This is a genomic window from Flagellimonas iocasae, from assembly GCF_042682725.1.
GTDB classification, from domain to species: Bacteria; Bacteroidota; Bacteroidia; order Flavobacteriales; family Flavobacteriaceae; genus Flagellimonas; species Flagellimonas iocasae.
Genome location: NZ_JBHUHU010000003.1, coordinates 749,729 through 806,440 on the forward strand (window position 1 = coordinate 749,729; position 56,712 = coordinate 806,440).

Below are 56,712 nucleotides of genomic sequence, written 5' to 3' on the forward strand. Positions count from 1 at the left end.
TTTGTTGATGACGCTCTATTTTTCGGCCTTTTCCTATTTCAAAAAACATATGTATTTGGATGGCGGTCTGGCCACCAAACAATCCGAAGCCAAAACGGAGAACCTGGATTGGCTCAATCGCTTTGGGAACCTGGGTACTTTTTTAAAGAACGACATCAAACTAATCAAACGAAACAAACGTTCCAGAACAGCAGTAATCGCGGGCTTCTTTTTTATTTTTTATGGGATGCTCTTCTTTACCGGTGCCCTCGAAGTTTATGAGGGTCCGTTTTGGAGCATCTTCGCTGGAATCTTTGTCACAGGCGGCTTCCTTTTCAGTTTTGGACAATATGTGCCCAGTTGGGACAGCAGTTACTATCCGCTGATGATGAGTCAGAACATACAGTACAAGGAGTACCTTACCTCAAAATGGTATTTGGTGATTATCGCAACCATAATTTCCACCATTTTGGCTTCTTTTTATCTCTATTTTGGATGGGAGGCCTATGCCGCCGTATTGGTCGGGGCTATTTACAATGTTGGTATCAACAGCTATTTGGTGCTTTGGGGAGGCGCTTATGTGAAGACGCCCATCGACCTCACTTCCAACAAAAAAGCATTCGGGGACAAACAGGCATTTAATGCAAAGACACTGTTGCTGACCTTACCCAAATTGGTTCTGCCCATCATTATTTATGCCATTGGCCATTTTTTGGTCAGTCCCTTGGTCGGATACCTTTGCGTGGCCCTAGTCGGCTTGCTTGGCTTTGTGTTTAAGAACAAGGCATTTAAAATGATAGAGGGCATTTATAAAAAAGAGAAGTATAAAACCTTATTGGCTTACAAACAGAAATAATCATGATCACAGCGCAAAATTTAACCAAAACGTATACGCAAACGGTGCTGAACATAGACCAATTGGAGATTCCCAAAGGACAAAGCTTTGGCTTGGTGGGGAATAACGGTGCGGGTAAAACCACCTTGTTTAGTTTGTTGTTGGATTTGATTCAGCCCACCACGGGACACATTATAAACAATGATGTGCAAGTGGACCAGAGTGAAGCCTGGAAACCGTTCACTTCCGCATTTATCGATGAGACTTTTTTGATAGGCTACCTTACCCCTGAAGAGTATTTCTACTTTATCGGGGAATTGCGGGGTAGGAACAAAGCCGATGTGGATGCCTTGTTGGCTAACTATGAAGATTTTTTCCATGGCGAGATTTTGGGACAGAAAAAATACCTAAGGGATCTTTCCAAAGGAAATCAAAAGAAAGTTGGCATTGTTGCGAGTTTTATCGGGAACCCCGAGGTGGTGATTCTGGATGAGCCTTTTGCCAATTTAGACCCCACCACCCAAATTCGGTTAAAGGGTATCATCAAGGATTTGGCCGCCAAGGAGGGTGTCACCGTTTTGGTCTCTAGCCATGACCTGATTCATGTTACCGAAGTTTGTGAGCGCATTGTTGTATTGAACAAGGGAGAAATTGTGAAAGACATAAAAACCTCAACCGAAACCTTAAAAGAGTTGGAGGCCTTCTTTGGAGGATAAAAAAGGCACTTCAAAGAAGCGCCTTTTCCAAAGTTTTCAAAGGAATTTTACTCGCACATGGCCGAAGTATCATAATGGAACGACACCTTTTTGATTTTCCCATCCTGCACTTGGTATAGGGCAACTTCCTCCATATTCATTCGTGTGCCGTCTTTAAAAGTGGCATCACTGGTCATGGCCACGGCAAAATGATTCCCAGCCACCACAGGATCACCTACAGTGCCGCCATGGGTTTCTTTAATGCCTTCAACCCATTGCTGAAAGCCCTTTAAAATATTGTCCAATCCCTCGGTAACCTCATTGGGCATCCCAGGCATTTCCAAGCTAACGGCATCTTTCGCATAAAGCTCATAGGCTTCGGCATGTTTGCCCTCTCTGCAAAGGGCGACTAATTTGTCTGCAACTTCTTGTGTGCTCATGTTGTATTTGTTTTATGATTAATGAATAAACTTCCTTGGTTAAATCCGAAATGATTAAGGCTAAGCTACGAAAGCACAAAACGCGAGAGTAAGGGCAAAAAAGACACTTTAACGGGTTGTTTCTGCCATCAATATCTACTACATTTAACGCTCGTAAATCCATGGTTATGAAACATGTAAGCATTTTGGTGCCCAAAGGCAATGCTATTTTGAGCAGTGTGGTGGGTCCGTACAAGATTTTGTCTGCAGCCAACCGGTTTTTAAAGAGTACCGGGGTTAGAAATGATGATTTTTTCGACATCCATCTGGTGGGGTTGGATTCAGAACAAACCCTCTACAATGGATTGTTCAGCATTCATTGTGACAAGACCATTGACCAAGTGGACAAGACCGACCTTATCTTGATTCCGGCCCTCCGGACTGATAAATTGGTTGATGAACTCAAGCTCAACCAACCTTTCGTGGATTGGATCATCACTCAACGCAACCGAAACAATACCGAAGTGGCCAGCATGTGCCTGGGGGCTTTTGTTCTGGCTCGCACGGGTTTGGTGGATGGTAGGCAGTGCTCTACCCATTGGGCGGCCATGGAACTGTTTAAACGGATGTACCCCCAAGTGAACCTTGTCTCAAACAAGATTGTTACCGAAGAAGACGGTATCTACACCAGTGGCGGGGCCTATTCTTTTTTGAATTTGATGATTCACCTTATTGAAAAATTCTGTGGACGGGAAGCGGCCATTTACATCTCCAAATTTTTTGAGATTGAAATAGACCGCGAAGACCAAAATCAATTTGTCATTTTTCAGGGTCAGAAAGAGCATGATGACACAGCCATTAAAGCGGCCCAAAATTATATTGAGGACAATGTGAACGATAAAATATCGGTGGAAGAACTGGCCCAAAAGTTTGCCATCAGCAGCCGGAATTTTGTGAGACGATTCAAAAAAGCAACGCAGAATACCCCTTTGGAATACATTCAGCGTGTAAAGATGGAAGCGGCCAAACGTAGTTTGGAAACCACCCAGCAAAACGTGAACGAAATCATGTATCAAGTAGGCTATGCCGATCAAAAGGCGTTCCGAACCGTGTTCAAAAAATATGTGGGATTGTCTCCTGTGGCCTACAAAACAAAATACAACCGGGCACAACTGGAATATGAAGGCCCCAACTCTTGGTGATACCATTCTTTTATTATTTTGGCTTTATCTTATTCTTTAAAAATGTCCAGTGATATTGATTTATTGATTGACTTTTACCAATCAGAAAAGCAACGTTTAGTAAGCTCTATTGAAGAAAATAAGAGAGATAAAGATTATTTTGCAGTGGAAAAGAATTTTGATGAACTGGAACACATTCAAAGAGAATTGGACTGTTTGTGCGAGCTAAAAAACCCGTTCTACCCAAAAATCAAAAGGTTGGAGATGCAAATAGCATTTTTCAGACAAAAGGAAAATCAAAGTCCTGAACCGGACAACTACTTCCAAGAAAAAATTGCAGAAGCCGAGTATGCTCTGAAAGCATTGAGAAACAAAAAAGCTCACACAACCTCGGACGAGACCCAAATAGTTGATGAGGCAATTTTTTCGCTGCTAAAAGGAAAGATTTATGGTTTTAGCATTCACTTTGATGAGAAGAATGAGGTGTTGCTCTGCAAAGACCATAATCTTGATAATAGTATTGCTATTTCGGTCAAAGTTCAAAATAGAAATGAGGCGGAATGGTTAAAACAACATGGACTCCTAAATAGTCTTGGGCTGGTTTATGATGAGAACTCAAATTGTTTGAAAACTTCCTTCGCACTCAAGAACCCCAAAAATGTTCTTCCTTTAAAGGAAATCATTTCTAGAATTACCATTGGTCTAAAAGGAAGTATTAGGCCAAGAGGCTCTATATACTTGAAGGTGATTCCACTGGACAAAAAATAATCGCATTTTATCGATAAGCCTTATAATAATCTCTGTTTTTTTCAGTTAAGGTTACACACGATTATCCATAATTTTGAAGCTTCGTAAAACACTTATCATCGCCATTGTTCTGGGAGGGCTGCTGTTCAGTTCATGCTCTACCAAAAAGGACAAGTTCATCAACCGGAATTGGCACGCCCTCAACACCAAGTACAATACCTTGTACAATGGCAATATTGCTTTTGAGCAGGGAAGGGAGGAGCTGAATGCCAATTATAGGGATGATTATTGGGAAATTCTTCCGGTAGAACGTTTGGAGGTGACCGATGAAGTTAAACTCGATTCAGAGAACAACAACCCCAACTTTATCATTGCTGAGGAAAAGGCCACCAAGGCCATCCAAAAGCATAGCATGGACATTAAAGATGAAGAGCGAAATCCTCAAACGGATGAAGCTTTCCTCCTTCTGGGAAAGTCACGTTATTTTGACCAACGCTACATTCCTGCCCTCGAATCCTTCAATTACATCCTTAGAAAATATGTGCAGAGCGATAAACTGAATGAGGCCACCATTTGGCGGGAAAAGACCAATATGCGGTTAGACAATCCTGAGGTAGCCATCAAAAACCTCAAGCGATTGTTCAAGTACGAATCGTTGAAAGACCAAGAATATGCCGATGCGAATGCCGTTTTGGCCCAGTGCTACATCAACCTGAATGCTCCTGATACTGCCATTCAGAAATTAAAGATTGCCCAGGCCTACACCAAAAAGAATCCCGAAAAAGGACGATACCTGTTCATTATTGGGCAGCTATATGACCAATTGGGGCATAAGGACAGTGCCAATTACGCTTTTGATAAGGTTATTGCCCTGAACCGGAAATCGCCGCGAGTGTATATGATCAATGCGCACCTCCAGAAAATTCGGAATACGCAAATCACCGATGCAAACCAAGAAGAGCTATTGGAATACTTGACGGATTTGGAAGAAAATCGGGAAAATCGACCCTTTTTGGATAAGATTTATCGGGAAGTGGCCCAGTTCCATTTGGCCAACAAAACAGATAGTTTGGCCTTGGTGTATTACAACAAATCGCTCCGGGCTACTCAAGGCGAACGCAAATTGAATGCCCTCAACTACCAGAGTCTGGCGGATTATTATTTTGATCAAGATGAGTACAAAACCGCTGGTGCTTATTATGACAGTACCCTTATCAACCTTGTAGAGAATACAAGAAAGCACAGGGACATTAAAAAGAAACTGGACAATTTGGAAGACGTTATCAAGTATGAGGACATTGTGCAATATACCGACAGTGTCATTACCGTTTACCAAATGCCCGAGGCAGAGCGAAAGGCCTATTTTGAAGATTATATCGCTGAACTGAAACGTATCGCCGAAGAAGAAGAGGCCAAAAAACAGGCAAAAGCTGAGGCTGGGTTTGCCACGTTTGCCAACAGTAAGGGTGGAAAAGAGAACAAAGGCAAATTTTACTTTTACAATATCACCAGTTTAGGATACGGCAAGAACGACTTCAGGACCCGATGGGGTGAGCGCACCTTGGAAGACGACTGGCGTTGGAGCAACAAATCCAGAACCTTACTTTCTGAAGCTACCGGAGAGCAGGTGGCTGGCAATGACCCATCAACCCAAAACCTCACAGAAGACCAAAAATATTCAGTGGATTATTATTTGAATCAAATCCCTACTGATGTTTCCGTAATTGATAGTCTATGGACAGAGCGGAACTTCGCCAACTATCAATTGGGGTTGATTTACAAGGAAAAATTCAAAGACAATCTCTTGGCGGCCGCCAAGCTGGAACGGGTTTTGGCATCCAATCCAGAGGAGCGCCTGATTCTTCCCTCAAAATATAATCTGTACAAGATTTATGAGGAAAGTGGTAGTCCCTTGGCTCAGAACATGAAGCAAGATATCATTACCAACCATTCAGATACGCGCTACGCAGAGATTCTTTTGAATCCGCAGGCGGTTTTGGAGGGAAATACCGACAGTCCCGATGCGCGATATGCTGCTTTGTTTAAAATGTATGAGCAACAGGAGTACCTTCAGGTCATCACACTTTCCGAGGAATACATCAATAAATTCACAGGAGACCCTATTGTTCCCAAATTTGAAATGTTGAAGGCAAATGCTATCGGTCGTTTGCAAGGATTTGAGCCGTTCAAAGAGGCTTTGAACTACGTAGCACTTACCTACCCCAACAATCCTGAAGGAAAAAAGGCAGAGCAAATGGTGGAAGAGCAGTTGCCCAAATTGGAGAACAAGGAATTCTCTCCAGAAACGGGTTCCGTGGGTGCATCCAATTGGAAGGTGGTCTTCCCCTTTAAAATAAGGGACGATGAAAAAGCGTTACACTTAAAGAAACGATTGGAAGATGCCATAACGGACCTTCATTACAATAATGTGATTTCCAAGGACATCTATAATTTGGAAGATGAGTTTGTGGTGGTGCATGGTTTTAAGTCTAAGGATTTTGCCCTTGGCTTTGCCGAGCTTATTAAAAACAACAAGGACTACCGCATTAAAGATGAGAATTTTGTAGTTTTATCGGAGAACTATAAAATTGTTCAGGTCCACAAGAATTTAGAATCATACAAAGAACATATTTTAACCCCAAAACCTTAGAACACAATGTTTTCTGACAACAAAAAACCCAGACCTATGAATGAACTTGGCGGACAACCCAACAGAATTGAAAAGAACACAAAAATTAAAGGAGACATTACTTCCGAAGCCGATTTTAGAATCGATGGGAAATTGGAAGGAAATGTAAAAACATCTGGTAAAGTGGTCATTGGAAAAGATGGCTACATCAATGGAAAAGTGGAATGTGTGAATGCTGATATCGAAGGAAAATTCAACGGTGAACTTTTGGTAAAGGATTTACTTTCCTTAAAGGCCTCGGCCATTATTGAGGGCACCGTATCTGTGGCCAAACTGGCCGTTGAACCCGGAGCTACCTTTAATGCAGCTTGCACCATGGGCAAAGGAGCCGCAACAACAACTTCGTCCACCGCTGCACCAAAATTGGAGTCCACCAAGAGCAATGAGCCAGCAAAAGCCTCCTAAAAAGAAGAACACCTTCAAAAATGCAGCCATCCTAACAGGTATTGGCTTTGAAATGGGGGCCATAATTTATTTGTCCGTACATGGCGGAAAATGGTTGGACGCAGAATATCAGAATGAGAAAAATATTTTCACGGTAATTGCCACTTTATTGGGAGTGGCAATTTCTATTTGGCTAGTTTTGCAACAGTTAAAACGTATTAAATATTGATGTCAAAACTCAACCTGTTCACCCAGTTTCTCCTTCTTCTTTTGGTTTTATTGATTTTGGCCTTTGCAGGCCATTTGTTTCTTTTATCAAGTAAAAATCTACCACTTTACGGCAATTTAATCGTACGCTCCTATATGGTCAACGGGGTTTTGGCTGCAATTATTTTCGGGTTGTTGTTCCGATTTAGGGAACGGCTCAAGAACCAAATTGGGTTTTTGTTCATGGGTGGAAGCTTGGTGAAATTTGTGTTTTTCTTCATCTTTTTCTACCCAACTTACATCAGTGATGGGGATATGTCCGGTCAAGAATTCGCTGCTTTTTTTGTCCCCTACGCTATCGCTCTTTTTTTAGAGACTTTTTTTGCTTCCCGAATGCTCAAAATTTTAGAGGAATCCTCTGAGGATTAGGCGACTCAAAATCCTCAAAAATAAAAGTTTGAAAGCTTTTTTCTTTTTGGAAGAATGGCTTACATTTGCACCGATTTTGAGAGACCGATATTTTGAGCGAAATGCGAAAAACTTTTTTTACGAGATTATTTCTTGTCGGAACACTATTGTTGGCCCAGTTCACTTTTGCTAATGAACAGGAACATGAAACAGAAGAACACGGCGGGGATTTAAAGGTTGAAATTAAGGAGTACATTTCCCACCACCTTAAGGATTCACACGACTTTTCCTTATTCTCTTATACTGCGGAGAACGGTGAGCACAAATATGTTGGTTTTCCTTTGCCCGTTATTTTAATTGACGATGGGTTGAAGGTTTTCTCTTCCTCAAAATTCAATCACGGGGAAACCGTGGCTGAAGTGGACGGCAATTACTACAGGCTGTACCACAGTAAAATTTACAAAACAGACGCAGAGGGCACTATAAAATATGACTCTGAGCACGGAGGTGTTTCCCATGACACGGAAGATGCTTTTGGGGAAGAGGTGGTCATTGATAATATACACCCATCGAACGAAAAACCGTTGGATTTCTCCATTACCAAAAATGTGGTAATGATCATTGTTACCGGTTTGTTGATGTTATGGTTGTTCACTAGCTTGGCAAAATCGTATGCCAAGAACGGCGGTATTCCAACAGGAGCAGGACGCTTTTTTGAGCCTATTATATTATATGTAAGGGACGACATTGCCAGACCAAACATTGGTGAGGCTAAGTATAAGAAGTACATGCCTTACTTGTTGAGTATCTTTTTCTTTATTTGGTTCTTGAACATTTTTGGTTTGACCCCACTTGGAATCAACGTAACAGGAAACATCGCCATTACGTTTGCGTTGGCATTGATGACGTTCTTGTTCACGAACTTTACCGGAACAAAGGATTACTGGATGCACCAATTTAATCCCCTTGGAGATTCCATGCCTTGGTACGCCAAGATACCGTTGTATTTGATTTTGGTGCCTATTGAAATATTGGGATTGTTCATTAAGCCATTCTCCCTGTTGATTCGTTTGTACGCGAACATGCAGGCAGGTCACATTGTATTGATGAGCTTGATTGGATTGATGTTCATCTTTAAAAGTTGGATTGGAAGCCCATTGTCCTTCGGACTGGCCTTTGCCATTTCATTGATAGAAGTATTGGTAGCATTGCTACAAGCCTATATTTTCACCATGTTGAGTGCGTTGTACTTCGGATTTGCTTCCGAGGACCATCACGCAGAAGGTCATGAAGATGACCCAGAGTTGATGCATTTATAGAATATGTCATTCCCGCTGTTCCCTGAGCGGAGTCGAAGGGAAGCAGGAATCCAGTAAGTTGAATTTTTAATTTTAAACTAGATAGATATGGAAGTTCCAGTAATGGTAGGTGCAGGTTTGGTTGTAATCGGTGCAGGTATCGGTATCGGTAAAATTGGTGGTTCCGCTATGGAAGCCATCGCTCGTCAGCCTGAAGCTTACGGAAAAATCCAAACAGCGATGTTGATTGCAGCAGCGTTGATTGAAGGTATTGGTTTTGCTGCTCTTTTTGCAGTGTAATCAAAAAACCCAAAGTAAAGGTTGTAACGGTTGGTTGCAGCCTTTACTTAGTTTATAGTTGAAAAATATTAAAATATAGTTATGAAGTTATTGGAAGAGTTTTCGTTGGGGCTGTTTTTTTGGCAAACCCTTTTGTTCGGATTGCTGTTGTTCCTTTTGTGGAAATTTGCATGGAAACCTATCCTGAAAGCAGTAAACGATCGTGAGGAAGGCATCAAAAATGCTTTGGATGCTGCCGATGCTGCCAAAAAGGAAATGCAGAACGTTACTGCCGATAGCGAGAAATTGTTGAAGGAAGCCAGAGCGGAGCGCGATGCTTTGTTGAAAGAAGCCAGGGAGCTTAAGGAAGGAATCGTTTCTGAAGCCAAAGAACAGGCCAAGATTGAAGGCGATAAAATGATCAAGCAGGCGCAGGCTACTATCGAAAGTGAAAAGAAAGCCGCTGTTGCTGACATTAAAGCACAAGTAGCCAACCTTTCGTTGGAAATCGCAGAAAAAGTCATCAAAGAAGAATTGTCCGATACCAAAAAGCAACAGAAGTTGGTTGATGATATGTTGGGCGACATCAAATTGAACTAATTGAGCATGAACCAAAACAGGGCAGCCGTACGCTACGCAAAAGCGACCTTGGATTTCGCTATCGAAAAGAAAGCAGCCGATGCTGTTGAAAAAGATATGCGCGAAATTTCAGCGACGATTTCTGAAAGTGATGAATTGGAAAAACTTTTGGAAAGTCCCGTTGTAAAAAGCGAGGTAAAGAAAAATGCGTTGCTTGCAGTTTTCAAGGATTCCTCAGAAATCACCAAAGGACTTATCGAAACATTGATAAGCAACAAAAGGGTGGACATGTTGCGGGAAGTAGCCTTGAAATACATCATCCTTCATGAAAAATTGAAAGGAGAGGATGTAGCTTACGTAACCACAGCTGTCCCCTTGACCGCTGATTTGGAAAAGAAACTATTGGCCAAGGTGAACAACATTACTGGAAACAAGGTCACCATAGAGAACAGGATTGACGAAAGCATTATTGGTGGATTTGTATTGCGCGTTGGCGATTTACAGTATGATGCCAGCATCGCAAACAAATTAAACATTTTAAAAAGAGAATTTACAAATAGTCTATAAAAATGGCAGGAGTAAAAGCCGCTGAGGTATCAGCAATTTTGAAAAAACAGTTATCAGGTTTTGAGGCTACCGCTTCTTTGGATGAAGTAGGTACCGTATTGCAAGTAGGGGATGGTATTGCCCGGGTGTACGGACTTTCCAATGCCCAGTACGGGGAGCTTGTGGAGTTTGATGGTGGAATGGAAGGTATCGTTCTTAACCTTGAGGAAGATAACGTAGGTGTGGTTTTGTTGGGTCCAACCAAAGAAATTGTGGAAGGAGCTACCGTAAAAAGAACACAACGTATCGCATCCATTAAAGTTGGTGAAGGAATTGTTGGCCGTGTAGTGGATACCTTGGGTAACCCTATCGATGGTAAAGGACCTATCTCTGGCGAAACCTATGAAATGCCTTTGGAGCGTAAAGCCCCTGGTGTTATTTATAGACAACCCGTTAACGAGCCATTGCAAACCGGTATCAAGGCGATTGATGCCATGATTCCAGTAGGTCGTGGACAGCGGGAGTTGGTTATCGGTGATAAGCAAACAGGGAAAACCACCGTTTGTATCGATACCATCTTGAACCAAAAAGAATTTTACGATGCGGGTGAGCCCGTTTACTGTATTTACGTAGCGGTTGGTCAAAAAGCATCAACAGTTGCTGCCATCGCAAAAACCTTGGAAGACAAAGGAGCTTTGGCTTACACTACCATCGTAGCCGCGAACGCATCTGATCCTGCTCCTATGCAGGTATATGCTCCTTTCGCTGGTGCAGCGATTGGGGAGTATTTTAGGGATACAGGACGTCCTGCTTTGATTATCTATGATGATTTGTCAAAACAAGCCGTTGCCTATCGTGAAGTATCCTTGTTGTTGCGTAGGCCTCCAGGACGTGAAGCCTATCCTGGTGACGTTTTCTACTTGCACTCAAGATTGTTGGAGCGTGCTGCAAAAGTGATTGCAGATGATGATATCGCAAAAAACATGAACGACCTTCCAGAGGTATTGAAGCCTATGGTAAAAGGAGGAGGTTCTTTGACTGCATTACCCATCATTGAAACCCAAGCAGGTGACGTTTCTGCCTATATCCCAACCAACGTAATTTCCATTACCGATGGTCAGATATTCTTGGAGCAGGATTTGTTCAACCAAGGGGTTCGTCCTGCGATCAACGTGGGTATCTCCGTATCCCGTGTGGGTGGTTCCGCGCAGATCAAGTCCATGAAGAAAGTGGCCGGTACCTTGAAATTGGACCAAGCCCAGTTCCGTGAATTGGAAGCTTTTGCCAAGTTCGGTTCCGATTTGGATGCTGCTACCTTGAACGTTATTGAAAAAGGACGAAGAAATGTGGAGATCTTGAAACAAGGACAAAACGATCCGTTCACCGTTGAAGATCAGGTGGCCATTATCTTTGCAGGTTCCAAAAACCTGTTGCGTGATGTTCCTGTAGACAAGGTAAAAGAATTTGAAACCGATTACTTGGAGTTCTTGAATGCAAAGCACAGAGATGTATTGGATAGCTTAAAAGCTGGAAAATTGACTGATGAGGTTACCGATACCTTGACTGCTGTGGCTAAGGACCTTTCAAGCAAGTACAAAGCATAAAAGATGTCATTCCTGTGGGACCCTGAGCGCAGTCGAAGGGAGGCGCAGGAATCCATAACCAAAAAGATTCCGCATCAAGTGCGGAATGACAAATAAGAAAATGGCAAATCTAAAGGAAATACGGAATAGGATTACATCCATCTCTTCAACGATGCAGATTACCAGTGCCATGAAAATGGTTTCTGCTGCCAAGTTGAAGAAGGCCCAAGATGCCATCACGGCCATGCGTCCTTATGCAGACAAACTTACCGAGTTGTTGCAAGGGCTTAGTGCTAGTTTGGATGGTGATGCTGGGAGCGCATTTGCGGACAACAGACCCGTAAACAAGGTTTTGGTTGTAGCCATTACTTCAAATAGGGGCTTGTGTGGAGCGTTCAATTCCAATATCATTAAGCAAAGCCGCACTTTGGTAGAACAAACCTATGCTGGAAAGCAGGTGGATTTTGTGACCATCGGAAAGAAAGCCAACGATATCCTTCGTAAAAAGAATACCGTTGTGGCGAACCATAGTAGTGTTTTTGATGATTTGACTTTCGATAATGTTGCTGAAATTGCCCAGTTTTTGATGGATCAGTTTACTGAAGGGAAGTATGACCGTATCGATTTGGTGTACAACAAGTTCAAAAACGCGGCTACGCAGATTGTAATGTCCGAGCAGTTCTTGCCTATTGCCATTTCTGATGAGAACGCTGGTAGCGCTTCAGATTACATTTTTGAGCCTTCAAAAGCCGAGATTGTAGAGCAATTGATTCCAAAGTCATTGAAAACCCAATTGTACAAAGCTATCCGTGATTCGTTTGCCAGTGAGCACGGTGCCCGTATGACCGCCATGCACAAAGCAACGGACAACGCGGCTGAACTTCGAAATGAGCTTAAATTGACGTACAACAAAGCACGTCAGGCTGCCATTACCAATGAAATTTTGGAAATTGTTGGTGGTGCTGAGGCATTGAACAACTAAAGTCACTACACTATAAATTACAAAAGCCGCTTTATGAGCGGCTTTTTTTAGCTTCAAATGTTTTATCGTATTTGGACTAAAGCGTTTTATGTAACTTGTGGGCACCTAGCAAAGGTTTAAAAGAGAACACACCTATTGAATCCGTTAAAGAAGCTTTTTAAACAAACATTTGTTTATGGTCTGGCAACCGTTTTGCCCAGAGTGCTTTCTTTTTTACTAGTGCCGTTGTACACATCTGTAATGACCACGGAGACCTATGGCGAAATTTCAGTGGTCTTCTCTTGGTTTGCCATTTTTAATGTGGTGCTGGCCTATGGCATGGAAACAGCATTTTTCCGATTTTTCAATAAACATTCTGATAAAGAAAGCGTCATTTCTACCTCGCTGATTTCTTTACTGGTGTCTTCCATTTTGTTTTTTGTGGTTGTATTGACCTTCGAAAATGGGTTTGCCATGCTGATAGATGTAAAGGAGTCTCTAATACTTTATATCCTCTTGATCTTGGTATTCGATGCATTGACCATAGTTCCATTTGCATGGTTACGGGCCGATGAACGCCCACTGAGATATTCCATCGTAAAAGTGACCAGTGTAGGTATCAATTTACTGCTCAATATTTTCTTTTTGACGCTTTTGCCCAAAATGGCCATGGAAAATGGTCAACCTCTTTGGTCTGAAATCTATAAGGAGAATTTTCAGATAGAATATGTCTTTATCGCCAACGTAATTTCCAGTGGAGTGGCCCTTATATGGGTCAGCGGACTTTATTTTGATGCCAAATACAGCTTTAATAAACAGCTGTGGAAGGAAATGATGAAGTACGCATTGCCGGTAATGTGGGCGGGAATAGCATTCACGATCAACGAAGTTTTTGATCGTGTGCTCTTGGATCATTTATTACCGGAAGATATCGCTAGGGCAGAAATAGGAAAATATTCCGCATGCTACAAGTTGGCTGTTTTTATGACCCTGTTTGGAACCGCCTTTAGGCTGGGTGTGGAACCTTTCTTTTTTAGCCATGCCAATGCGAAGAATCCCCAAAAAACCTATGCGCAGATTACCAATTACTTTGTAATCATGGGTAGTCTTATTTTTTTCGGAGTCATGGCGTTCATAGATCCCTTAAAAAAAGTATTGGTACGGGATTCCGCTTACTGGGAAGCCATGGATGTGGTTCCCATAATCCTTTTGGCGAGCTTTTGCTTAGGTATTTACCACAACCTATCCGTTTGGTACAAAGTAACGGATAAGACGAAGTATGGCGCCTATATTTCATCTGTGGGAGCAGTGATTACCTTGGTCATCAACATAGGATTCATCCCAAAAATTGGCTATATGGCTTCGGCCTTGGCTACATTGGCCGCTTATGGTTGCATGATGCTCCTATCCTATTTCTTCGGAAAAAAATATTACCCCGTTCCCTATAACATGCGCAAAATCGTGTTCTATCTTTCTGTTTCAATTCTTTTTTCTGCCTTGTCATTCTACGTTTTTAATAGAAATTTAATAGCGGGCAGCCTACTTCTTTTGTTATTTTTGGGATTGATTTACAGAATGGAAGGAGATAATTTAAGAAGCATATTTTTAAAGCGTGAAGATTAAGATCATTAATAAATCGAGCCACAAGCTGCCCCATTATGAAACTTTGGCTTCGGCAGGAATGGACCTCAGGGCCAATATTGAATCACCGATTGTATTGAAACCTTTGGAACGCGCCATTGTTCCCACTGGGATTTTTATGGAACTTCCTGTGGGGTATGAGGCACAAGTAAGACCACGTAGTGGATTGGCAGCTAAGAAGGGCATATCCGTACTTAATGCCCCCGGAACGGTTGATGCAGATTATCGTGGTGAAGTGGGTGTGATACTTGTAAACCTATCCTCGGATGAATTTGTGGTTGAAAATGGAGAGCGCATTGCGCAAATGGTCATTGCCAAACACGAAAGGGCTGAATGGGAAGAAGTGGAATCCCTTTCGGAAACCGATAGAGGAACTGGCGGATTTGGCAGCACTGGCGTACAATAAAGGCAAACACTAACTACGTTATACTAAAAAGAACACATGAAAATAATCGTCCCCATGGCGGGAAGAGGTTCCCGATTACGACCACATACCTTAACCGTTCCAAAACCACTTATCCCCGTTGCGGGAAAGCCTATCGTTCATCGCTTGGTGAGTGACATTGCTAAAGTTTTGGGCGAACCTATCGAGGAAGTAGCTTTTATCTTGGGAGACCCTGCCTTTTTTGGAGATGATATTGTGGAAAGTCTAATGCAGCTGGCAGACGAATTAGGGGCCAAGGGCTCTATTTACAGACAAGACCAACCTTTGGGGACTGGTCATGCCATAATGAGCGCCAAGGCGTCTTTAAGTGGACCTGCTGTCATTGCATATGCGGACACCCTTATTCGGGCGGATTTTGACCTGGACAAGTCCGCAGATAGCGTAATTTGGGTAAAACAAGTAGACCATCCGGAAGCTTATGGCGTGGTAAAATTGAGCGAGCAAAATCAGATTGTGGAACTCGTAGAAAAGCCCAAAGAGTTTGTATCTGATTTGGCTGTAATCGGTATTTACTACTTTAAAGATGTTGGTGTACTAAGGAATGAACTTCAATATGTTTTGGATAATGACATCACCAATGGAGGGGAATATCAAATCAATGACGGAATCAAACGAATGATGGAAAAGGGCATGAAATTTGTTCCAGGTAAGGTGGATGAATGGATGGATTGCGGCAATAAAAATGTGACCGTGGAAACGAATCAGCGGATGTTGGAATTTTTGGAAAAAGATGGAGAAGCCCTCATATCCAATTCAGTAAAACAAGAGAATGCCAATATCATCGAGCCTTGTTTTATTGGAGATAATGTGTTCATCAAAAACACCACGGTTGGGCCCTTTGTTTCAGTCGGCGCCAATACCGTTTTGGAGAATTCCACCATCAAAAACAGTCTTATCCAGAGCAATAGTAAAATATACAATGCCAATTTGGATAATGCCATGATTGGCAATCATGTGGTTTTTAATGGTAATTTTGAAACCATAAGCATTGGGGACTATTCTGTTTTGGAGTAAATGAAGTTGGGAACAATATGAAAAGTAAGTTTCTTCTTTGGATGAGTTTGGCCACGTCCTTGTTGACGTTAAGCCCTTCTTATGCCCAAGAAGAACAGGAAAGTGCTGAGGTTTACCTCGAAGAATATACCGATAAGTTTCAAGAAAACTTTTTTGAAGCGCTCAAGCAAAAAGGCATTCAAAATTATGACCGCGCCATTGATTTATTGCTGAAGTGCAAACAATTGGATCCCTCAAACAGTGTAGTGGATTATGAACTGGCCAAAGCCTATTCTTTGGACAAACAATATGTACAGGCCCAAGAATATGCTGTTAAAGCCTTGAATGCGGAACCAACGGATTTTTGGTATTTGGACAATCTACTCCATGTTTTGGAAAAGGAAGGAAGCCCTTTGGAGGCCGTTAAACAGGATATTCCTTTTGCCAATCAAAAGTTGCAACAAAACCTGGCACTGGGCTACTTTAAAATGCGAAAGTACACAGATGCGCTTAAGGTTTTGGAAGGATTGGGCAGCTCTAAATTCACGGAGGAATTGGCGTCAAAAATCAACGATTCCCTTCAGCTTAAAAAGGAAGAAAGGACAATTTCAGCTACCATGGATAAAAAAGTAGAAACGGATGACCCTACGGCCCAATATAGGTCGCAAATTGAGGAATTGTTTTCTGCGTCAAACTACGGACAGGCCCTCACAGTTTCTAAGGAGGCTCTGGATTCCTATCCGCTGCAGCCGTATTTTTATTATGCTTACGGCACTGCGTTGAACAATACCTCCAACCCCAATAAGGCCATTGAAGTGTTGGAAAGTGGTTTGGACTATCTTTTGGATGATGACCAGTTGGCCAACAAGATGTATAATGAACTTTCAAAAGCATACAACAGTATTGGCAATACCTCCAAAGCAAACGAATATTTGAACAAGATTAAACCAGGATTATGAAGATTGGGAAGAATAGGTTTTTGGGTTTAACGATCGTAATACTCTTTCTAGGAGCCTGTAAGAGTACTAAAACGGTGACCGGCGGTGAAGTGGACGCCCGCATGTCCGCCAAGAATATTATTGATAATCACTATACCAACCAATCCAAGTTTAAGACCTTGAGTGGCCGCATTAAGATTGACTATTCCAATGGCGATGAAAGTCAAGGGGTCAATGTTAGTCTTAGGATGGAAAAGGATAAAGTCATCTGGATGAGCGCTCCCCTTGGAATGGTCAAGGCACACATCACTCCCGATAAAGTTTCTTTTTATAATAAGTTGCAAAACGAATATTTTGATGGTGACTTCAGTTATTTAAGCCATGTTTTGGGAACCGAATTGGATTTTGAAAAGGTCCAAAACCTACTCTTGGGGAATGCAGTGCTCGATTTACGAAAGGAAAAGTTTAACTCATCTGTAATTGAGGGTAATTATGAATTAAAGCCCAAAAAGGCAAGAGAGTTGTTTAAAATACTCTTTCAGGTGGAACCCAAAAACTTCAAAATCGCTTCGCAACAAATTTCACAACCGGATAGTTTAAGACAGTTGGAAGCAAAATATACCTATCAGAATGTTTCTGGAAATGTGCTTCCGGATGAGATTAAGATATTGGCGGAAGATAAAGGTGAATTAACTACGATTGACCTTAGCTTTCGCAACTTGGAATTGAACAAATCGATGAGTTTCCCCTATAAAGTGCCAAAGGGGTTTGATAAAATTACATTAAAGTAATATGATAACTAAAAATTCATATTGTCTTTATTATCTGATTTTTATATTTCTATTCTCCCTTCCAGGATATTCGCAGACCAGTGAACAGAAGGCACTGGAGGCCAAAAGGGAGCGTTTGCAGGAAGAAATAAAGGAAATCAATAGATTGCTCTTTGCCGAACGCAAGGAAAAGGGGACCATTTTAGATCAAATGGAGGCGTTGGACAACAAAATTAATGTCCGCCAAGAATTGATTCGGGTCACCAACCAGCAATCCAATTTGCTGAATAGACAGATCAATGTCAACATAAGAAACATTAGTAAGCTTCGGGAGGATTTAAAAGTTTTGAAGGAAGATTACGCTAACCTGATTCAAAAAACCTATCAAAATAAATCGCAGAGCAATAGGTTGATGTTTTTGTTGTCAGCCGAAAATTTCTTTCAAGCCTTTAAGCGGTTGCAATACATGCAACAATATGCAAAGCATCGCAAAAAGCAAGGAGAGGGCATTATCCAAAAGACAGAAGAATTGGCCCAACTGAACAAGGACTTGGTAGACCAGCGAAAACAAAAGGACCAGCTAGTTGCGGAAAACACCAAGGCTAAAAATGACTTGTCCCAAGAGGTCGAATCGCAGCGGACATTACTACGCAGTATACGTCAAAATGAAGCTAAATACACTGCGGCAATTGCCGAAAAGCAAAAAGAAGCCCGCAGGATAGAACGCGAAATAGAGCAACTCATTAGAACGGCGATAGCTAGTTCCAATAAAAGCTCCGGCAAAAGCAATACCAGTAGTGCCAAGTTTGCCTTAACCCCAGAGGCTAAATTGGTGGCAGATAATTTTTCGGCCAACAAAGGAAGACTCATTTGGCCTGTTGAAAAAGGAATTAAAAGCCAAGGGTACGGTGAATATACCGACAAATTGTACCCAGGAATCAAACACAGAAACAACGGAGTAACCATCACTACCGACAAAGGCGGAAAGGCCAGGGCAATTTTTGAGGGTGAGGTCATTGCCATCTTTTCGGTTCCAGGTGGAGGGAGAGCCGTGGCCTTAAAACACGGTAATTATATCAGCACCTACTACAATTTGTCTACCTTGTATGTGCAAAAAGGAAATAAAGTAGCTGCTAAAGAGGCTCTTGGTGAAATAAATACCAATCGGTCTGATGGCACTACGAAAATGAAATTTTATTTATATCAAGACTCCAATCGCCTAAACCCAGAGGATTGGATATATCAACTTTAATCTATGAAAAACATTACCAACCTTCAAGGAACATTTGAGCTGAATAACGGGGTCCAGATGCCCTACCTAGGTCTGGGGGTGTATTTATCTGAAGATGGCAGTGAGGTTATCAATGCGGTAAAAGATGCCCTAAACCACGGTTATCGACATATTGACACCGCATCTTTTTATCACAATGAAGAAGGAGTGGGTGTGGGAATCAAGGAAAGTGATGTGGACCGCGAAGACGTGTTCCTGGTGACCAAGGTCTGGAACACGGAACAAGGGTATGAAAATACCTTAAAAGCTTTTGATGCAAGCCTAAAACGTTTGGGAACCGATTATCTCGACCTCTATTTGGTACATTGGCCCAAGGAAGGCCTTTATAAAGATACTTGGAGGGCTTTGGAGAAACTTTACAAGGAAAAAAGGATTCGTGCCATTGGAGTAAGCAATTTTATGCAGCACCATTTGGAAGATTTACTGACATCGGCCGAAATTGTACCCATGGTCAACCAAATGGAGTTTCATCCGTATTTGGTGCAACAAGACCTTATTGATTTTTGCACGGAAAAAGGCATTCAGTATGAAGCTTGGTCACCCTTAATGCAGGGCCATATCTTTGATTTGGATATTATGAAGAACTTGGCGGCCAAATACAACAAGACCATTGCACAAATTGTATTGCGTTGGGATCTTCAAAAAGGCGTGGTCACCATCCCAAAATCTTCCAACAAGAATCGCATTATTTCCAATGCCGACCTGTTCGACTTTGAGCTCAGCAACGAAGACGTACAACTATTGGATGGCTTGGACCGTGATAAACGATTTGGCCCAGACCCCAATAACTTTGACTTTTAGTCATATAATGTAGACCCAGGCTAGATCAAGTGTCTTGGCTCTATGAGCGCGTAGCGGTTTTAATTCTGATATACCTTTAAGAAGTAAACAACGCCTTCAATTCAGTGGCATCAGAAGGTTTCAACTTTCCAGCTAACACCAAGCTCAACTGTTTACGCCGTAGAGCGGCGGCAAAACGTTCCTTTTCCAAATCGGTTTCAGGCTCCAAAGGAGGAACTTCGGTGGGCTTTCCCGTATCATCAACCGCCACAAAGGTGTAGATGGCTTCATTCGCCTTGCTACGTTCTCCGGTAAAACGATCCTCAATCCAAACATCAATAAAGATTTCCATGGAAGTATTGAAGGCTCTCGAAACAGCCGCTTCAACAGTGACTACACTGCCCAAAGGTACTGCACGATTAAAGGCCACGTGGTTCACCGAAGCGGTCACGGTAATCCTTCGGCTATGCCTTCGGGCCGAAATACTGGCCGCGCGATCCATTCGGGCCAACAATTCACCTCCAAAAAGATTGTTTAAAGGGTTGGTCTCGCTGGGCAGTACCAAATCGGTCATTACCGTCCGTGATTCACTGGGAGTTTTAGCGCGCATACCGTAAGATTTTGCGCAAAGATATTGAAGTGTGGTATCGTATTAAAGAAAAGAAGGCTTATTTCTCTGAAAGCAACCAAGCATCGCGGGATTCTGTTGCTTTTACCTTTCTCAAGAAGACCAAGGCATCTTTCGGGTCTTCAAAGCTATCATAAGCCACTTGGTGGAGTCCATATCGATTAACCCCCAAATAAAAAGCATGATATCCTTTTTCTTTGAGCTCATCCACGCGCTTCTCCGCATTTTCTTCCATGCGATAAGCTCCTGCAATAACGTGGTGTTTACCCAATTGCTTTTTACTGACATTGATATTGATGGCTGGAAGCTCCAAAGGATCACTTTCAAAAAAAGTGGCTTCCTGAATCAATCGAGATACCTCTTGTTGGGCATCTTGCTGGGCAGCAACCTCCTTTTGCTGAAAATCACCATACGTTCGGTAGGAAGTCACACCCAAAGAAACGGCCAAAAGGAAGATGGCAGCATATTTTAACCAAGGCCTAAAAGATGTCTCTTCGCGTTTTTCAGGAGTGATGATAAACGGAATCTTTTCTTCCAGTTCCTCAACTTCCTCTTTCAACACTTCGCGTTGAATAGGCGTTGCAGCAAATGCGGACAACCCAAATGATGAAGTTAAATAGTTAACGCGGTTCTCAGGTTGAAATTGAATGCGTTGCTCTCGATTGAGCCACAGTTTGCCAATCCCGAAAAGTTCCAGGCTTTCACCAAGCTCCAATTTTTTGTTCCACTCTTCGGCCACGGTCTCCACTTCGTGGAGCAGTTCTTCATAGCCCAATTTTTTTTCCTTGGCAATATGCGACACCAAAAGCCCATCATTTTTGGACAATTGCGCATTAAAGGAAATGATTTTTGAAGGTGGAATCAGGGTATTGGTAACCGTATCGATTTCTGCGGATTTACCATGTGCCAAGAAAGCCCCAAAACCGGGAACCACGACACAGTTGTATTCAAACAGAAGTTTTTCTATGTAGGAGTCAATCCGCATAGCCACAAATATTGTAAAAAATGAAAGAGTACAAAATAAGCAGGATAACTTTTTATTAACATTTGAAAATCTGTATTTTGTGGACAACTTTGACGCCCAAATCAAATGACTGAACCTGAAATTATTGCGGCCCTGCGCTTGCAGGCCATCCCAAATATTGGCGATGTTACGGCCAAAAAATTAATTGCACATTGTGGTAGTCCAACAGCCGTTTTTGAGGACAAGATGCAACACCTTTTAAAAATTGATGGTGTTGGCACCTTCACCTTGAATGGCCTATTTGATGCTTCACACTTGGATGAAGCCGAGGCGGAATATGAATTTATAGCCAAAGAAGGCATTTCCCCATCCTATTTTATGGATGAAGATTATCCCCATTACCTAAAACATTGCATGGATGCACCCATTTTGTTGTTTCAGCGGGGAGACATCAATCTAAACCAAAAACGCATCATTAGCGTCGTGGGCACTCGGAACATAACCAACTATGGTAGTGCGTTCTGTGAAGCATTTATTGAGGAAATTGCTCCACTGGACCCCATTATTGTAAGTGGTTTTGCCTATGGAGTGGACATTACCATCCAAAAAGCGGCAATGGACCGCGGACTCCAAACTATCGGGTGCCTGGCGCATGGCTTGAATCAAATTTATCCGAAGGCTCATAAAAAATACGCCTCCAAAATGGAGCAAAAAGGCGGATTCATCTCTGAATTTTGGAGCAGCAGCAACCCGGATAGAGAAAACTTCTTAAAACGTAACCGAATCATAGCGGGAATCAGTGAGGCAACCCTTGTGGTGGAGTCCGCGGAAAAAGGGGGTAGTTTGGTCACCGCAGATTTGGCCAATGTATACAATCGAGAGGTGTTTGCCGTACCGGGAAGGTATTCGGATAAGTTTAGCAAGGGATGCAATGACCTCATTAAACAACAAAAGGCCCACTTATTGACCTCTGCCGCAGAGTTGATTTACCTCTTGGGATGGGATTTGGAGGAAAAAAAGGACGAATCTGCTGTGCAAAAGCAGCTGTTCATCGAGTTGGATGAAACAGAACAGTCAATCTACTCCTACCTGCAGTTGAACGGAAAACAGGTACTGGACACCGTGGCTTTAGCGTGTAATCTGCCCATTTTTAAAACATCTTCCACATTATTGGGCATGGAAATGAAAGGCGTGATCCGACCATTGCCCGGTAAACTGTTTGAAGCGATTTGAACAACAAACAATGAACAAATAACAATCAATACCCCAATTTCTCCCGGACCCGTTCCAACACTCCATTGGCCACTTTTTTGGCTTTTTCGGCACCAATGGCAAGGGCTTCATCTACTTCGTTCAAGTGATTCATGTAGTATTCAAACTTTTCCCGAGGCTCTTCAAACTTGTTCAAAATCACTTCGTATAAAGCTTGTTTTGCGTGTCCATAGCCATAATTTCCGGCCAAATAATTGGCACTCATCTCTTCAATCTGTTCAGGGGAGGCCAAAAGCTTGTATAGAGCAAATACGTTGTCGTTGGTGGGGTCTTTAGGAGCTTCCATGGGAGTGCTGTCCGTAACAATACCCATGATTTGTTTCCTTAATGATTTATCTGGCTGAAAAATATTGATGAGGTTACCGCGACTCTTGCTCATTTTTTCGCCATCGGTGCCAGGGACGTACATGGTCTGTTCATGTACTTTGGCTTCTGGCATTACAAAGGTTTCGCCCATTTGGTTATGAAAACGTGAAGCAACATCACGGGTCATCTCCAAGTGTTGCAACTGGTCCTTCCCTACGGGAACAATATTGGCATCATACAATAAAATATCTGCCGCCATAAGCATAGGGTAGGTAAATATTCCTGCATTCACATCCTCCAAACGGTCCGCTTTATCTTTAAAGGAGTGAGCCAAAGTCAATCGTTGGTATGGAAAAAAGCAACAAAGGTACCAAGCTAATTCAGCCGTTAGCGGGATATCACTTTGTCTGTAAAAAACCGTTTTATCGATATCCAAGCCAAAGGCCAACCAAGCCGCTGCAATAGCATGTGTATTGTTTCGCAAGAGTTTCCCATCCTTAATCTGGGTAAGGGAATGCATATCCGCAATAAAGAGAAACGAATCGTTTTTAGGGTCTTGCGCCATTTCAATGGCAGGTTGGATCGCTCCCAATATATTCCCTAAATGGGGTACACCTGTACTTTGTATTCCGGTCAGAATTCGGGCCATGCTTAATTTTTGCCCGTAAAAGTACGCATCCATGGGCTATAAAAAAAGAAGTTGAAATGGCTACTTTTAAGCCATTGGTCGAAGGAAGGAAGTTCTTTGTTTTCAATACCGTCCAAAAAGGCTATTTTTAGCACATGCTGCACATCTTAAAAAGAATTGGTCAGGTTGTGTACCGGGTTTGGTTTTATCTGCTTGTGGCCATTCCCATTCTTGTATTTTTTCCTATTCTTTTGCTGCTGACGTTTTCGGAACAAACCTATCCACAATTTTTTTGGATGGCTCGTAATTTTTGGGCTCGACCCATATTGTACGGCATGGGGTGCTTTCCGAAAATTGAAAGGGAACAACGTTTGGAAAAAGGAAAAAGCTACATGTTGGTGGCCAACCATGCTAGTATGTTGGACATTATGTTGATGCTTTTGGTGAGTCGAAACCCTTTTGTCTTTGTCGGAAAAAAAGAGCTGGAGAAGATTCCCGTTTTTGGATTTTTCTACAAGCGGGTCTGCATTATGGTGGATAGGGACAGTATTCGAAGCCGGACTGGAGTGTACAGAAGGGCCCAACGAAGGCTGGACCAAGGGTTGAGCATTTGTATTTTTCCCGAAGGAGGTGTTCCAGATGAAGCTATTGTTCTGGATGAGTTCAAGGATGGTGCCTTTAAAATGGCCATTGCCCATAAAATCCCCATTGTGCCGATTACCTTTTACGACAACAAAAAGCGATTTCCGTTTACATTTTTCAGTGGAGGCCCCGGCAGGATAAGGGCCAAAGTCCACCATTTCTTTGAAACCGGCATATTGGGCGAAGAGGACAAATCTACACTTCGTGAGGAGGTTCGAGAGGTTATTTTAAAGGAACTCACTCATTAAGATTTGGAAACGTGATAGTAATGATACCCTCGTAAAGCGTATTGTCATCAGTGATGGATATTTCCGAAGTAATCTTGTAATTTTTAACGGTATTTAAGAGCCGGATATGATCTTGCCATTTTAAAATGCCCTCCCGATATTCCGGTTGATTGGTAATATTTGAGCCTGTACTTTGCCGTGTATGTTGAAGTTCCAGCGTTACCAGCCTTTCTGTTACAGAGAAATTAACATGGAATACATGGTCCTTTTCCATATTGTACATGGCTTTTTCAATGATATTCTCAAAAAAGGTCTGGATGACAAAGGAAGGAATTATGGCATCCTTCAGTGGTTGTTCACTGGCATCGGTATGGATGAAATATTCAAAAGAATTATCATATCTAAACTTTTGAAGTTTTAGATAACCGCGTAGCATTTCAATTTCGTCGGAAAGTACCACTGTGTCATGTTCAATATTTTTCAGATAGAACCGAATAAGCTTACTGAAGGTGGACAAGTAATCCAGCGCCAATACCTTTTCCTCCGAAGCCACAAAATATTGAATGGCGTTCAACGAATTGAAAACAAAATGCGGGTTTAGTTGCGAATTGAGCATTTTCAGCTTTAGCGCCAATATTTCTTCCTTTATTTTGTAAAGTGTGCTTTGCTCATCCAATAGCGCTTTGGTGGCCCTTACGTTATGGATTTTTATGGCACATATGGATGCAATGGCAGTGAGCATTTTAAGGTGATGGGTCGTAAAAAATCCTGCGGTAGGATGTTCACAATCAATAACCCCATAAATTGTATTTTCATAACTGATGGGTACACAGATTTCGGAGAGTCGGGTCTCATCATCCCTAATATATCTGGGGTCTTTGGAAGTGTTTTCAATGATTTCTGGAACACCAGTGCGCGCCACATAACCTGTTATTCCTTCACCAATAGAAATTTCCACTGGGTTGTAAAGGGTTTCATCCTTTGGGTTTTTAGGTCCGTAGGCTGCTTTTTGTAGCAATAGGTTGTTTTCATAATCGATGAGGTAGACAACGCAGTCCACAAAATCTAATTTTGAAATACAGTTTTTGGCTAAGTCCCACAGTATTTCGGTCTCATTTTCCTTTCCCAAAAGCGACTTTGAGAAATAGATAAGAATATCTTCGAACTGACTGTTTTTCAAAGTGATACCATTTGCTATAGAAACGGTAAAATAATAATTTTTGTGATACCTTGTTCCCCTTATTAGTTGATTGTCATAGGATTGGGATGAATAGGCATAAAAAGAAAACGCCCTATTTCAGGAACAGGGCGCTAAAGTGATTGCCTAAAGGGGCAATCTTCCTAACCAACATTGTCAACTTCTAAAACTTAAAGCTAATACCACTATAGATTCCAACGGAAAATGGCTGGAATTGGCCTGCAGTTTTAGAAAACGTATTCATTTGATATTTAAAAACAGGTTCTACACTAAGCTCTACTTTTGGAGAGAAATCATAATTGAGTCCCATTCCAAAATTGGCACTGAAGTTTACATCATTGGCGTTGGTGGCCTCACCCACTTCGGTGACCAAACCTTCAGACTCCACCAATACGGAATTTTCCACAAGGAATAGGGAACTTACACCCCCAATGAGGTCAACCCCAAATTTTCGGTCAATCACCGAATAATTTAACTCAACCGGCACCTCAATATAGCCCAGTTGCTGTACCATTTTTCCATCCAATACGGGGATTTCGTTGGAAGCAAGCTCCAAAAAGGCATCCGTTGGAATGCTGTTCGGGAGACTGTTTTTACTTTGGACAATAAGCGTCTCTGATTTTTGACTGTAATTGATGTTTTCCAACTTGTCGCTGGCGGCCGATCTTGCCGAAGAGGAAAACAACACATCATTGGTATCGTAACCATAGTTTACCCGATGTACCCCGGACTTGATTTTTAATTTTTTACCAACTTCATAAGCCACCGAAAGACCGTAGCTTAAATTAAGGTTACCTGATTTTGAGTTGGAGGAGAAATCGGAATGAATGGGGGAGCCTTTTCCTGCGGCACTGAAATATACGGGTGCCACGGATGGGCCAACAGACCATTTGCCAGCGGCGGTATTGTCAGCAATGATTGTTTCTTCCTCCTGCTCCCGAATGGCATCATAAATGGATTTCTTTCCATCTTCTATTTTTTGCTCCTCATTTTGGGCAATTGCCTCTTCATTTTTAGCCTCGGTCATAGTTTGAAGGTTCTTGTCCCGAGAGTTGTCTTGGGCAATGGCTTTATCACTTTCAGAAGTGGCATTGTCAATACTGTTCCTTTTTTGGTTGGATGTGGCCTTATGCCCTTCCGCATTTTTATTAGACATCGCCAAAGCGTTGGACTCCCTTGTGTTTTGGGACAAAGAAACCGCATCTTGATCCTTGCCTATATTTTTCCCAAAATTGTCATTTTCGGCAACTTGTTGTTTCGAGCCAAGACTTTGGTTGGAATTGATATGACCCGCTGCACTTTGATTTTCATCTGCTTCTGTTTTAGAAGAAGATTCCACTAACCCTTCGGCACCATTGTTTATGGTAGCTGGGTCAATTTGTTCCTTACTGCCGCCCGATGGTTCGTCTTTAGTTGTTGAATCAACCTGGGTTTCCGTATCGGTAATGATGATCTCATTCCGGTCTTGTGTGTTTTCAAACGGATTGAAAACATAGAACAGCACTGCCAACAGTGCGGCCACACCACCAAGCTGCCACCAAAGTGGAACAACGCGTTTTTTCTGTTTCTTCTTGTCCAAGGAAGCTTCAATGGAGTTCCAGACCCTTTCATCCGGAACTTCCTGAAACCCTTCAAAGGTCTCCTTGAACAATTGCTCTAAATTCTTTTTCCCCATCGTTAAGTTCTTTAAGCAATGTTTATTTTCTCTTTTTCTATTTTTTCCCTCAAAATCATTTTGGCCCGTGCCAAATTGGACTTGGAGGTTCCCGTGGATGTCCCCAACATCTCACTTATTTCCTTATGGCTATACCCGTCCAACACATAAAGGTTGAAGGTTAGCCGGTATTTATTTGGTAACTCTTGAATGTACCCCAAGAGGGTAGATAGACTTATATCAGTCCCCTCGGTATCCACCTCGGCTTCTTCTCCAATATTTTCTGAAACTACATTGAGGTGTTGTTCCTTTCGGTATTTCTGCAATACGGTATTTACCGTGATCCGCTTGATCCAACCTTCAAAGGAACCTTGAAAACTGTACTGGTCAATTTTGCTGAAAATGGTCATAAAACTGTCATGGAGGTTGTCTTCAGCCTCCGTTTTGTTCTTGGAATACTTGAGACACATACCGAAAAGAATACCGGAATATCTCCGGTATAATTCGGCTTGTGCCCGCCTTTCTCCCTTTTTACAGTTTTCTATCAGCTCTTCAAGATCCAAATGTTGGTCAATTTTGGATTATTGATGTCTAGTTTGTTGTGGCTTCGCCTACCACTGGAACATCATATTCCAGATAGACGGCCGCGTCATTTTCGTCCCTGCCAGCATAAAATTTAAAATGATATTCCCCTGTAAAGATTACTTTAAACTGCATGGTGGCAATAACTTCTTCAACGGCTTGGGTACATGTAATGTCGTTATCGGTCAATCTAGACCCAACTACAAGTACTTCGCGTTCGGTCTGTGCGGTTTTTATCACATCAAACCCTTCAAAGTAAGTACAACCATCATTCCTTACATAGGTCACATCAATATCGTAGGTTTCGTTGAGTTCAAAGGACTCGGGCATATCTACATCCACGACGGCCAATGAGGTAAAATAAAAATTTGGGGTGTCATCATCCAGCTCACACGAACTGAACGAAAAAACTGCCACAAGAAAAACTAGGGGCATCAACAACTTTCTTGTCATAAAAATCCTTTTTTATTCCCTAGATGTGCAGTATAGGCAAGGGTTGCGTAGGATTTTCACAAGCAAAAGTTAAACGACCAAAAAATGGGGTCAACTTACGCCTTTACTGTAGAAATGGCCTCTTTGATTTTGCTTTCCAATTCTTCGGCAAGCTCGGGATTGTCTAATAATAAGGCTTTTACGGCATCTCTACCCTGTCCCAGTTTGGTATCGCCATAACTGAACCAAGAACCACTTTTCTTCACAATTTCATAGGCAACGCCCAAATCGAGGATTTCCCCAACCTTGGAAATACCTTCACCATACATAATATCGAATTCCGCGGTTTTAAAAGGTGGGGCCACTTTGTTCTTTACCACTTTTACACGGGTCTTGTTCCCCTGTACATCACCGTCAGTGTCCTTTATTTGGGTGGAACGTCTAATATCCAACCGTACGGAAGAATAGAATTTCAACGCATTACCACCAGTGGTGGTTTCTGGGTTTCCAAACATGACACCAATCTTTTCACGTAACTGGTTGATGAATATTACGGTACATTTTGTTTTGCTGATGGTTGAAGTCAATTTTCTGAGCGCTTGGGACATCAAACGGGCATGAAGACCCACCTTTGAATCTCCCATTTCTCCTTCAATTTCACTTTTAGGGGTAAGGGCGGCAACTGAATCCACAATAACAATATCAATAGCACCGGAACGAATAAGGTTGTCAGCAATTTCTAAAGCCTGTTCCCCATGGTCGGGTTGCGAGATGATGAGGTTATCGATGTCTACCCCCAATTTTTGCGCGTAGAAACGGTCAAAAGCATGTTCCGCATCAATGAAAGCCGCAATGCCACCTGCTTTTTGTGCTTCGGCAATGGCATGAAGCGTCAATGTGGTCTTACCGGAAGATTCGGGGCCATAAATTTCAATCACACGCCCACGAGGGTATCCGCCCACGCCGAGTGCAATGTCCAATCCCAACGATCCAGAAGGTATCGCCTCAATATCTTCCACAACACTATCACCCATTTTCATGACAGCACCTTTGCCATAGGTCTTGTCCAATTTGTCCAGCGTTAGTTTGAGGGCTTTTAATTTTGCTTCTTTCTCGTTGCTCATGGTTTATAGAATTAGGAAGGCTAAATTACCATTTCTTTCCACATACGGCAAAAGCCACGCAACCTTTTTATAAGCATTGAATCTAAGGGGTACTAACTCAATATCCATAGAGCTGTACTCAGCTCGTTCAAGGAAGTGGGGAAAATACAGCTGTGAAAAAGTTTAAAGTGGTTTAAGGGCTTCTTACAATAGAGGCCCTTTTTCATTTTACCTATCAGGAATTTTTATCTTTGCACCAGTTTTTACAAAAAACCATTCTGTAACTTAAATATTGGTATAGCATGCAACTGTACAATACACTAAGTGCAAAGGAAAGGGAAAAACTTATTGAGGAAGCCGGTCAAGATCGGCTTACCATCTCTTTCTATAAATATGCACACATTGGGAATCCCCAAATTTTACGAAACCATCTTTTTTTGACTTGGGATGAAATGGACGTTCTCGGCCGGATCTATGTCGCCTTTGAGGGCGTGAATGCACAGCTTTCCGTGCCCGCTGAAAATTTTAATGCCTTTAAGAGCCATTTGGACAGCATTTCCTTTTTGGAAAACGTTCGATTGAACATCGCCATTGAGCAGGACAATAAATCCTTCTTGAAGCTTAAAGTGAAGGTAAGGGATAAAATTGTGGCCGACGGTCTTAATGACAACACTTTTGATGTCACCAACAAGGGAATCCATGTGGGAGCCGAACAGTTCAACGAACTTATTGAAGACCCCGACACGGTTTTGGTGGATATGCGAAACCACTACGAAAGTGAGATTGGTCATTTTAAAAATGCCATAACTCCAGATGTGGACACGTTCCGGGATTCTTTGGACATCATTGAGCAGGATTTGTCAGAGCACAAGGAGGATAAAAAATTGGTCATGTACTGCACCGGGGGCATCCGTTGTGAAAAAGCCAGTGCTTACTACAAGCACAAGGGTTTCAAAAATGTATACCAATTGGAAGGGGGTATTATTGAGTATACCCGACAAGTGCGTGCCCAAAATCTCGAAAACAAATTTCTAGGAAAAAACTTTGTTTTTGATCACAGAAGAGGTGAGCGCATTTCTGAGGATGTCATTTCCCATTGTCATCAATGTGGAAAGCCTTGCGACACACATGTGAACTGTGCCAACGAAGCGTGCCATTTGTTGTTTATTCAATGTGCGGAATGCGCAGCCGCCATGGATAATTGTTGCTCCACGGAGTGCCAGGAAATCCATGGATTACCGTATGAAGAGCAAAAAGAATTGCGAAAAGGAAAGGGGGCCAGCAACAAGATTTTTAAAAAAGGTCGCTCCCCTGTGTTGAAATACAAGAAGTAGCATTTCAATACCCCCGTAAATTATACTATATTTACAATTAGTAATTTTTATGAACCCTTTTTAAGGAAATATTTCAGTAGTTCCTTAAATCAAGATATTAAATATGGCGTGTAGCAGTTGTTCAACCGGGAAGGATGGACAACCGCGTGGTTGCAAGAACAATGGGACTTGCGGCACTGATGGTTGTAACAAGCTAACGGTCTTTGATTGGCTTTCCAATATGTCGTTGCCCAACGGTCAAAAACCTTTTGACTGTGTTGAGGTACGTTTCAAGAATAGTAGAAAGGAATTTTACAGAAATGTGGACAATCTTCCATTGTCCATTGGTGATGTGGTGGCCACACAGGCCAAATCCGGTCACGATGTGGGCATGGTAACCCTTACCGGCGAATTGGTTCGGGTACAGATGAAGCGGAAAAAGGAGTCTCCGGATGACAGTTCCCTTCCAAAAATCTACCGAAAGGCAACTCAGCGTGATATTGACATTTGGCAAAAATGTCGGGATAAAGAAGAAGAAATCAAAAAGAGATCTCGTGAAATCGCCATCGCCCTAAAACTTGAAATGAAACTCAGTGATGTTGAATTTCAGGGGGACGGCTCCAAGGCTACATTTTATTATACCGCCGAAGACCGGGTGGACTTTAGGCAATTGATCAAGGATATGGCCAAGGCCTTTAGTATCCGGATTGAAATGCGCCAAATCGGGTATCGGCAAGAAGCTCAGCGTTTGGGTGGAATAGGTTCCTGCGGAAGGGAATTGTGCTGTTCTACCTGGTTGACCGATTTCAGGTCCGTAAGCACAGCTTCCGCCAGATATCAGCAATTGGCGTTGAATCCCCAGAAATTGGCTGGACAGTGTGGCAAGCTCAAATGCTGTCTCAACTATGAACTGGATATGTATCTGGAAGCGTTGAAGGATTTTCCTCCTCAAGACAGTAAGCTGTTGACCAAAAAGGGATTGGCCTTTTGCCAAAAAGCAGATATTTTTAAAGAAACCTTATGGTTTTCCTACAAAGATGACCCCGCTACATGGCATGCATTAAGTAAAGAACAAGTACTGGAAATTTTGGAGCTCAACCAGAAAAATGAAAAAATCGACAGTCTGGAGGAATATGCAGCGGACAATGTAAGCGATGAAAAAATGGCTTTTGAAAATGTGGTGGGTCAAGACAGCCTAACCCGTTTTGATAGGCCAAAAAACAAGAAACGAAGAAACAAAAAACGCAGGAAGTCCAAATCTAAAGCATCCTCCAATGCGAAATAGCCTACCTTTCCTTCTAATTGTGACCCTGTTCTGGTCATGCAACGATCACTTGGTGTATTCAGAATATGAGCCGCTGAAAGAAGGCAAATGGGAGATTGAAAAGGTGGTGAACTTTGAATTTTCCGGGATGGACACCATCACCCCCTACAATATGTTCATCAACATAAGAAACGATGATACCTTCCCGTTCAGCAATCTATTTTTGATCACCGAGTTTGAAGCCCCCGATGGAAATACCTTAAAGGATACATTGGAGTATAGAATGGCACAACCGACCGGCGAATGGCTGGGCAAAGGCCTGGGTAGTGTCAAGGAAAACAAACTTTGGTTTCAGGAAAACGTCGTTTTTCCAGATTCAGGCGTATATAAAGTGAGCATTTCACATGCCATGCGCAAGAATGGTGATGTTGAAGGCGTTTATATTCTGGATGGTATTACGGACGTAGGTTTGGAAATTGAAAAAAGTATCCCATAATAGTAATGGCAAAGAAGGTTCAAAAGAAACAACAGCAAGGTTATTTCAAGTTTATTAAGTGGTTCTGGATACTTTTTGGTTCAGGAGTTCTAGTGGTCATATTAATTTTCCTTTTGGCATCATGGGGTGCTTTTGGTGAAATGCCCACCTTTGAACGTTTGGAAAATCCAGAGACCAATTTGGCCACGGAATTTCTTTCTTCAGATGGACAGACTTTGGGAAAACTTTATTTGGATGACAACCGGACTTGGGTTGATTATGACACCCTGCCACAAAATTTGATTGACGCCCTAGTTGCCACAGAAGATGCAAGATATTATGATCACTCCGGAATTGATGCCAGAGGATTTGCAAGAGCGCTGGCCTTTTTGGGCACAAAAGGAGGAGCCAGTACTATATCTCAACAATTGGCAAGGCAGCTTTTTATTGGTGTAAGAGATAGGGAAAGTACCACCAATGCCATTCTTCAAAAAGTTAAGGAATGGGTCATTGCCACTCGATTGGAGCGCAACTACACCAAAGAAGAAATTATGGCGATGTATTTCAATATCTATGATTTTGGAAACAATGCTGATGGTATTCGTTCTGCATCCCGAATTTATTTTGGAAAAGAACCCTACGAACTACGGACGGAAGAATCCGCTATGTTGGTGGGAATGTTCAAGAATTCTTCGTTGTACAACCCAAGGCCCAATAGAAACCCAGTTGGAACCAAAAACAGGAGGAATACTGTTTTGGGCCAAATGGCTAAATATGGTTACATCACAGAAGAGGTGAAAGATTCGTTGCAGAAACTGGAAATGAAACTCAATTATAGCCCAGAATCACACCGAGAAGGATTGGCAACTTATTTTAGAATGTATCTTCAGCGCTGGTTAAATGGTTGGGTAAAGGACAATCCAAAACCAGATGGTGAACAATGGAACATCTATTTGGATGGATTGAAGGTCTATACCACGGTCGACTCAAGAATGCAACGTAATGCCGAGGAAGCTGTGCAAGAACATATGAAAAATCTGCAGGCAGAGTTTTTCAATCAAAATACTCCACAGCGGAACCCAACAGCACCATTTTTGGATTTGAGCAAGGGTGCCATTGACACAATTATGGAACGTGCCATGAAAGCTTCCCCAAGATGGCGACAATTAAAACGCGAAGGATTGTCCGAAAAAGACATAGAGGCCACATTCCATAAAAAGGCCGAGATGACCGTTTTTGATTGGAACAGCGATTCCTATGAAAAGGATACAGTCATGACACCTATGGATTCCATTCGCTATTACAAGACTTTTCTACGGACGGCCATGATGTCCATGGAGCCTCAAACTGGGCATGTAAAGGCGTGGGTTGGTGGAATCGACTACAAACATTTTCAATATGATCAGGTTTATCAAGGAGCAAGACAGGCTGGATCCACCTTTAAGCCTTTTGTATATGCTGCAGCCATAGATCAGTTACGATATTCACCTTGTTATACCTTACCAGATAACCAATATTGTATTGAACCCGGAAAGCATGGAAACATGGAGGCCTGGTGTCCAAAAAATTCAGATGGGACATATTCTGGTGATGATATGACATTGAAAAGTGCATTGGCCAATTCGGTAAATACCATTACGGCCCAATTGATCGATAGGGTAGGGCCTGGCTCTGTAGTCTCCATTGCAAGAAATATGGGAATCACTAAAGATATCCCAGAGGTGCCATCCATTGCCTTGGGGACCTTGGATATCAATATTTATGAAATGGTAGGAGCCTACGGAACCTTTGCCAACCAGGGAGTCTATGTAAAACCGGTAATGGTGACCCGTATTGAAGATAAAAATGGAACTGTACTCTACGAGTACACACCAGAAACCAAAGACGTTCTGAGCAAAGATGTGGCCTATGCCATGGTCAATTTGATGGAAGGAGTTACTCAATACGGTTCAGGTGGACGTTTACGACACACGTATGGTAAAAACCAAACCATGTACAAGGAAGTAATGACAGGATACCCATACGAATTAAACAATCCCATTGCTGGAAAAACAGGTACAACTCAAAACCAAAGTGATGGTTGGTTTATGGGAATGGTGCCCAATTTGGTCACTGGTGTATGGGTAGGTGGAGAAGAGCGGTCCATCCACTTTAATCGTCTTCTCTATGGACAAGGAGCAACCATGGCACTGCCTATTTGGGCCCTCTACATGAAAAAGAACTATGCCAACGAAGAAATTGGCGTATCTAAAGATGCTTTTGAAGAACCGGAAGAAATGTCTATAAATCTAGATTGTTCCAAGCAGACACAAGAAGAACAAGATGATTTGGATACGGAAGACGATTTGGAGGACATCGATTTTTAGTCCAACCACATCTATAAAAATAGCAGCCCCAAGCATGAAATGTCTTGGGGCTTTTTTATTTAAATCGTAATTTCAAGCAATTGGAAAAAAGCACATAATGATTAACAAAAAAGTTTCGGATGTTTCAGAAGCCTTAAAAGGCGTGCAAGATGGAATGACGTTTATGCTTGGTGGATTTGGCCTCTGCGGCATCCCAGAGAACGCTATTGCTGAATTGGTCAAATTGGGAATCAAGGACATCACCTGTATCTCAAATAATGCAGGTGTGGACGATTTTGGTCTTGGCCTGCTCTTACAAAAGCATCAGATTAAGAAAATGATATCTTCCTATGTTGGGGAGAACGACGAGTTTGAACGTCAAATGTTGAGTGGTGAACTGGAGGTAGAGCTGACACCCCAAGGCACGTTGGCTGAAAAATGCAGGGCAGCCCAAGCAGGTTTCCCTGCTTTTTACACTCCTGCAGGTTACGGAACTGAAGTGGCCGAGGGAAAAGAAACCCGAGAGTTTGATGGTAAAATGTACGTGTTGGAGCCGGCTTTTAAAGCTGATTTCTCCTTTGTAAAAGCATGGAAAGGGGACGAAGCCGGCAATTTGATTTTTAAAGGAACGGCACGCAATTTTAACCCGTGTATGTGCGGGGCCGCGAAGATTACGGTGGCTGAGGTGGAGGAACTCCTTCCAGCCGGAAGTTTGGACCCCAATGAGATTCATATCCCCGGAATATTTGTGCAGCGCATTTTCCAAGGTGAGAAGTATGAAAAACGAATTGAACAACGAACCGTTCGTAGAATGAAATCAATGTAATAATGAATTAATGATAAAAAGGGAAAATGTAATCGTTACCAAATCCGTAGATTTTGCCTTGAGAATAATTGATTTTTGTGAAACCCTAGAAAGTGAACGGAAATTTGTGGTTGCCAATCAGCTACTAAAATCGGGAACAAGTATAGGTGCTAATATTCATGAAGCACAAAATGCGGAAAGCAGAGCGGATTTTATTCACAAAGTAAAAATAGCCTTAAAAGAACTTGAAGAAGTAAAGTATTGGTTGACTCTTTGTGAAAGGGCAGAAAGCTATCCTTTTAAAACCAGTTTAAAGGATGGTGCGAATGAGTTGGGATTAATCATGTACAAGATTGTAAGTACGAGCAAGAGAAATCTCAAAAATTGATTTATTGATACATTAAAAGCATTATACCATTATTTATATGTTGGATAAAGAAGGAATTGCAAAGCGAATCGCAAAAGAGGTCAAGGATGGATACTACGTCAATTTGGGAATAGGCATTCCCACCTTGGTGGCCAATTTTGTTCGGGACGATATCAGTGTGGAATTTCAAAGTGAAAACGGAGTGCTCGGCATGGGACCTTTCCCATACGAAGGCGAAGAGGACGCCGATATCATCAATGCAGGAAAACAGACCATAACCACCTTGCCTGGAGCTTCTTTTTTTGACTCCGCCCTTAGTTTTGGGATGATAAGGGGCAAACACGTGGACCTCACCATCTTGGGTGCTATGGAAGTGGCAGAGAACGGCGACATCGCCAATTGGAAGATTCCTGGTAAAATGGTCAAAGGAATGGGCGGAGCCATGGATTTGGTAGCATCCGCCGAGAACATCATCGTTGCCATGATGCATACCAATAGGGCCGGGGAGTCAAAATTGCTTAAAAGATGCACGTTGCCTTTGACGGGTGTTGGATGCGTAAAAAAGATTGTGACTAATCTGGCCGTTTTGGAGGTCACTTCCAAAGGCTTCAAACTATTGGAAAGAGCGCCGGGAATTAGTGTTGAGGAAATTGAGAAGGCTACCGAAGGAAACCTGATTGTGGAGGGAGAGATACCCGAAATGAAGATTTAGCAAATACCAACCGTTTTTTTACAACAAAATAAAACCATTACACAACATAAGTTTTAATTTGCCATTCATCGAGTTTATATTTGGTTATATCGAATTTTTATCCCAAATTAACAACCAATAAAGTAATACCATGGCAGCCAAATTAAACCACACCACAATGGACGAGACCGTTCAAGTGTACCGAAACGATTTCTTTACAGGATTTATGTTATTGATCAAGAAGCTTTTTATGCTTTAGACCAGTATATTTTCCCCCTGAAAATCTTGGAGCCAACAGTTTTGTTTGGCTCTTTTTTTTGCGATACATTTGGGAAAAGGCCATCATGGAACTGAATTTTCGGCAATGTAAAATCTCTGATTTGGATGCTTTGGTGAAGATTTCCAAAGACACATTTATCGCCGCTTTTGAGAAGGACAATGACCCGTCCGATTTCCAAGAATACCTTCAAAAGGCATTCAGTCCTGAAAGATTGGGAACAGAACTGAAGAACCCCGATTCCATTTTTTATTTTGTGTTTGACTCCGAGACCCTGGTGGGCTACTTCAAATTAAATAAAGAAAGTGCCCAGACCGATGTGCATGAAGAGAATGCCATTGAACTGGAGCGGATTTATGTCACGCAAGCATATCAAGGGAAGAAAATTGGCTCCGAAATGCTCACTGAAATTTTAAATTTGAGCAAAAGGCTGAAAAAAGACTACCTCTGGCTAGGGGTTTGGGAGCACAATCCCAAAGCCATACGTTTTTACCAAAGACACGGCTTCCAAAAATTCGGGGAGCATCCCTATTACATTGGCAACGATAAACAGACCGATTGGTTGCTTCGGTTAGACCTTTAAAAAACTCTCCAAAAACAAAATATCCCCTTCCGAACGCAGCTTGTAACCAATAGAGTTTTCAAATGCGGCATGAATCAACAACGAAATTGCCTGAGCATTGGTCTTGGTAAGGCTATTGGTGCGGTACACTACATCCCGAATGGTTGAAAAGCTCACATTACACCGAATGGCAATGTTGGCATAATCGTCTTTGGAAACATTTCTTCGCAACGTTTCGGAAAGCCGCTCACTGATTGGTTTGCCAAAGTCTTCTTTGGAAAACATGTCGTCACTGTTAATGACCAAGGCAAGATTTTTAATAGATCCCATCTCAATAGTTTTAGTGGATTACTAATTATTTTATTGGGGTCTGATCGTATTTTCTATATTTGGCTTGTAACCCAATTACAGAAAAGTGGCGGAATCGCTGCGGCTAGTGCATATTGCGTAACAATATTACACAATATACTGAATATATGTATATAATTAAGCAGTTAAGGCGTAAAAAAGATATCAGCCAATCGGAATTGGGTAAAGAAATTGGGGTCAGCCTGCGTACCATACAGCTTTACGAGCGCAAGAATGCCAACATTCCCATTAAAAATCTCACCAAGATTGCCCATTACTTTGACATGACCATTGCGGAAATGTATCTGCAAGAGGTGAACGATATGGGCGAATCCTATACCAAAGAACAGCCCTTCACAAAACATGGAAGCGTTTTTTATCCCTTAGATCATGGCAAATATTTGGTGATGGCACCATTGGTATTGGTGGAATGGCACAAAAAATATATTGAAAGTATAGAGAAGCATGAAGGAAGGGTGCCTTTTCAATCGGCATTTGTCATTGATTTTCTAGTGAAGGAACCCCACCGTATTTTTGAGGTATCGGGGGATTCCATGAATGATGAATCGCTAAATGCCATTCCCAATAAAGCCTTCGTCCTGGGATTGGGCCTAAAGACAGAATCTTTTGCCAAGGATGATGAAACCCTTTGGAACAAATCCTATGTTTTGGTTTGTAAGGAACGAATCATCTGTAAACAGCTTACAGGGTATTCCAAAGAAAAAGAAGCGTTACAGTGTCATAATTTGAATACTTCACCCGAGTTTCAGGATTTTGATTTGCCTTTGAATGAGGTGCTTCAGATTTTTAAGATTGTGAAAAAACAACTGTAAACCTCCAACCTTCAAATTGAATTCAAGATTTCTGAGGCTTTTTCTAAAACAGCATCGGTTTTCGCGAAACAAAACCGTAAGAACTTTTTGTCATAGGGCCCTGTGCAAAATACGGAAACAGGAATACTTGCAAGTTGATGTTCCTTGATCAAATGTTCGGCAAAAGCGGTGTCCTTTTCGTCCGTGATATCGGAATACTCCAACAATTGAAAATACGTTCCGCCTGAAGGAATCATTTTGAATCGGGAATCCTTGATGGCAGTTAAGAACGAATCTCGTTTCTCCTGATAAAATGCACCAAGGTTTACATAATGTTGAGGGTCTTTTAAATATTCGGCCAGCGCAACTTGCATGGCATGGTTTACCGAAAAGACATTGAACTGATGCACTTTTTGAAACTCCAGCATCAACGATTTTGGGGCTGCACAATACCCCACTTTCCATCCTGTGGCATGAAATGTTTTTCCAAATGAGCAACAGATGAAGCTTCGAGTGGCCAAATCTGGATATTTGGATGCGCTCTCATGCGCTTTCCCATCAAAAACAATATGCTCATATACCTCATCGCTCAATAAGATGATATTGGTATCCCGTAATATTTCTTGAAGCTGAAGCATATCACTTTCGGACCAAATGGTGCCCGTAGGATTATGCGGCGTGTTGATGATGACCATTTTGGTCTTTGGACTTATGGCCGATTTAAAAGCACTCCAATTCATCTTAAAATCGTTTCCTTCAAGAGGCAACGGAACAATTTTACCTCCAAAAAGGGATATGGCCGGTTCGTAGCAATCAAATGCTGGTTCTATAACAATCACCTCATCGTTTTGACGAACAAAGGCGGCTATCGTGGTGAAAATGGCCTGTGTCGCCCCTGCGGTAACCGTGATTTCAGATTCGGGATGATAATAGCGGCCATGCAAACGCTCAATTTTCTCCGAAATGGCTTCCCGAAGGGAAAGCACCCCCTGCATGGGCGCATATTGATTGTGGCTCTTTTTAAAAGCTTCGCTCACAAGCTCAAGCAACGCCGGGTCTGGGTCAAAATTGGGAAACCCTTGAGATAGATTGATGGCATCATGTTCACGGGCCAGTTGGCCAATGGTAGTAAAAATGGTGGTGCCCACATGAGGCAGTTTAGATGAAGGTTCAATCATTGACGTCATGTTCGTTTAATACGTTCAGTACTTTTTGTAAGCAGTGTTCCAAGTCCTTTTTTACTTCGGTCTCCCAGAACCGAAATACGGTGTAGCCCTGTTCTTCCAAGACTTCATTTACCTCTTCGTCGCGTTGAATGTTACGTTCAATCTTTGCAATCCAGAATTCTCGGTTACTTTTAATTTTATGTTTGCGTTCCTCCCAATTATAGCCGTGCCAGAACTCTCCGTCAATAAAGATGACGGTCTTGTATTTTTTTAGGGCGATGTCGGGCTTCCCGATGAGCTTTTTATAATCGATGCGATAGCGATACCCGGCTTGCCACAACGCTTTCCGAAAAGCTAATTCGGGTTTGGTGTTCTTGCCCCGAATTTTTCCCATAATCTTGGAACGCTCTGGTGTGGTATAGAAACCACTTTCCTCATTAAATCGAGGCACTTTAATGCGTTCTTTGGGATACTTTTTGGGCATACGGTAAGATAACAAAAAACCCAAACTCCTTCTGGAATTTGGGTTTTGTATATTGAAATGTTATGTTGTCTATCCCTTCAACGAAGCAGATAGATACTCTCGGTTCATTCGGGCAATGTTGGTCAATGAAATGCCTTTAGGACACTCCACCTCACAAGCTCCAGTATTGGTGCAGTTTCCAAATCCTTCCAAATCCATTTGGCGTACCATGTTCTGAACGCGCTCAACGGCTTCAATTCGACCTTGCGGTAACAAAGCAAATTGTGAAACTTTGGCTGAGGTGAACAACATGGCACTGGCATTTTTACAAGCAGCTACACATGCACCACAACCAATGCAGGTTGCAGCATCCATAGCCGTATCGGCATCATGCTTATTGATTGGAATGGCATTGGCATCAACCGTGTTTCCTGAAGTATTTACAGAAATATAACCTCCAGCTTGTTGGATGCGGTCAAAAGCGCTTCGATCCACGATCAAATCTTTGATGACAGGGAACGCTTTTGCTTTAAAAGGCTCAATGACGATGGTATCGCCATCATTGAATTTGCGCATGTGCAATTGACAAGTGGTTACCAATCTATCTGGTCCGTGTGGTTCGCCATTAATTTGAAGGGAACAGGTCCCGCAGATACCCTCTCTACAGTCGTGATCAAACTCCACAGGCTCTTCTCCTTTGGAAACCAACTCTTCGTTAAGGATGTCCAGCATTTCCAAGAAAGACATATCACCTTCTACACCATCAAGGGTATAATCAACTATTTTACCTGGTGAAGATGCGTCTTTTTGACGCCATATTTTTAGATATAATTTCATAGCTTCTTATTTGTAGGATCGTGTCTTCAGTTCAATGTTTTCATAAACCAAATCTTCTTTATGTAATTCGGCATCTTTAGGCTCGCCTTTGTATTCCCAAGCGGCCACATATTTAAAGTTTTTGTCATCACGGAGTGCTTCCCCTTCTTCGGTCTGGTACTCTTCGCGGAAATGACCACCGCACGATTCGTTACGGTGTAGTGCATCCTTCGCGAATAACTCACCCAACTCCAAGAAGTCGGCCACACGACCTGCTTTTTCCAATTCTTGGTTTTTGGAATTGATGGTTCCGGTGACTTTTACATTCTCCCAGAAGTCCTTACGCAACTCGGAAATCTCCTTGATGGCTTCTTTTAGTTCTTTCTCATTCCGGGCCATACCACATTTGTTCCACATGATCTTGCCCAGTTTTTTGTGATAGTAATCCACAGAATGGATTCCAGTGCCGGACATCAATTTTTCCATGCGCTCCTGAACCTGTTTTTCAGCTTCATCAAATGCTGCGGAATCCGTTGGGATTTTCCCGGTTCTAATGTCCTTAGACAAATAATCTCCGATGGTGTATGGTAGTACAAAATACCCATCAGCCAGACCTTGCATCAAGGCAGAAGCGCCCAAGCGGTTGGCTCCGTGGTCGCTAAAGTTGGCCTCACCGGCAGCATAGCAACCAGGGATAGTTGTTTGAAGGTTATAATCCACCCAAAGTCCACCCATGGTATAGTGCACCGCAGGATAGATTTTCATTGGGGTTTTGTATGGATTCTCATCCACAATTTTTTCATACATCTGGAAGAGGTTTCCATACTTGGCTTCGATAACTTCCTCACCCAGTTTTATAATGGTAGCCTCATCTGCATCCTTAATACCAGAGGTCAAGGCTTTTTCTTTTCCGTATCGTTTAATGGCTGATGCAAAATCCAAGTACACTGCTTCACCGGTTTTGTTTACCCCAAAGCCAGCATCGCAACGCTCTTTGGCCGCTCTAGAGGCCACATCACGGGGCACTAGGTTTCCAAAGGCAGGATATCTTCGCTCCAAATAATAGTCACGGTCTTCCTCAGCAAGTTGGGTCGGTTTCAATTTTCCTTCACGGATGGCGATGGCATCTTCCATTTTCTTGGGCACCCAAATACGGCCATCATTCCGAAGCGACTCTGACATCAATGTCAATTTAGATTGATGGTCTCCAGAAACCGGAATACAGGTTGGGTGGATTTGAGTAAAACATGGGTTGGCAAAGAATGCCCCTTTTCGGTGGGCACGCCATGCGGCCATTACATTACTTCCCATAGCGTTGGTTGATAGGAAGAACACGTTTCCATAACCACCAGTTGCCAATACAACCGCGTGGCCGCTGTGTCGTTCCAACTCACCGGTAACCAAGTTTCTTGCGATGATTCCACGAGCTTTTCCATCCACCAAAACCAAATCCATCATTTCATGGCGGGTAAACGATTGAATCTTACCTCGATTGATTTGACGGTTCATGGCAGCATAAGCACCCAACAACAATTGCTGTCCGGTCTGTCCTTTTGCATAAAAGGTTCTTGAAACCAATACCCCTCCAAAGGAACGGTTGTCCAACATACCTCCATATTCACGGGCAAAAGGAACTCCTTGTGCTACGCATTGGTCAATAATGTTTCCAGATACTTCGGCCAAACGATACACGTTGGCTTCACGGGAGCGATAATCCCCTCCTTTGATGGTATCATAGAAAAGACGGTAGTTACTGTCCCCATCCCCTTGATAATTCTTAGCGGCATTGATACCTCCCTGTGCGGCAATGGAGTGCGCTCTTCGGGGAGAATCTTGATAGCAGAACGTCTTTACGTTGTAGCCCAACTCGGCCAAAGTGGCTGCTGCGGCACCTCCGGCCAATCCAGTTCCCACAACAATAATATCTATGTTCCGTTTGTTGGCGGGGTTTACAAGATTAATGTCGTTCTTATGTTTGGTCCATTTATCGGCCAGTGGCCCAGATGGAACTTTTGAATCCAATATGCCCATACTTAATGTGTTATTGGGTTAAGGTGGTGATACAAAGCGATGAAGGCAAAGCCCAACGGAATAATCACCGAAAATAGTTTAGTGAACGTCTTTACTGCTGGTGTGTATTTGTTGTTCCATCCCATGGTCTGGAATGAGGATGCAAAGCCATGCCATAAGTGAAGGCTTAGCAATACAAAGGCCACTACGTAAAGAATTGTTCTCCAGAACGGTTCAAATTTTTCTACAGTTTCATGATAGTACCGGGTTGGGTCTTCTGGGGAAACCTCAATGTATTTGTAGGCCATCTCATGCACCCAGAAATCATAAAAGTGCAACGCCAAGAAAGCGAGCACCACCAATCCGGAATAGATCATGTTTCGAGACACCCAAGGCGCATTGGCACTGCCCTTGTACTTCACATAACTACCCCCTCGAGCTTTATTGTTCTGAATCTCAAGCGCAAAACCCATTACAAAATGAATAATGACCCCGGCAATCAAAATAGGCTGCAGTACAAATTGTACCAAAGGGTTGTATCCCATAAAATGAGACCAAGAGTTAAAAGTTTCCGGATCTATGACCGAAGTAATGTTAATGGTAAAATGTTGTGTGAGAAAAACAACCAAAAAAAGACCCGAAAGCGCCATTACCACTTTGCGGGCAATTGAAGATTTTATCAATCCACTCATTAGTGCTGGTTTTCTGACAAATTTACGGCACGGTTAAGGTTTTAACAAGCTTTCAACATTGTAAAACCAGTTATTTAGACTGATTTTAAGCAGATAGGAAGTAAGTTTAATGAAAAGCTTTGATTTCAATAAGATGTCCGTGAAATGAAACTTTAAATTAAGACCAATACTGGACCATTTTGGGATTTTTGCCCGATATTACCACTGTTTTTAACCAACCCAACACCATGGATATTGCAATCCTCTCTGTTAGCCTTAACGTACATTCCACCAGAAGGATAGCGCAGGAAGCCCAAGATGCAGGTCATTATGTGGAAATGATAGACCACACCAAATGTTCCGTAAAACTTGGAGGTGACAGTCCTCAAATTTATTTGGATGATGAGGACATCACCCATGAGTTTGATGCCATTATTCCCCGTATTGGCACCACTGTTACCAAACACGGTGCGGCCATTGTAAAGCAATTTGAGATGAACCACATCTTCAGCACAGCACGATCCTTGGGTATCACAAGGGCCCGAAACAAGGTTCGCACCTTGCAGATCATGGCCAGAAAAGGAATTCCTATTCCCGAGACCGTATTTTCTATCAATCCCCATAATGTTGAAGAGCAGATCAGGCTTTTGGGAGGCGGACCGGTCATTATTAAATTGCAAGAAGGCACCCAAGGCAAAGGCGTAATGTTGGCGGAGAGTAAAAAATCGGCCAAATCCATTATCGATACGCTGTACAATATGAATACCAGCATCCTTTTGCAGGAATATATTGAGGAAGCCAATGGCGAAGACCTCAGGATCATTGTTGTGGGAAACAAAGTGGTGGCCAGTATGAAACGGACCAGCGAAATTGACGATTTTCGGTCCAATGTGCACCGTGGAGCGGAAACAGAACCTGTTCAATTGACACCGAAAGAGAAGTACATTGCATTGAATGCCACCAAATATTTAGGACTTGGGGTGGCGGGGGTAGACCTAATCCGTTCCAAAAAGGGCCCACTTTTGATTGAGGTAAATGCCTCGCCGGGACTAAAGGGAATAGAAGCCGCAACCCAGGTGAATGTAGCCAAACATATTATTCAATTTGTGGAGAAAAATGCTGGAAGAAAACGAAAATAAGACCCTAACCATAAATGGTGAAACCATTGCACCTGGAGAAAACAAGTTGGTGCAACTGCACATTGCCCGGCTGCCCACAGGCACATTGATTGATATTCCCGTACACGTTTTCAATGCAAAAAAAGCAGGCCCCACAGTTTTGGTGCAGGCCGGATTGCATGGCGATGAAATCAACGGAGTGGAAACGTTGCGGCGGATGCTTCAGGAAGGCCGTTTTGCAATCAAAAAAGGTGCGGTGATCGTGGTACCCATCCTAAATATATTCGGATTCATTCATTTTTCACGGGATGTGCCGGACGGCAAGGACGTCAACCGAAGCTTTCCAGGTAGAAAGACTGGTTCGTTGGCCAGCAGGATAGCACATACCTACACAGAACAGATTTTGCCCCAAGTCGATTTTGGCATCGACCTGCACACAGGCGGAAGCCAGCGGCATAACCACCCACAAGCTAGATACACTTTTGGAGATGTAAAAAGCGAAGAGTTGGCAAAGGCATTCAACGCGCCCTTTCGGTTTTCGTCCAAATTGATTGGAGGCTCTTTTCGAAAAACCACCTTTAAGATGGGTATTCCCACCATGGTCTATGAATCTGGTGAAAGCATGCGATTTGATGAAAAAGCCATTACCATTGGTATACAGGGGGTGGAAAATGTGTTCCGATTTTTGGGAATGGTACCCAAAGGACCAAAGCAAAAACAGCAACCTTCAATTCATCTAGAATCTACCCGCTGGATTCGGGCTGCAAGGGCAGGGATGTTCATTCCTCAAATTTCCAATGGCGAGGCTGTAAAAAAAGGGCAGATTTTGGGCATGACAACGGACACTTTTTCCAAAAAGAACAAAAAAGTCAAGGCTCCATTTGACGGACACGTCATTTGTATCAATCACCAAGCCGTGGTAAATCAAGGGGATGCGCTATTCCACATAGGGCGTTAACCCAAACTCTTTATCGCTGATTTTGGAAATGCTCCATTTAATGGCCGTTTCAAGGTCGGAGAATTGCCTGATGTTTTCCCTGAAAAACATTTTTTCCAAAACAATACTGGAAAGTCCACCCTTGTTATAGGCCACTACGGAGTAGAATTCGAGCTGGTGCCTGTTTTTGTAGAATTTCAACCAATCCGTGGGAACAACGGAATAGTTATGGATTCGGTTGGAGATGTATGCAATGGGCTTGTCCTTGCCAATAATGTCATAGGCAATGTTGATGATTTTTTTGGCCATGGACCAATTAAAGACCACCCCTTCCTTAATTTCTGAAATGACCAATCCATCAAAAAAATAGAACACGCCAAAATCACATTCCCTAATTTCCCGAATGTTTTTAAAATAGTCTATTTCCCTAACGGTTTGTTTCATAGCAAATGAGCTGATCAGTACAGCACCGTAAAATTAAGGAATCCCTTGAAGACTCTTCAAAAACTTTTATGAACACCCAAGGCGCATTGGTGGATAGGGTTTTTCAATTGATGTGCATTTTGGAACTTTGGAAAATAGGAGTTGGAAAATTTATTCATAAATAACTCAACCACCACTTTTGTCGGTTTTCGGTCTTGTAGTCATTGTACCATTTACAAATGGGGTATAAAGCTATGGTCAGTAAAATCCAGATGAGGTACACCATCCAAAGACCAAAACCATAGCCCTGTAATTGCGGTTGAAGGGTAACCCATAAATCTATGACCATATCCGAAAAACTAAATCCGGTAGCAAGCGCGGCTACAACGGCCAAAGCGTGAATAACGTAAATATGGAGGATATAAAAAAACATGGGAACGCGGCCAATGACTACCAATTTTTCGGTCCATTGGTTTTGCACATTTTCCACCAAGGCTAAAAAAATAATAGACGGCCCCAAAGTTATCAGCAAGTAGAGTAGGGATGGCGGGTACTTGGTCACATTGAAATAGGAGGCAATGGTCATACCAAATGAATCTTGTTCGGCCCATGTGTAAGGGTCCCCATAGACATTGAGTGTCCTTAATGCAAAAAACAGCAATGTTAGCCCAAATCCAAGTTGGAACAGGCGTTTTATTCTAAGTTTTGAATCATACGAAGGTTTGTACAGCTCCCCAAAATAGTAGCCCAAAGGCATCACAAAAATCCAAGGAATCAATGGGTAGCCTACAAAAACCTGAACGCTTCCCATATCAATGACATTGAAGACATGCAAAAAGGTCCAAAAGCCTGAGGCCACCGAATCGGTCGGAGCAATTGGGTCCAAAAGATTATGGCCAAAAATCACAACAAAGGCCAAGGCAATCATTAATTTTTTGGGAAGATGGATAAATCCTGCCAAGAAAATCATACATAGCCCCAAGACCCAAATAACTTGTAAGAGTATCGTGGTGTAATCCAACTTGAACATCCATGCCAGCTTAATAATGGTCAATTCGGCAACGACCAACCAAAGTCCACGTTTCAGCAACCAAATGGACAATGCTTTTTTATCCAATCGTTGGCCTACAAAAAAGGCAGAAGTCCCAGCAAGAAAAACAAAAACAGGAGCACAAAAATGGGTCACAAAGCGGGTCCAGAATAAGGCAACATTGCTTTGCCCCATATCGGTGGGATCAAAAAAGTACGCATCATAATGGAAATAATCCCGGACGTGGTCCAAGGCCATAATCACCATAACAACTCCGCGGAGGAGGTCAATGGATTTAATTCGGTTTTTGCGGTCAGATTTCATAAGGTTGGTTGTTGTTGAATAATAACTCCCTGAAAAAGTGAAGTTTGCAGAGGTTAAAGTACAACAATCCTATGGACAAACCGACCCGAAAATTGCGCTATTTTTTGAAAGTTCAAATTCACCCAATTGTGGGGTCACTTTTCCATATTCTTTAACTGGATCCCCAACGCTTTGGTGGAAAGTTGCACTTCCGATAAAGAAAGTATCAAAGAGATGACCAAGAACCCTAAACTAACACCGAAAATTACATGCGCCCAAAGGTCGAGTTCCACATAAATCAAAAACATGGTGATAGCGGCCAACAAAAAACTGATGATAGCTGTGGCCTGCATGTTTTTAATGATACCCAATCTTCTACGTAGTAGTTGAATTTGCTGTTTTAGGGGCTGGGCCGAGGTTTCCTCAAACTGTTTGTGCAACTGACGAATAAGTGCCGCGATGGCCAAATATCTGGCATTGTAGGCCAACATGGTAAGCGAAATGGCTGGGAACAAAAGTGCAGGGATACTTAGGCTGAGTTGCATGCTTTTTTCTTTTGGCTGGGAAGTTATGAATTTGTCTCCGCCCAAGCAATTACCTACATTTGGGCAAATCAAAAATTTTATATGAAATATTCTCCCATAGACAGTAATCTGTTTGTAAAAAATCGTAAAAAGTTCACGGCACAAATGAAGCCAAAAAGCATTGCTGTGTTCAATTCCAATGATATTTATCCCATAGGTGCCGATAGTACCCTTCCCTTTGAGCAAAGCCGCGATTTGTTCTATCTCTGTGGTGCTGATCAAGAAGAAACCATTCTTTTATTGTTCCCTGATGCCATGGACCCAAAACATCGCGAGATTTTGTTCGTTCGAGAGACCAATGACCATATTGCTGTTTGGGAAGGTGCCAAGCTTACAAAGGAACAGGCTACGGAAGTATCCGGCATTGAAACGGTATATTGGCTTACCGATTTTGACAAGGTCTTTTTTGATTTGATGACCGAGGCGGATACTATTTACTTCAACACCAATGAGCATTATCGCCAAGCGGTGGAGACACAGACTCGTGAAGATCGTTTTATTGAGAAATGTAAAAAGGAATATCCAGCACACCAGTGGGCAAAGAGTAATCCCATTTTGCAACAGATTCGAGGAATCAAGGAACCCGAAGAAATTGCCATCATGCAAACCGCATGCGATATCACCGAAAAGGGTTTCCGAAGAATTTTGGAATTTGTAAAACCAGGGGTTTGGGAATATGAGATAGAGGCGGAGTTCGCTCATGAATTTATCCGAAATCGTTCCAAAGGATATGCTTATGCGCCTATTATTGCGGCAGGAAACAATGCCAATGTACTCCACTATCTGGAAAATAATAGACAGGTTAAGGATGGTGACATGATCTTGTTGGATTTGGCCGCCGAATACGCCAACTATTCCAGCGACATGACCCGAACCATTCCGGTCAATGGCAGGTTTACTGACAGACAAAAACAAGTGTACAGCGCTGTGCTTCGGGTAAAAAATGAAGCTACAAAGATGTTGGTGCCCGGAGTTATTTGGGCTGAATTTCATAAGGAGGTAGGAAAGGTAATGACCTCTGAGTTGATTGGGCTGGGTCTTTTGGACAAAGCGGATGTACAAAATGAAAACCCAGATTGGCCTGCCTATAAAAAATACTTTATGCACGGCACAAGTCACCATATCGGGTTGAACACCCACGATTATGGCGAATTGAAGACGCCAATGAAACCAAACATGGTCTTTACCGTTGAACCTGGAATTTATATTCCAGATGAAGGTATGGGCGTTCGTTTGGAGGATGATGTGGTCATCCAAGAAACAGGAGAACCATTCAACTTGATGCGCAACATTCCTATTGAGATTGAGGAAATCGAAGAATTAATGAACTCTTAATTGATGTTGCTGGCAATCCTTCAACAGGCCGATATCCAAAAAAAGATGGAAGAAGCTCCGGACAGCGCCTACGAAATAGGCGTTGTCATCGGGAGCTATCTCCCCTTCGTGCTCTTGGCCGGAATCGCCTATGCGATTTACTACTACAACAAAAAGAAACGAGGCTCCGAATAAAGCACCTCGAAAATTCATCATCAATCAAATGAAAGTAATCGACCTTTCCAAACCGATTCAATACAATCCATCCGACCCGTGGTTTATGAAAGTTAAAATAAAGCACAAACCGCACCGCAAGGCAAAATGGCTTATTCGAGTTTTGGGACTGCCGTTCAAATTATTTCCGAAGGGTTTTGAGGGTTGGGCCGATGATACCATTCAAAAAATGGGAGTTCATTCCACCACACATATTGATGCACCCTGGCATTATTCGCCAACTACTGATGGTGCCAAATCCAAAACTATTGACGAGATACCCCTTGACCAATGTTTTTCTGATGGAATAGTAATCGATATGAAACACAAAGCCGATTTTGACCCCATCACCGTTTTTGATCTGCAAGGATTTTTAAAAACCAATGCACTAAAGTTGGAAGCTGGAATGATTGTTTTGATTAAAACAGGTAGGGACAAGTTCAATGGTACCAAGGATTTTCACAAAAAGGGAACAGGGATGAGCGCCGAGGCTACAGAGTGGCTTATTGATCAAGGCATAAGTGTCATGGGAATCGACTCTTGGGGGTGGGATTTACCCTTACCCTACATGCTGCAGAAAGCTAAGGAATCCAATAATCCCGAATTTTTTTGGGAAGCGCATTTAGTAGGTCAGAAAAAGGAATATTGGCACATGGAGCAATTGGTCAACCTGGATGCATTGCCCTATGATGGTTTTAAAGTGGCTGTCTTTCCTTTGAAAATTGTGGGAGCTTCTGCGGCACCTGCCCGTGTAGTGGCCATTCTGGAGTAAAGACGGTCAAAACCATTTATCTCTTACCAATAAAAAAATGAAAACCAAAAAAGAACTCAAAGACGAGTATAAGCAACTGAAATTTCCAATGGGAGTTTTTCAGGTAAAGAACGTTCGCAATAACAAAGTTTTGATTGACCATAGTTTGGATATGGAGTCAAAATGGAACAGACATAAGATGGAACTTAAATTTGGAAACCATAGAAATAAGCAGCTTCAAAAGGACTGGAATGAATATGGTGAAGAAAGTTTTGTTTTTGAAGTCTTGTCCGAACTGAAGAAAAGCGAGAAGGAAAACAGTAATTATAACGAGGAACTTAAGACCCTTCAGGACATGGTAATTGAAGAATTACAACTGGAGAACACCTATACGAATAAAATAGGAACTACACCCTTCAAGTTTCCAATGAACTTTTGAACAAAGCAACATTGGACGTTTGAACAAAGTTCAACGTTTCTTTCCCCACTAGTTTTGTCTCCAATAAAACCATGAAAAATGAGACGAAACAATTATCAAGGCGTGCTTCAAAAACCAATTGGTTCGGGGTTTACTGCCAAGTCAACCACAGCGGAAGTTATTAAAGGGATTGACCTTTCTGGGAAAACCGCCATCGTTACTGGTGGCAATACAGGAATTGGATTGGAAACTACCAAAACTCTTGCAAGAGCGGGAGCGACCGTAATCGTTCCAGCACGGGATATTGACAAAGCCGAAAAGAATCTGCAGGGTATTGAAAACGTGGAACTGGAAACCATGGATTTAATGCATCCGGAATCCGTGGATGCTTTTGCTAAAAAGTTCTTGGCTTCCAAAAGGCCTTTGCACTTGCTCATCAACAATGCGGGCATTATGTGGGTGCCTCTACGGAGGGATAGCAGAGGAATTGAGTCCCAACTCGCTACTAATTATCTGTCTGTTTTTCAATTAACAGCTGGGTTATGGCCAGCATTGAAAAAAGCAAATGGGGCACGAGTAGTGAATGTATCTTCACAAGGGCACCATTTCGCCCCGTTTGATTTTAAGGACCCCAATTTTGAAAATCGCGCTTACGAAACTTTGCAGGCCTACGGCCAATCCAAAACGGCGCTCAATTTGTTTTCAATGGAAATGGACCATCGAGCAATGAGCAATGATGTAAGGGTTTTTTCGTTGCACCCAGGCTCCATTGGAGGAACGGAATTGGCACGGGAAGCTTCATTGGAACTGTTTCAACAAATGGGTTTTTGCGATGCGGAAGGGAACCTCTTGCCCGAGGTTGCAGCATCATTAAAAACTATTCCGCAGGGAGCCGCTACAACAGTTTGGTGTGCCACAAGTCCAATGCTAAATTCAATGGGTGGCATGTACTGTGAGGATGTTGAGATTGCCCCATTGAGCACGGATTTATCAAAAGGCAGTGGTGTTCATCCCTATTCTTTGGACCAGGCCAGCGCACAACTACTATGGAAATTGAGCGAAGAATTGACCGGAGTGCAGTTTCAAATGGACTGATCTATGTAATTTTATGCTGCACAGGCCTATGGAATTTCAACTTAAATATATTACCCCGGATATTAAGCTCTCCTCGTATGATGATAGGTTGTTTAAAACTGAGGTAGTGTTTGATCACCATATGCTTGTGTGGTTCATTTCGGGTGAGACCAAGATTATTCAAGCGGATGAAAGCCATGTTTTTAAAGCTGGGGATATTTTTTTGATTCCCAGGAACCAATTGGCAACTATCATCAATTATCCAAAGGATGGACTCCCACATAAATCTGTGGTGATGCATTTGTCCGTGGAGAAACTGAGAACATTTTATGCGCCTTTGAATGCGCAGCCAAAAGAAGGAGCTCCGACCAAAATCTTCCATTTTAAAAACCACCCCTTATTGGAAAGTTGCTTGGCTTCCCTGATTCCATATTTTGATATGGAGGATGAAATTTTTCCAGAGGAAATCGCATCCTTGAAAATTGCGGAGGCCATTTCCATTCTCAGAAGAATCGACCCGAACATCGATAACCTTTTGGCCAATTTTGAGGAACCGTATAAAATCAATTTGGCTGATTTTATGGAGAAGAACTTCATGTTCAATATGCCCTTGGAGAAATTTAGTTACTTGACAGGAAGAAGCTTGACCACTTTCAAGCGTGATTTCAGTAAAGTATTCAACACAACCCCACAGCGATGGTTGACCCAAAAGCGACTAGAGCTGGCGCACTACCAACTTTCCAACAAAAAGAGAAAACCAGTTGAGGTCTATTTGGAAACCGGTTTTGAAAACTTATCGCATTTTTCCTATGCCTTTAAAAAGCATTTTGGATTGACGCCGACAGAACTCGTCGGGCGAAGAACTGTGCAATAGAAAACCTCTCTTATAGCCACACTTTCAAGGTATTGATTGTAACAGAATTAGTGTTGGTTCGTCGAAAAGGAAACCCATACAATCACCAACCATGCAGAAAATAGTTGCTTTTTTATTCCTTTTTACTTCACTGATTACCTTTTCCCAAAATCAAGCGTCCGAACCCATTCAAGTTCCTTTTGTGTTAACCCCGGAAGGACATATTATCATCCAAGCGAAAGTAAACGGGATAGATGGGACATTCATTTTTGATACAGGTGCCGGGATCAATCTGATCACCCAAAAGTTTGGGGACAAAGTGGGAAGTTTGGAAGAAACCCATCACTTTTACACAGGGCATCGGGCAACGGGTGAAGCACTTCAAGCCAATCTTTGGAATTACGATTCTTTACAAATTGGAGATTTTATTGAAGCAAATGGACAAACAGCGGTATTAAATTTTGATTTCCCGATTGATGGACTCATCTCTCTGACGCCTTTCAAGAACCAGCCCTTTACCATTGATTTTGAGAATAAACTTTTAACCATAGAATCTCCACAATCCTTGGATCAAATCCGTTCTGAAGCTGATTTTGAAACGCCATTAGCCATTACCAATGACAGGAACATCAGCTTGGACATTTTCGCACATGTTTTTTTAAATGATACTCTGGAACTGCTAGTGGGATTGGATTCAGGTGCAGGATTTGGAGTGTATCGGTTCAGTTCTCGATATATGGAAACGTTGGGAGTGAATTCCACCCAAATAAAAAATGAATTTAGACCCAGTCCTTTCAATCCCGATGAAGGCAACATGTATTATTTTACCAAACTCGATAAACTGTCCAGTTTGGACAAAAAGTCCGGTGTGGAGAACTTCAATGCCACCTTTATTGATGGGTTGATTTATGAAGGTATTACGGGATTGGACTGGATTGGACAAAAGATTACCATTGATCTACCCAACCAAAAAATGTTCGTTATAAAATAACTGTCCAAATATGCCCCAATGTTGGTAACTTAGGGGTATGAAAGTCTATATCATTGGTGCTGGTGCTGTTGGAAAGGCATTGGCCGTGTCCCTGAATCATGAAGGCAAAGAAGTGGAGTTGATTCGCGGCCATTTGGATGATGGGACTTCGCACAATCAGAAAATAACCGTTGAACTCAAGGACGGTCCCAAGCTAGAAGCTGAAATCACCATCAGTACGTTGAGTAACCATACGCAATTGAATGGGCTCGTGGTGCTCACCAGTAAATCATTTGGGAACAAATCCCTATCTGAAAAGCTGGAGCCAAAGATTGGAGATTCACCTGTAGTGCTTCTGCAAAATGGGCTGGGCGTGGAACAGCCTTTTATAACCAAAGATTTTCCTGAAATCTACCGGTGTGTCCTTTTTGTAACCAGTCAGAACAGCGATCCAAATACGATAGGTTACAAACCTGTGGCCCCATCACCTGTTGGAATCATTCAACAAAGAAAGTCCACTTTGGAAAATGTAGTTGAAGCCTTGGACTGTCCCTATTTTAGGTTTACTGCGGAAAAGGACATTCAGCGCATCATCTGGAAAAAGGCCATTGCCAATTGTGTGTTCAATTCCATATGCCCTTTGTTGGAAATTGACAATGGGATTTTCCATCGGGACAAAAATGTGTTTGCCATAGCACAGCGGGTCATCGTGGAATGTGCCCTCATCGCCAATAAAAAAGGAATCGACCTGGGTACATCTGAACTGGAAGATCAAGTTTTGATGATCAGCCGCATGTCCGATGGGCAACTCATTTCCACCCTTCAGGACATCAATAATAAAAGAGAGACGGAGATTGATACCCTTAATTTTGAGATCTATCGGATGGCACACGCCATGAACCTATCGAACAAGGTGAAAGAAACACGATTGTTGGGTGAGTTGGTAAAACTGAAATCGGAATTACATCGCTGACCAATATCTTAAAACCATGAGCAACCTGAATAAGCTATTTTGGATAAAACTACTGCACACATTTATTTGGGTATTTTTCGTGATTGTGATTTTCTATGTGCTGTTTTCTGGAATAACTGGAAAAATTGACACCTATACTTGGGTAGGCATTGGATTGGTCATTGGAGAGGGAGTGGTGCTCTTGATTTTTAAAATGTTCTGTCCATTAACAATAATGGCCCGTAGATATTCCGACTCCACAGCAGACAATTTTGATATTTTTTTGCCCAATTGGTTGGCCAAAAACAACAAGCGTATTTTCACCACCATTTATGTAATTGGTTTGATACTCGTTTTGGCGAGAACCTTTTTTGGACAATAGCTTTATAATTGGTTTCCGATAAAAATGGAATTAAAATGTTATTTTTCAGTGTTTTAAGCATTCTTGCAAAATGGATAAATTGATTGAACTCCTTAAGACCCACATCCAAAATCGGGATCCGGAAAAGACACTGACATTGATAAAGGAACATCCAGAAGTCATCAATCTGGAAGATGAAAATGGAAGTTCCGGGTTTATGCTTTTGGCCTACAGTGGTTTCAAGGAAGCATTTACAAAAGCCGTTTTGCTGAAGACCTCATTCTCATTTCACGAAGCGATTGTTTCCGGTAAAAAGGAAATTGTTGCGCAGTATTTGGATGAGTCCAGTGCCGATTGGGCCAATACCCATTCCAAAGATGGATTTGCCCCACTGTCCCTGGCCGCTTTTTTTGATCAGACCGATATTGCACTGCTCTTATTGGACAAAGGTGCTGACCCAAATTTGGCCGCTACCAATCCAACCAAGGTCAATGCCTTGCATTCCGCCGTGGCCAAGGAAAACCATAAGCTCTGTAAAATTTTGTTGGAAAAGGGCGTGAATGTGAACACGGTACAAATGCAAAATGTAACCGCTCTGCATTCCGCGGTACATCGTGGTAATCTGGAAATCACCAAGTTATTGATTGAAAACGGAGCAGACCCCAGTTTGAAAATGGACAATGGGGATACCCCGTTGAGCATTGCCAACCGGGAAGGCCATGGACTGGTCGCAGCCTACTTAAAGGAGCATCAAAACTAAACCCTGCACGGAGTAGTAGATTTTACTTGGTTTTTACCGAAGAATAGAAGAACTTGTCTGGGCAATGTCTAAACCAACCTCAGACGGAACCATAGGACTTAAAGAAGCCATTTCCATCGGAATCGGAGGCATGGTGGGTGGTGGAATTTTTGCCGTTTTGGGACTGGCGGTTTCCCTTGCTCAAGGAGGTACGCCCGTAGCTTTTATTTTGGCAGGGGCTTTGGCGTTGATCACTTCGTACAGTTATGCAAAATTATCACGAAGCTATCCCGATCGGGGTGGTACGGTAAAATTCATCAATCAAGGTTTTGGTCGGACCATTTTTAGTGGGGCCATGAACAATCTGCTGTGGATAAGCTACATTATTATGTTGTCCCTTTATGCTTCGGCCTTTGGTTCTTACGCGCCCAACCTGTTTAAAATCACACCAAACCCAACCATAGATTTTCACATTTATGCCAGTGCCATAATCGTATTGGCCACCGCCATTAATTATTACAGCATTGCGGTCGTGGGCAAAATAGAATCCTATGCTGTAGTGATAAAATTGGTCATTTTGATTGGGTTTATTTTCGTGGGAGCTTATGGTTTGTTTGGAAATTCAAATCTGGAACAGTTGGCCTTGGAACATTGGGAAACCCCTATTAAACTTTTTGCCGGAGGGATGGTCATTTTTGTGGCCTATGAAGGATTTGAACTGATTGCCAACGCAGCTCCGGATATTAAAACCCCTGAAAAGAACATCTCAAAAGCGTATTACATTTCCGTAGGATTCGTGATTGTTCTTTATGTAGTGATTGCCATAGTGACCGTGGGTTCCTTGCCTTTTAAAAATATAGCGGATGCCCAAGATTATGTCCTGGCCGAGGCAGCCAAGCCCATGTTGGGGCAGACCGGATTTACAATCATTACCATTGCAGCTTTGATTTCCACTTTTTCCGCGATCAATGCTTCTTTGTATGGAGGTAGCAGGGTGAATTTT

At 42.4% G+C, this 56,712-nt stretch carries 63 protein-coding genes (2 of these 63 only partly in view); 45 read left to right on the top strand and 18 right to left on the bottom strand.

What is annotated here, in order from left to right; translation table 11 throughout:
- On the top strand, positions 1-835 hold the 3' portion of the coding sequence (locus ACFSJE_RS10580; protein ID WP_379830941.1) for a DUF5687 family protein. It extends 635 nt beyond the left edge of the window; 835 of the gene's 1,470 nt are visible here — the last part of the coding sequence; its start codon lies off the left edge, out of view; the stop codon is at positions 833-835.
- 2 nt (positions 836-837) lie between these two features.
- Positions 838-1,530 carry an ABC transporter ATP-binding protein gene (locus tag ACFSJE_RS10585; RefSeq protein ID WP_379830942.1) on the top strand — a complete coding sequence of 231 codons (693 nt, stop codon included), beginning with the start codon at positions 838-840 and terminating at the stop codon, positions 1,528-1,530.
- A gap of 47 nt (positions 1,531-1,577) precedes the next feature.
- On the opposite strand, the gene ACFSJE_RS10590 is transcribed toward ACFSJE_RS10585, so the two are convergent.
- Entirely contained in the window at positions 1,578-1,949 is a 372-nt protein-coding gene (locus tag ACFSJE_RS10590; protein ID WP_379830943.1) for a SnoaL-like domain-containing protein, read from the bottom strand.
- Positions 1,950-2,116: 167 nt separating this feature from the next.
- Here ACFSJE_RS10590 and ACFSJE_RS10595 point away from each other — a divergent pair, with 167 nt between their 5' ends.
- From ACFSJE_RS10595 to ACFSJE_RS10685, 19 genes are all read left to right on the top strand, one after another.
- Positions 2,117-3,130: a GlxA family transcriptional regulator gene (locus ACFSJE_RS10595; protein WP_379830944.1), complete on the top strand. Its 1,014-nt coding sequence runs from the start codon at positions 2,117-2,119 to the stop codon at positions 3,128-3,130.
- Between the two features lie 42 nt (positions 3,131-3,172).
- Positions 3,173-3,877, top strand: a complete 705-nt coding sequence (locus ACFSJE_RS10600) for a hypothetical protein (protein ID WP_379830945.1) — start codon at positions 3,173-3,175, stop codon at positions 3,875-3,877.
- A 73-nt stretch (positions 3,878-3,950) separates the two neighbouring features.
- Positions 3,951-6,506 (top strand): type IX secretion system periplasmic lipoprotein PorW/SprE, encoded by a 2,556-nt coding sequence (gene porW, locus ACFSJE_RS10605; protein ID WP_379830946.1) that lies wholly within the window; start codon positions 3,951-3,953, stop codon positions 6,504-6,506.
- 6 nt (positions 6,507-6,512) lie between these two features.
- Positions 6,513-6,950: a bactofilin family protein gene (locus ACFSJE_RS10610; protein ID WP_379830947.1), complete on the top strand. Its 438-nt coding sequence runs from the start codon at positions 6,513-6,515 to the stop codon at positions 6,948-6,950.
- Complete coding sequence (locus tag ACFSJE_RS10615; protein WP_379830948.1) at positions 6,928-7,158, top strand: AtpZ/AtpI family protein; 231 nt, start codon at positions 6,928-6,930, stop codon at positions 7,156-7,158. Before ACFSJE_RS10610 ends, ACFSJE_RS10615 begins: the two co-directional genes overlap by 23 nt.
- On the top strand, positions 7,158-7,565 hold the full coding sequence (locus tag ACFSJE_RS10620; RefSeq protein WP_379830949.1) for a DUF6168 family protein: 408 nt from the start codon (positions 7,158-7,160) through the stop codon (positions 7,563-7,565). Before ACFSJE_RS10615 ends, ACFSJE_RS10620 begins: the two co-directional genes overlap by 1 nt.
- 101 nt (positions 7,566-7,666) lie before the next feature.
- Positions 7,667-8,863, top strand: a complete 1,197-nt coding sequence (gene atpB / locus ACFSJE_RS10625) for a F0F1 ATP synthase subunit A (protein WP_379830950.1) — start codon at positions 7,667-7,669, stop codon at positions 8,861-8,863.
- Positions 8,864-8,950: 87 nt separating this feature from the next.
- Positions 8,951-9,142: an ATP synthase F0 subunit C gene (gene atpE, locus ACFSJE_RS10630; RefSeq protein ID WP_036381035.1), complete on the top strand. Its 192-nt coding sequence runs from the start codon at positions 8,951-8,953 to the stop codon at positions 9,140-9,142.
- An 81-nt stretch (positions 9,143-9,223) separates the two neighbouring features.
- Positions 9,224-9,721 carry a F0F1 ATP synthase subunit B gene (locus tag ACFSJE_RS10635; RefSeq protein ID WP_379830951.1) on the top strand — a complete coding sequence of 166 codons (498 nt, stop codon included), beginning with the start codon at positions 9,224-9,226 and terminating at the stop codon, positions 9,719-9,721.
- 6 nt (positions 9,722-9,727) lie between these two features.
- Positions 9,728-10,267 carry an ATP synthase F1 subunit delta gene (gene atpH, locus ACFSJE_RS10640; protein ID WP_379830952.1) on the top strand — a complete coding sequence of 180 codons (540 nt, stop codon included), beginning with the start codon at positions 9,728-9,730 and terminating at the stop codon, positions 10,265-10,267.
- 2 nt (positions 10,268-10,269) lie between these two features.
- Positions 10,270-11,850, top strand: coding sequence for a F0F1 ATP synthase subunit alpha (gene atpA, locus ACFSJE_RS10645; protein ID WP_379830953.1), 1,581 nt, complete (start codon positions 10,270-10,272; stop codon positions 11,848-11,850).
- 100 nt (positions 11,851-11,950) lie between these two features.
- A complete protein-coding gene (gene atpG, locus ACFSJE_RS10650) occupies positions 11,951-12,811 on the top strand; it encodes an ATP synthase F1 subunit gamma (protein ID WP_379830954.1) in 861 nt (286 codons plus the stop codon).
- Positions 12,812-12,946: 135 nt separating this feature from the next.
- Positions 12,947-14,413, top strand: a complete 1,467-nt coding sequence (locus tag ACFSJE_RS10655) for a lipopolysaccharide biosynthesis protein (RefSeq protein WP_379830955.1) — start codon at positions 12,947-12,949, stop codon at positions 14,411-14,413.
- Entirely contained in the window at positions 14,403-14,837 is a 435-nt protein-coding gene (gene dut, locus ACFSJE_RS10660; RefSeq protein ID WP_379830956.1) for a dUTP diphosphatase, read from the top strand. The genes ACFSJE_RS10655 and dut overlap by 11 nt, the downstream gene beginning before the upstream one ends.
- A gap of 36 nt (positions 14,838-14,873) precedes the next feature.
- Positions 14,874-15,890 (top strand): sugar phosphate nucleotidyltransferase, encoded by a 1,017-nt coding sequence (locus tag ACFSJE_RS10665; RefSeq protein ID WP_379830957.1) that lies wholly within the window; start codon positions 14,874-14,876, stop codon positions 15,888-15,890.
- A 17-nt stretch (positions 15,891-15,907) separates the two neighbouring features.
- Positions 15,908-16,828: a tetratricopeptide repeat protein gene (locus tag ACFSJE_RS10670; protein ID WP_379830958.1), complete on the top strand. Its 921-nt coding sequence runs from the start codon at positions 15,908-15,910 to the stop codon at positions 16,826-16,828.
- The gene (gene lolB1, locus ACFSJE_RS10675) at positions 16,825-17,598 is read left to right on the top strand and encodes a lipoprotein insertase outer membrane protein LolB1 (protein WP_379830959.1); all 774 of its coding nucleotides are present in this window, start codon (positions 16,825-16,827) and stop codon (positions 17,596-17,598) included. The genes ACFSJE_RS10670 and lolB1 overlap by 4 nt, the downstream gene beginning before the upstream one ends.
- A 1-nt stretch (position 17,599) precedes the next feature.
- Positions 17,600-18,829 (top strand): murein hydrolase activator EnvC family protein, encoded by a 1,230-nt coding sequence (locus ACFSJE_RS10680; RefSeq protein WP_379830960.1) that lies wholly within the window; start codon positions 17,600-17,602, stop codon positions 18,827-18,829.
- Positions 18,830-18,832: 3 nt separating this feature from the next.
- The gene (locus ACFSJE_RS10685) at positions 18,833-19,669 is read left to right on the top strand and encodes an aldo/keto reductase (RefSeq protein ID WP_379830961.1); all 837 of its coding nucleotides are present in this window, start codon (positions 18,833-18,835) and stop codon (positions 19,667-19,669) included.
- A 76-nt stretch (positions 19,670-19,745) separates the two neighbouring features.
- Here the strand turns inward: ACFSJE_RS10685 and ACFSJE_RS10690 are convergent, their stop codons facing one another.
- Together ACFSJE_RS10690 and ACFSJE_RS10695 are read right to left on the bottom strand one after the other, a co-directional pair.
- The gene (locus ACFSJE_RS10690; protein WP_379830962.1) at positions 19,746-20,258 is read right to left on the bottom strand and encodes an acyl-CoA thioesterase; all 513 of its coding nucleotides are present in this window, start codon (positions 20,256-20,258) and stop codon (positions 19,746-19,748) included.
- Positions 20,259-20,316: 58 nt separating this feature from the next.
- On the bottom strand, positions 20,317-21,261 hold the full coding sequence (locus ACFSJE_RS10695) for an HU domain-containing protein (RefSeq protein ID WP_379830963.1): 945 nt from the start codon (positions 21,259-21,261) through the stop codon (positions 20,317-20,319).
- 105 nt (positions 21,262-21,366) lie between these two features.
- Here ACFSJE_RS10695 and dprA point away from each other — a divergent pair, with 105 nt between their 5' ends.
- A complete protein-coding gene (gene dprA / locus ACFSJE_RS10700) occupies positions 21,367-22,473 on the top strand; it encodes a DNA-processing protein DprA (protein ID WP_379830964.1) in 1,107 nt (368 codons plus the stop codon).
- Between the two features lie 25 nt (positions 22,474-22,498).
- Here dprA and trpS read toward each other — a convergent pair whose 3' ends face one another.
- Positions 22,499-23,467, bottom strand: a complete 969-nt coding sequence (gene trpS, locus ACFSJE_RS10705; protein WP_379830965.1) for a tryptophan--tRNA ligase — start codon at positions 23,465-23,467, stop codon at positions 22,499-22,501.
- A gap of 134 nt (positions 23,468-23,601) precedes the next feature.
- On the opposite strand from trpS, the gene ACFSJE_RS10710 reads away from it, so the two are divergent.
- On the top strand, positions 23,602-24,336 hold the full coding sequence (locus ACFSJE_RS10710) for a lysophospholipid acyltransferase family protein (protein WP_379830966.1): 735 nt from the start codon (positions 23,602-23,604) through the stop codon (positions 24,334-24,336).
- On the opposite strand, the gene ACFSJE_RS10715 is transcribed toward ACFSJE_RS10710, so the two are convergent.
- The 5 genes from ACFSJE_RS10715 to recA form a co-directional block, all read right to left on the bottom strand.
- On the bottom strand, positions 24,326-25,495 hold the full coding sequence (locus ACFSJE_RS10715; RefSeq protein WP_379830967.1) for a histidine kinase: 1,170 nt from the start codon (positions 25,493-25,495) through the stop codon (positions 24,326-24,328). The two genes, ACFSJE_RS10710 and ACFSJE_RS10715, sit on opposite strands and share 11 nt — an antisense overlap.
- A 181-nt stretch (positions 25,496-25,676) precedes the next feature.
- Positions 25,677-27,188, bottom strand: coding sequence for a hypothetical protein (locus tag ACFSJE_RS10720; protein WP_379830968.1), 1,512 nt, complete (start codon positions 27,186-27,188; stop codon positions 25,677-25,679).
- A gap of 11 nt (positions 27,189-27,199) precedes the next feature.
- Positions 27,200-27,730, bottom strand: a complete 531-nt coding sequence (locus tag ACFSJE_RS10725) for an RNA polymerase sigma factor (RefSeq protein WP_379830969.1) — start codon at positions 27,728-27,730, stop codon at positions 27,200-27,202.
- A gap of 28 nt (positions 27,731-27,758) precedes the next feature.
- On the bottom strand, positions 27,759-28,202 hold the full coding sequence (locus tag ACFSJE_RS10730) for a hypothetical protein (RefSeq protein WP_379830970.1): 444 nt from the start codon (positions 28,200-28,202) through the stop codon (positions 27,759-27,761).
- Positions 28,203-28,297: 95 nt separating this feature from the next.
- On the bottom strand, positions 28,298-29,305 hold the full coding sequence (recA, locus tag ACFSJE_RS10735) for a recombinase RecA (protein WP_379830971.1): 1,008 nt from the start codon (positions 29,303-29,305) through the stop codon (positions 28,298-28,300).
- 281 nt (positions 29,306-29,586) lie between these two features.
- On the opposite strand from recA, the gene trhO reads away from it, so the two are divergent.
- The 8 genes from trhO (at position 29,587) to ACFSJE_RS10775 (ending at position 37,404) form a co-directional block, all read left to right on the top strand.
- A complete protein-coding gene (gene trhO, locus ACFSJE_RS10740) occupies positions 29,587-30,618 on the top strand; it encodes an oxygen-dependent tRNA uridine(34) hydroxylase TrhO (protein ID WP_379830972.1) in 1,032 nt (343 codons plus the stop codon).
- Positions 30,619-30,721: 103 nt separating this feature from the next.
- Positions 30,722-31,882, top strand: coding sequence for a PSP1 domain-containing protein (locus ACFSJE_RS10745; protein WP_379830973.1), 1,161 nt, complete (start codon positions 30,722-30,724; stop codon positions 31,880-31,882).
- Complete coding sequence (locus tag ACFSJE_RS10750) at positions 31,872-32,357, top strand: gliding motility lipoprotein GldH (RefSeq protein WP_379830974.1); 486 nt, start codon at positions 31,872-31,874, stop codon at positions 32,355-32,357. Before ACFSJE_RS10745 ends, ACFSJE_RS10750 begins: the two co-directional genes overlap by 11 nt.
- Positions 32,358-32,362: 5 nt before the next feature.
- Entirely contained in the window at positions 32,363-34,702 is a 2,340-nt protein-coding gene (locus ACFSJE_RS10755; RefSeq protein ID WP_379830975.1) for a penicillin-binding protein 1A, read from the top strand.
- A 97-nt stretch (positions 34,703-34,799) separates the two neighbouring features.
- Positions 34,800-35,507 carry a CoA transferase subunit A gene (locus ACFSJE_RS10760; protein ID WP_379830976.1) on the top strand — a complete coding sequence of 236 codons (708 nt, stop codon included), beginning with the start codon at positions 34,800-34,802 and terminating at the stop codon, positions 35,505-35,507.
- A 10-nt stretch (positions 35,508-35,517) separates the two neighbouring features.
- A complete protein-coding gene (locus tag ACFSJE_RS10765) occupies positions 35,518-35,874 on the top strand; it encodes a four helix bundle protein (RefSeq protein WP_379830977.1) in 357 nt (118 codons plus the stop codon).
- Between the two features lie 37 nt (positions 35,875-35,911).
- Entirely contained in the window at positions 35,912-36,565 is a 654-nt protein-coding gene (locus tag ACFSJE_RS10770; RefSeq protein ID WP_379830978.1) for a CoA transferase subunit B, read from the top strand.
- Between the two features lie 323 nt (positions 36,566-36,888).
- Complete coding sequence (locus tag ACFSJE_RS10775; protein WP_379830979.1) at positions 36,889-37,404, top strand: GNAT family N-acetyltransferase; 516 nt, start codon at positions 36,889-36,891, stop codon at positions 37,402-37,404.
- On the opposite strand, the gene ACFSJE_RS10780 is transcribed toward ACFSJE_RS10775, so the two are convergent.
- A complete protein-coding gene (locus ACFSJE_RS10780; protein ID WP_379830980.1) occupies positions 37,393-37,713 on the bottom strand; it encodes a hypothetical protein in 321 nt (106 codons plus the stop codon). The two genes, ACFSJE_RS10775 and ACFSJE_RS10780, sit on opposite strands and share 12 nt — an antisense overlap.
- A gap of 146 nt (positions 37,714-37,859) precedes the next feature.
- Here ACFSJE_RS10780 and ACFSJE_RS10785 point away from each other — a divergent pair, with 146 nt between their 5' ends.
- Positions 37,860-38,564: a helix-turn-helix domain-containing protein gene (locus tag ACFSJE_RS10785; RefSeq protein ID WP_379830981.1), complete on the top strand. Its 705-nt coding sequence runs from the start codon at positions 37,860-37,862 to the stop codon at positions 38,562-38,564.
- An 11-nt stretch (positions 38,565-38,575) separates the two neighbouring features.
- Here ACFSJE_RS10785 and ACFSJE_RS10790 read toward each other — a convergent pair whose 3' ends face one another.
- The 5 genes from ACFSJE_RS10790 to ACFSJE_RS10810 form a co-directional block, all read right to left on the bottom strand.
- Complete coding sequence (locus ACFSJE_RS10790) at positions 38,576-39,721, bottom strand: methionine aminotransferase (RefSeq protein ID WP_379830982.1); 1,146 nt, start codon at positions 39,719-39,721, stop codon at positions 38,576-38,578.
- A complete protein-coding gene (locus tag ACFSJE_RS10795) occupies positions 39,714-40,193 on the bottom strand; it encodes a very short patch repair endonuclease (RefSeq protein WP_379830983.1) in 480 nt (159 codons plus the stop codon). Before ACFSJE_RS10795 ends, ACFSJE_RS10790 begins: the two co-directional genes overlap by 8 nt.
- 69 nt (positions 40,194-40,262) lie before the next feature.
- The gene (locus ACFSJE_RS10800; RefSeq protein ID WP_379830984.1) at positions 40,263-41,009 is read right to left on the bottom strand and encodes a succinate dehydrogenase/fumarate reductase iron-sulfur subunit; all 747 of its coding nucleotides are present in this window, start codon (positions 41,007-41,009) and stop codon (positions 40,263-40,265) included.
- A 6-nt stretch (positions 41,010-41,015) separates the two neighbouring features.
- A complete protein-coding gene (locus tag ACFSJE_RS10805) occupies positions 41,016-43,019 on the bottom strand; it encodes a fumarate reductase/succinate dehydrogenase flavoprotein subunit (RefSeq protein ID WP_379830985.1) in 2,004 nt (667 codons plus the stop codon).
- A gap of 2 nt (positions 43,020-43,021) precedes the next feature.
- Positions 43,022-43,690 carry a succinate dehydrogenase cytochrome b subunit gene (locus ACFSJE_RS10810; protein WP_379830986.1) on the bottom strand — a complete coding sequence of 223 codons (669 nt, stop codon included), beginning with the start codon at positions 43,688-43,690 and terminating at the stop codon, positions 43,022-43,024.
- A gap of 227 nt (positions 43,691-43,917) precedes the next feature.
- Here ACFSJE_RS10810 and ACFSJE_RS10815 point away from each other — a divergent pair, with 227 nt between their 5' ends.
- Both ACFSJE_RS10815 and ACFSJE_RS10820 read left to right on the top strand, forming a co-directional pair.
- A complete protein-coding gene (locus ACFSJE_RS10815; protein ID WP_379830987.1) occupies positions 43,918-44,808 on the top strand; it encodes a RimK family alpha-L-glutamate ligase in 891 nt (296 codons plus the stop codon).
- Positions 44,786-45,745, top strand: coding sequence for a succinylglutamate desuccinylase/aspartoacylase family protein (locus tag ACFSJE_RS10820; RefSeq protein WP_379830988.1), 960 nt, complete (start codon positions 44,786-44,788; stop codon positions 45,743-45,745). Before ACFSJE_RS10815 ends, ACFSJE_RS10820 begins: the two co-directional genes overlap by 23 nt.
- Here ACFSJE_RS10820 and ACFSJE_RS10825 read toward each other — a convergent pair.
- From ACFSJE_RS10825 to ACFSJE_RS10835, 3 genes are all read right to left on the bottom strand, one after another.
- Positions 45,725-46,168 carry a hypothetical protein gene (locus tag ACFSJE_RS10825; RefSeq protein WP_379830989.1) on the bottom strand — a complete coding sequence of 148 codons (444 nt, stop codon included), beginning with the start codon at positions 46,166-46,168 and terminating at the stop codon, positions 45,725-45,727. The two genes, ACFSJE_RS10820 and ACFSJE_RS10825, sit on opposite strands and share 21 nt — an antisense overlap.
- A gap of 154 nt (positions 46,169-46,322) precedes the next feature.
- A complete protein-coding gene (locus ACFSJE_RS10830; protein ID WP_379830990.1) occupies positions 46,323-47,501 on the bottom strand; it encodes an acetyltransferase domain-containing protein in 1,179 nt (392 codons plus the stop codon).
- A 134-nt stretch (positions 47,502-47,635) separates the two neighbouring features.
- Entirely contained in the window at positions 47,636-48,025 is a 390-nt protein-coding gene (locus tag ACFSJE_RS10835) for a DUF2721 domain-containing protein (RefSeq protein ID WP_379830991.1), read from the bottom strand.
- A gap of 81 nt (positions 48,026-48,106) precedes the next feature.
- Here ACFSJE_RS10835 and ACFSJE_RS10840 point away from each other — a divergent pair, with 81 nt between their 5' ends.
- From ACFSJE_RS10840 to ACFSJE_RS10890, 11 genes are all read left to right on the top strand, one after another.
- Complete coding sequence (locus tag ACFSJE_RS10840) at positions 48,107-49,399, top strand: aminopeptidase P family protein (RefSeq protein ID WP_379830992.1); 1,293 nt, start codon at positions 48,107-48,109, stop codon at positions 49,397-49,399.
- A 3-nt stretch (positions 49,400-49,402) separates the two neighbouring features.
- Positions 49,403-49,573, top strand: a complete 171-nt coding sequence (locus tag ACFSJE_RS10845) for a hypothetical protein (RefSeq protein ID WP_379830993.1) — start codon at positions 49,403-49,405, stop codon at positions 49,571-49,573.
- A gap of 28 nt (positions 49,574-49,601) precedes the next feature.
- On the top strand, positions 49,602-50,363 hold the full coding sequence (locus ACFSJE_RS10850) for a cyclase family protein (protein WP_379830994.1): 762 nt from the start codon (positions 49,602-49,604) through the stop codon (positions 50,361-50,363).
- A gap of 37 nt (positions 50,364-50,400) precedes the next feature.
- Positions 50,401-50,781, top strand: coding sequence for a GIY-YIG nuclease family protein (locus ACFSJE_RS10855; RefSeq protein ID WP_379830995.1), 381 nt, complete (start codon positions 50,401-50,403; stop codon positions 50,779-50,781).
- Positions 50,782-50,859: 78 nt separating this feature from the next.
- Entirely contained in the window at positions 50,860-51,855 is a 996-nt protein-coding gene (locus ACFSJE_RS10860) for an SDR family NAD(P)-dependent oxidoreductase (protein ID WP_379830996.1), read from the top strand.
- Between the two features lie 28 nt (positions 51,856-51,883).
- Complete coding sequence (locus ACFSJE_RS10865; RefSeq protein WP_379830997.1) at positions 51,884-52,708, top strand: helix-turn-helix domain-containing protein; 825 nt, start codon at positions 51,884-51,886, stop codon at positions 52,706-52,708.
- Positions 52,709-52,799: 91 nt separating this feature from the next.
- The gene (locus ACFSJE_RS10870; protein WP_379830998.1) at positions 52,800-53,678 is read left to right on the top strand and encodes a retropepsin-like aspartic protease; all 879 of its coding nucleotides are present in this window, start codon (positions 52,800-52,802) and stop codon (positions 53,676-53,678) included.
- A gap of 37 nt (positions 53,679-53,715) precedes the next feature.
- Entirely contained in the window at positions 53,716-54,630 is a 915-nt protein-coding gene (locus ACFSJE_RS10875) for a ketopantoate reductase family protein (protein WP_379830999.1), read from the top strand.
- A gap of 16 nt (positions 54,631-54,646) precedes the next feature.
- The gene (locus ACFSJE_RS10880; RefSeq protein WP_379831000.1) at positions 54,647-54,991 is read left to right on the top strand and encodes a hypothetical protein; all 345 of its coding nucleotides are present in this window, start codon (positions 54,647-54,649) and stop codon (positions 54,989-54,991) included.
- A 70-nt stretch (positions 54,992-55,061) separates the two neighbouring features.
- Complete coding sequence (locus tag ACFSJE_RS10885; protein ID WP_379831001.1) at positions 55,062-55,730, top strand: ankyrin repeat domain-containing protein; 669 nt, start codon at positions 55,062-55,064, stop codon at positions 55,728-55,730.
- 64 nt (positions 55,731-55,794) lie between these two features.
- A protein-coding gene (locus tag ACFSJE_RS10890) for an APC family permease (RefSeq protein WP_379831002.1) crosses the window boundary here: on the top strand, positions 55,795-56,712 show its 5' portion. It continues 378 nt past the right edge of the window; the window shows 918 of its 1,296 coding nt (coding positions 1-918); it begins with the start codon at positions 55,795-55,797; the stop codon falls past the right edge of the window.

Coding starts and splice junctions, on each gene's coding strand:
- ACFSJE_RS10720 (WP_379830968.1), bottom strand. CDS start 27,188: ATGGGGAAAAAGAATTTAGAGCAATTGTTCAAGGAGACCTTTGAAGGG.
- ACFSJE_RS10850 (WP_379830994.1), top strand. CDS start 49,602: ATGAAAGTAATCGACCTTTCCAAACCGATTCAATACAATCCATCCGAC.
- ACFSJE_RS10760 (WP_379830976.1), top strand. CDS start 34,800: ATGATTAACAAAAAAGTTTCGGATGTTTCAGAAGCCTTAAAAGGCGTG.
- ACFSJE_RS10615 (WP_379830948.1), top strand. CDS start 6,928: ATGAGCCAGCAAAAGCCTCCTAAAAAGAAGAACACCTTCAAAAATGCA.
- trpS (WP_379830965.1), bottom strand. CDS start 23,467: ATGGCCCGAATTCTGACCGGAATACAAAGTACAGGTGTACCCCATTTA.
- ACFSJE_RS10750 (WP_379830974.1), top strand. CDS start 31,872: ATGCGAAATAGCCTACCTTTCCTTCTAATTGTGACCCTGTTCTGGTCA.
- ACFSJE_RS10845 (WP_379830993.1), top strand. CDS start 49,403: ATGTTGCTGGCAATCCTTCAACAGGCCGATATCCAAAAAAAGATGGAA.
- ACFSJE_RS10730 (WP_379830970.1), bottom strand. CDS start 28,202: ATGACAAGAAAGTTGTTGATGCCCCTAGTTTTTCTTGTGGCAGTTTTT.
- ACFSJE_RS10830 (WP_379830990.1), bottom strand. CDS start 47,501: ATGAAATCTGACCGCAAAAACCGAATTAAATCCATTGACCTCCTCCGC.
- ACFSJE_RS10590 (WP_379830943.1), bottom strand. CDS start 1,949: ATGAGCACACAAGAAGTTGCAGACAAATTAGTCGCCCTTTGCAGAGAG.
- trhO (WP_379830972.1), top strand. CDS start 29,587: ATGCAACTGTACAATACACTAAGTGCAAAGGAAAGGGAAAAACTTATT.
- ACFSJE_RS10695 (WP_379830963.1), bottom strand. CDS start 21,261: ATGCGGATTGACTCCTACATAGAAAAACTTCTGTTTGAATACAACTGT.
- ACFSJE_RS10755 (WP_379830975.1), top strand. CDS start 32,363: ATGGCAAAGAAGGTTCAAAAGAAACAACAGCAAGGTTATTTCAAGTTT.
- ACFSJE_RS10595 (WP_379830944.1), top strand. CDS start 2,117: ATGAAACATGTAAGCATTTTGGTGCCCAAAGGCAATGCTATTTTGAGC.
- ACFSJE_RS10815 (WP_379830987.1), top strand. CDS start 43,918: ATGGATATTGCAATCCTCTCTGTTAGCCTTAACGTACATTCCACCAGA.
- atpE (WP_036381035.1), top strand. CDS start 8,951: ATGGAAGTTCCAGTAATGGTAGGTGCAGGTTTGGTTGTAATCGGTGCA.
- ACFSJE_RS10840 (WP_379830992.1), top strand. CDS start 48,107: ATGAAATATTCTCCCATAGACAGTAATCTGTTTGTAAAAAATCGTAAA.
- ACFSJE_RS10685 (WP_379830961.1), top strand. CDS start 18,833: ATGAAAAACATTACCAACCTTCAAGGAACATTTGAGCTGAATAACGGG.
- ACFSJE_RS10780 (WP_379830980.1), bottom strand. CDS start 37,713: ATGGGATCTATTAAAAATCTTGCCTTGGTCATTAACAGTGACGACATG.
- ACFSJE_RS10865 (WP_379830997.1), top strand. CDS start 51,884: ATGGAATTTCAACTTAAATATATTACCCCGGATATTAAGCTCTCCTCG.
- ACFSJE_RS10745 (WP_379830973.1), top strand. CDS start 30,722: ATGGCGTGTAGCAGTTGTTCAACCGGGAAGGATGGACAACCGCGTGGT.
- ACFSJE_RS10585 (WP_379830942.1), top strand. CDS start 838: ATGATCACAGCGCAAAATTTAACCAAAACGTATACGCAAACGGTGCTG.
- ACFSJE_RS10775 (WP_379830979.1), top strand. CDS start 36,889: ATGGAACTGAATTTTCGGCAATGTAAAATCTCTGATTTGGATGCTTTG.
- lolB1 (WP_379830959.1), top strand. CDS start 16,825: ATGAAGATTGGGAAGAATAGGTTTTTGGGTTTAACGATCGTAATACTC.
- ACFSJE_RS10855 (WP_379830995.1), top strand. CDS start 50,401: ATGAAAACCAAAAAAGAACTCAAAGACGAGTATAAGCAACTGAAATTT.
- ACFSJE_RS10765 (WP_379830977.1), top strand. CDS start 35,518: ATGATAAAAAGGGAAAATGTAATCGTTACCAAATCCGTAGATTTTGCC.
- ACFSJE_RS10620 (WP_379830949.1), top strand. CDS start 7,158: ATGTCAAAACTCAACCTGTTCACCCAGTTTCTCCTTCTTCTTTTGGTT.
- ACFSJE_RS10825 (WP_379830989.1), bottom strand. CDS start 46,168: ATGAAACAAACCGTTAGGGAAATAGACTATTTTAAAAACATTCGGGAA.
- recA (WP_379830971.1), bottom strand. CDS start 29,305: ATGAGCAACGAGAAAGAAGCAAAATTAAAAGCCCTCAAACTAACGCTG.
- ACFSJE_RS10710 (WP_379830966.1), top strand. CDS start 23,602: ATGCTGCACATCTTAAAAAGAATTGGTCAGGTTGTGTACCGGGTTTGG.
- ACFSJE_RS10875 (WP_379830999.1), top strand. CDS start 53,716: ATGAAAGTCTATATCATTGGTGCTGGTGCTGTTGGAAAGGCATTGGCC.
- ACFSJE_RS10795 (WP_379830983.1), bottom strand. CDS start 40,193: ATGCCCAAAAAGTATCCCAAAGAACGCATTAAAGTGCCTCGATTTAAT.
- ACFSJE_RS10790 (WP_379830982.1), bottom strand. CDS start 39,721: ATGATTGAACCTTCATCTAAACTGCCTCATGTGGGCACCACCATTTTT.
- ACFSJE_RS10870 (WP_379830998.1), top strand. CDS start 52,800: ATGCAGAAAATAGTTGCTTTTTTATTCCTTTTTACTTCACTGATTACC.
- ACFSJE_RS10670 (WP_379830958.1), top strand. CDS start 15,908: ATGAAAAGTAAGTTTCTTCTTTGGATGAGTTTGGCCACGTCCTTGTTG.
- ACFSJE_RS10800 (WP_379830984.1), bottom strand. CDS start 41,009: ATGAAATTATATCTAAAAATATGGCGTCAAAAAGACGCATCTTCACCA.
- ACFSJE_RS10805 (WP_379830985.1), bottom strand. CDS start 43,019: ATGGGCATATTGGATTCAAAAGTTCCATCTGGGCCACTGGCCGATAAA.
- ACFSJE_RS10680 (WP_379830960.1), top strand. CDS start 17,600: ATGATAACTAAAAATTCATATTGTCTTTATTATCTGATTTTTATATTT.
- ACFSJE_RS10860 (WP_379830996.1), top strand. CDS start 50,860: ATGAGACGAAACAATTATCAAGGCGTGCTTCAAAAACCAATTGGTTCG.
- ACFSJE_RS10690 (WP_379830962.1), bottom strand. CDS start 20,258: ATGCGCGCTAAAACTCCCAGTGAATCACGGACGGTAATGACCGATTTG.
- ACFSJE_RS10880 (WP_379831000.1), top strand. CDS start 54,647: ATGAGCAACCTGAATAAGCTATTTTGGATAAAACTACTGCACACATTT.
- atpG (WP_379830954.1), top strand. CDS start 11,951: ATGGCAAATCTAAAGGAAATACGGAATAGGATTACATCCATCTCTTCA.
- ACFSJE_RS10810 (WP_379830986.1), bottom strand. CDS start 43,690: ATGAGTGGATTGATAAAATCTTCAATTGCCCGCAAAGTGGTAATGGCG.
- ACFSJE_RS10635 (WP_379830951.1), top strand. CDS start 9,224: ATGAAGTTATTGGAAGAGTTTTCGTTGGGGCTGTTTTTTTGGCAAACC.
- atpB (WP_379830950.1), top strand. CDS start 7,667: ATGCGAAAAACTTTTTTTACGAGATTATTTCTTGTCGGAACACTATTG.
- ACFSJE_RS10600 (WP_379830945.1), top strand. CDS start 3,173: ATGTCCAGTGATATTGATTTATTGATTGACTTTTACCAATCAGAAAAG.
- ACFSJE_RS10885 (WP_379831001.1), top strand. CDS start 55,062: ATGGATAAATTGATTGAACTCCTTAAGACCCACATCCAAAATCGGGAT.
- atpA (WP_379830953.1), top strand. CDS start 10,270: ATGGCAGGAGTAAAAGCCGCTGAGGTATCAGCAATTTTGAAAAAACAG.
- dprA (WP_379830964.1), top strand. CDS start 21,367: ATGACTGAACCTGAAATTATTGCGGCCCTGCGCTTGCAGGCCATCCCA.
- ACFSJE_RS10610 (WP_379830947.1), top strand. CDS start 6,513: ATGTTTTCTGACAACAAAAAACCCAGACCTATGAATGAACTTGGCGGA.
- atpH (WP_379830952.1), top strand. CDS start 9,728: ATGAACCAAAACAGGGCAGCCGTACGCTACGCAAAAGCGACCTTGGAT.
- ACFSJE_RS10820 (WP_379830988.1), top strand. CDS start 44,786: ATGCTGGAAGAAAACGAAAATAAGACCCTAACCATAAATGGTGAAACC.
- ACFSJE_RS10665 (WP_379830957.1), top strand. CDS start 14,874: ATGAAAATAATCGTCCCCATGGCGGGAAGAGGTTCCCGATTACGACCA.
- ACFSJE_RS10770 (WP_379830978.1), top strand. CDS start 35,912: ATGTTGGATAAAGAAGGAATTGCAAAGCGAATCGCAAAAGAGGTCAAG.
- ACFSJE_RS10785 (WP_379830981.1), top strand. CDS start 37,860: ATGTATATAATTAAGCAGTTAAGGCGTAAAAAAGATATCAGCCAATCG.
- ACFSJE_RS10835 (WP_379830991.1), bottom strand. CDS start 48,025: ATGCAACTCAGCCTAAGTATCCCTGCACTTTTGTTCCCAGCCATTTCG.